This is a genomic window from Micromonospora sp. WMMD987 (genome assembly GCF_029581435.1).
Lineage (GTDB): Bacteria > Actinomycetota > Actinomycetes > Mycobacteriales > Micromonosporaceae > Micromonospora > Micromonospora rifamycinica.
The window spans coordinates 4,087,910-4,145,580 of the sequence record NZ_CP120861.1; the positions used below are offsets into that span (position 1 = coordinate 4,087,910).

General features: G+C 71.5%; 44 protein-coding genes, 1 pseudogene and 1 riboswitch (2 of these 46 running past the window's edge). Of the genes and pseudogenes, 25 read left to right on the forward strand and 20 right to left on the reverse strand.

The window, feature by feature from the left end; genetic code table 11:
- The 6 genes from O7612_RS17245 to O7612_RS17270 form a co-directional block, all read left to right on the forward strand.
- Positions 1-382 carry the 3' portion of a copper resistance CopC family protein gene (locus O7612_RS17245; protein WP_282265532.1) on the forward strand. The gene continues 200 nt to the left of window position 1, outside the view, so the window shows 382 of its 582 coding nt (coding positions 201-582); its start codon lies beyond the left edge, outside the window; the stop codon is at positions 380-382.
- A gap of 279 nt (positions 383-661) precedes the next feature.
- Positions 662-2,131, forward strand: a complete 1,470-nt coding sequence (locus O7612_RS17250) for a PepSY domain-containing protein (RefSeq protein WP_348774234.1) — start codon at positions 662-664, stop codon at positions 2,129-2,131.
- Between the two features lie 212 nt (positions 2,132-2,343).
- Positions 2,344-2,412: riboswitch (cobalamin riboswitch) on the forward strand.
- Between the two features lie 60 nt (positions 2,413-2,472).
- The gene (locus O7612_RS17255; protein ID WP_282265534.1) at positions 2,473-2,676 is read left to right on the forward strand and encodes a CbtB-domain containing protein; all 204 of its coding nucleotides are present in this window, start codon (positions 2,473-2,475) and stop codon (positions 2,674-2,676) included.
- Positions 2,667-3,461 carry a CbtA family protein gene (locus O7612_RS17260; protein WP_282265537.1) on the forward strand — a complete coding sequence of 265 codons (795 nt, stop codon included), beginning with the start codon at positions 2,667-2,669 and terminating at the stop codon, positions 3,459-3,461. Before O7612_RS17255 ends, O7612_RS17260 begins: the two co-directional genes overlap by 10 nt.
- Positions 3,458-4,075, forward strand: coding sequence for a histidine phosphatase family protein (locus tag O7612_RS17265; RefSeq protein ID WP_282265539.1), 618 nt, complete (start codon positions 3,458-3,460; stop codon positions 4,073-4,075). Before O7612_RS17260 ends, O7612_RS17265 begins: the two co-directional genes overlap by 4 nt.
- 70 nt (positions 4,076-4,145) lie before the next feature.
- Positions 4,146-4,919 carry an ankyrin repeat domain-containing protein gene (locus O7612_RS17270; RefSeq protein WP_282265541.1) on the forward strand — a complete coding sequence of 258 codons (774 nt, stop codon included), beginning with the start codon at positions 4,146-4,148 and terminating at the stop codon, positions 4,917-4,919.
- A gap of 148 nt (positions 4,920-5,067) precedes the next feature.
- Here the strand turns inward: O7612_RS17270 and O7612_RS17275 are convergent, their stop codons facing one another.
- Complete coding sequence (locus tag O7612_RS17275) at positions 5,068-5,682, reverse strand: dihydrofolate reductase family protein (protein ID WP_282265543.1); 615 nt, start codon at positions 5,680-5,682, stop codon at positions 5,068-5,070.
- 372 nt (positions 5,683-6,054) lie between these two features.
- Here O7612_RS17275 and O7612_RS17280 point away from each other — a divergent pair, with 372 nt between their 5' ends.
- The 3 genes from O7612_RS17280 to O7612_RS17290 all read left to right on the forward strand — a co-directional run bounded on the left by O7612_RS17280 (position 6,055) and on the right by O7612_RS17290 (position 8,154).
- A complete protein-coding gene (locus O7612_RS17280; RefSeq protein WP_282265545.1) occupies positions 6,055-6,690 on the forward strand; it encodes a hypothetical protein in 636 nt (211 codons plus the stop codon).
- A gap of 119 nt (positions 6,691-6,809) precedes the next feature.
- Positions 6,810-7,322, forward strand: a complete 513-nt coding sequence (locus O7612_RS17285) for a sigma-70 family RNA polymerase sigma factor (RefSeq protein ID WP_282265547.1) — start codon at positions 6,810-6,812, stop codon at positions 7,320-7,322.
- Positions 7,312-8,154 (forward strand): hypothetical protein, encoded by an 843-nt coding sequence (locus O7612_RS17290; protein ID WP_282265548.1) that lies wholly within the window; start codon positions 7,312-7,314, stop codon positions 8,152-8,154. The genes O7612_RS17285 and O7612_RS17290 overlap by 11 nt, the downstream gene beginning before the upstream one ends.
- Before the next feature lie 13 nt (positions 8,155-8,167).
- Here the strand turns inward: O7612_RS17290 and O7612_RS17295 are convergent, their stop codons facing one another.
- Positions 8,168-8,698 (reverse strand): adenylate kinase, encoded by a 531-nt coding sequence (locus O7612_RS17295; protein ID WP_282265550.1) that lies wholly within the window; start codon positions 8,696-8,698, stop codon positions 8,168-8,170.
- A 175-nt stretch (positions 8,699-8,873) separates the two neighbouring features.
- Here O7612_RS17295 and O7612_RS17300 point away from each other — a divergent pair, with 175 nt between their 5' ends.
- From O7612_RS17300 to O7612_RS17320, 5 genes are all read left to right on the forward strand, one after another.
- Positions 8,874-10,553 (forward strand): extracellular solute-binding protein, encoded by a 1,680-nt coding sequence (locus tag O7612_RS17300; RefSeq protein ID WP_282265551.1) that lies wholly within the window; start codon positions 8,874-8,876, stop codon positions 10,551-10,553.
- A complete protein-coding gene (locus O7612_RS17305) occupies positions 10,550-11,575 on the forward strand; it encodes an ABC transporter permease subunit (RefSeq protein WP_282265553.1) in 1,026 nt (341 codons plus the stop codon). The genes O7612_RS17300 and O7612_RS17305 overlap by 4 nt, the downstream gene beginning before the upstream one ends.
- The gene (locus O7612_RS17310; protein ID WP_282265555.1) at positions 11,572-12,495 is read left to right on the forward strand and encodes a carbohydrate ABC transporter permease; all 924 of its coding nucleotides are present in this window, start codon (positions 11,572-11,574) and stop codon (positions 12,493-12,495) included. Before O7612_RS17305 ends, O7612_RS17310 begins: the two co-directional genes overlap by 4 nt.
- An 83-nt stretch (positions 12,496-12,578) precedes the next feature.
- A complete protein-coding gene (locus tag O7612_RS17315; protein ID WP_282265557.1) occupies positions 12,579-13,196 on the forward strand; it encodes an ABC transporter ATP-binding protein in 618 nt (205 codons plus the stop codon).
- Position 13,197: 1 nt separating this feature from the next.
- Complete coding sequence (locus O7612_RS17320) at positions 13,198-14,613, forward strand: DUF6297 family protein (protein ID WP_282265559.1); 1,416 nt, start codon at positions 13,198-13,200, stop codon at positions 14,611-14,613.
- 17 nt (positions 14,614-14,630) lie between these two features.
- On the opposite strand, the gene O7612_RS17325 is transcribed toward O7612_RS17320, so the two are convergent.
- The 5 genes from O7612_RS17325 to O7612_RS17345 form a co-directional block, all read right to left on the reverse strand.
- Positions 14,631-16,334 carry a hypothetical protein gene (locus tag O7612_RS17325; protein WP_282265561.1) on the reverse strand — a complete coding sequence of 568 codons (1,704 nt, stop codon included), beginning with the start codon at positions 16,332-16,334 and terminating at the stop codon, positions 14,631-14,633.
- 121 nt (positions 16,335-16,455) lie between these two features.
- A complete protein-coding gene (locus O7612_RS17330; RefSeq protein ID WP_282265563.1) occupies positions 16,456-18,003 on the reverse strand; it encodes a PQQ-dependent sugar dehydrogenase in 1,548 nt (515 codons plus the stop codon).
- An 89-nt stretch (positions 18,004-18,092) separates the two neighbouring features.
- Positions 18,093-18,632: a flavin reductase family protein gene (locus tag O7612_RS17335; RefSeq protein WP_282265565.1), complete on the reverse strand. Its 540-nt coding sequence runs from the start codon at positions 18,630-18,632 to the stop codon at positions 18,093-18,095.
- A 327-nt stretch (positions 18,633-18,959) separates the two neighbouring features.
- Entirely contained in the window at positions 18,960-22,046 is a 3,087-nt protein-coding gene (locus O7612_RS17340; protein WP_282265567.1) for a VWD domain-containing protein, read from the reverse strand.
- A 170-nt stretch (positions 22,047-22,216) separates the two neighbouring features.
- Positions 22,217-23,047 carry an alpha/beta hydrolase gene (locus tag O7612_RS17345; protein WP_282265569.1) on the reverse strand — a complete coding sequence of 277 codons (831 nt, stop codon included), beginning with the start codon at positions 23,045-23,047 and terminating at the stop codon, positions 22,217-22,219.
- Positions 23,048-23,142: 95 nt separating this feature from the next.
- Between O7612_RS17345 and O7612_RS17350 the strand changes: the two genes are divergently transcribed.
- The gene (locus tag O7612_RS17350) at positions 23,143-24,159 is read left to right on the forward strand and encodes a sigma-70 family RNA polymerase sigma factor (RefSeq protein WP_282265571.1); all 1,017 of its coding nucleotides are present in this window, start codon (positions 23,143-23,145) and stop codon (positions 24,157-24,159) included.
- Positions 24,160-24,206: 47 nt separating this feature from the next.
- Here O7612_RS17350 and O7612_RS17355 read toward each other — a convergent pair whose 3' ends face one another.
- The 3 genes from O7612_RS17355 to O7612_RS17365 form a co-directional block, all read right to left on the reverse strand.
- A complete protein-coding gene (locus O7612_RS17355; protein ID WP_282265573.1) occupies positions 24,207-25,544 on the reverse strand; it encodes a glycoside hydrolase family 43 protein in 1,338 nt (445 codons plus the stop codon).
- Between the two features lie 114 nt (positions 25,545-25,658).
- Positions 25,659-27,110, reverse strand: coding sequence for a hypothetical protein (locus O7612_RS17360; protein WP_282265575.1), 1,452 nt, complete (start codon positions 27,108-27,110; stop codon positions 25,659-25,661).
- A 242-nt stretch (positions 27,111-27,352) separates the two neighbouring features.
- Complete coding sequence (locus O7612_RS17365; RefSeq protein WP_282265577.1) at positions 27,353-27,763, reverse strand: RidA family protein; 411 nt, start codon at positions 27,761-27,763, stop codon at positions 27,353-27,355.
- Between the two features lie 88 nt (positions 27,764-27,851).
- Here O7612_RS17365 and O7612_RS17370 point away from each other — a divergent pair, with 88 nt between their 5' ends.
- A complete protein-coding gene (locus tag O7612_RS17370; RefSeq protein WP_282265579.1) occupies positions 27,852-28,226 on the forward strand; it encodes a helix-turn-helix domain-containing protein in 375 nt (124 codons plus the stop codon).
- Positions 28,227-28,312: 86 nt separating this feature from the next.
- Here the strand turns inward: O7612_RS17370 and O7612_RS17375 are convergent.
- From O7612_RS17375 to O7612_RS17390, 4 genes and pseudogenes are all read right to left on the reverse strand, one after another.
- Positions 28,313-28,830, reverse strand: a pseudogene (locus tag O7612_RS17375) (DUF6194 family protein); the annotation flags it as partial.
- Between the two features lie 205 nt (positions 28,831-29,035).
- A complete protein-coding gene (locus O7612_RS17380) occupies positions 29,036-29,206 on the reverse strand; it encodes a hypothetical protein (RefSeq protein ID WP_282265580.1) in 171 nt (56 codons plus the stop codon).
- A gap of 179 nt (positions 29,207-29,385) precedes the next feature.
- On the reverse strand, positions 29,386-29,688 hold the full coding sequence (locus O7612_RS17385; protein ID WP_282265583.1) for a hypothetical protein: 303 nt from the start codon (positions 29,686-29,688) through the stop codon (positions 29,386-29,388).
- 13 nt (positions 29,689-29,701) lie between these two features.
- A complete protein-coding gene (locus tag O7612_RS17390; RefSeq protein ID WP_282265585.1) occupies positions 29,702-36,244 on the reverse strand; it encodes an RHS repeat-associated core domain-containing protein in 6,543 nt (2,180 codons plus the stop codon).
- A 673-nt stretch (positions 36,245-36,917) separates the two neighbouring features.
- Between O7612_RS17390 and O7612_RS17395 the strand changes: the two genes are divergently transcribed.
- The 3 genes from O7612_RS17395 (at position 36,918) to O7612_RS17405 (ending at position 40,666) form a co-directional block, all read left to right on the forward strand.
- Positions 36,918-39,530 carry a hypothetical protein gene (locus O7612_RS17395; protein ID WP_282265587.1) on the forward strand — a complete coding sequence of 871 codons (2,613 nt, stop codon included), beginning with the start codon at positions 36,918-36,920 and terminating at the stop codon, positions 39,528-39,530.
- Between the two features lie 84 nt (positions 39,531-39,614).
- Positions 39,615-40,082, forward strand: a complete 468-nt coding sequence (locus tag O7612_RS17400; RefSeq protein WP_231932599.1) for a winged helix-turn-helix domain-containing protein — start codon at positions 39,615-39,617, stop codon at positions 40,080-40,082.
- Positions 40,061-40,666, forward strand: a complete 606-nt coding sequence (locus O7612_RS17405) for an IS630 family transposase (RefSeq protein ID WP_282265593.1) — start codon at positions 40,061-40,063, stop codon at positions 40,664-40,666. The genes O7612_RS17400 and O7612_RS17405 overlap by 22 nt, the downstream gene beginning before the upstream one ends.
- 25 nt (positions 40,667-40,691) lie before the next feature.
- On the opposite strand, the gene O7612_RS17410 is transcribed toward O7612_RS17405, so the two are convergent.
- Complete coding sequence (locus O7612_RS17410) at positions 40,692-40,817, reverse strand: hypothetical protein (RefSeq protein WP_282265595.1); 126 nt, start codon at positions 40,815-40,817, stop codon at positions 40,692-40,694.
- Between O7612_RS17410 and O7612_RS17415 the strand changes: the two genes are divergently transcribed.
- The gene (locus O7612_RS17415) at positions 40,816-42,510 is read left to right on the forward strand and encodes a LamG-like jellyroll fold domain-containing protein (RefSeq protein WP_282265597.1); all 1,695 of its coding nucleotides are present in this window, start codon (positions 40,816-40,818) and stop codon (positions 42,508-42,510) included. The genes O7612_RS17410 and O7612_RS17415 overlap by 2 nt on opposite strands.
- A gap of 122 nt (positions 42,511-42,632) precedes the next feature.
- On the opposite strand, the gene O7612_RS17420 is transcribed toward O7612_RS17415, so the two are convergent.
- Together O7612_RS17420 and O7612_RS17425 are read right to left on the reverse strand one after the other, a co-directional pair.
- Complete coding sequence (locus O7612_RS17420) at positions 42,633-43,067, reverse strand: hypothetical protein (RefSeq protein ID WP_282265599.1); 435 nt, start codon at positions 43,065-43,067, stop codon at positions 42,633-42,635.
- 226 nt (positions 43,068-43,293) lie between these two features.
- Positions 43,294-44,505, reverse strand: a complete 1,212-nt coding sequence (locus O7612_RS17425; protein WP_282265601.1) for a pectate lyase — start codon at positions 44,503-44,505, stop codon at positions 43,294-43,296.
- Positions 44,506-44,760: 255 nt separating this feature from the next.
- Between O7612_RS17425 and O7612_RS17430 the strand changes: the two genes are divergently transcribed.
- From O7612_RS17430 to O7612_RS17440, 3 genes are read left to right on the forward strand one after another with little or no spacing between them, the layout of a single operon-like run.
- Complete coding sequence (locus O7612_RS17430; protein ID WP_282265603.1) at positions 44,761-45,438, forward strand: hypothetical protein; 678 nt, start codon at positions 44,761-44,763, stop codon at positions 45,436-45,438.
- Positions 45,435-46,292, forward strand: a complete 858-nt coding sequence (locus O7612_RS17435; RefSeq protein WP_282265605.1) for a protein phosphatase 2C domain-containing protein — start codon at positions 45,435-45,437, stop codon at positions 46,290-46,292. Before O7612_RS17430 ends, O7612_RS17435 begins: the two co-directional genes overlap by 4 nt.
- On the forward strand, positions 46,289-47,899 hold the full coding sequence (locus O7612_RS17440; RefSeq protein WP_282265607.1) for a hypothetical protein: 1,611 nt from the start codon (positions 46,289-46,291) through the stop codon (positions 47,897-47,899). The genes O7612_RS17435 and O7612_RS17440 overlap by 4 nt, the downstream gene beginning before the upstream one ends.
- Positions 47,900-48,731: 832 nt before the next feature.
- On the opposite strand, the gene O7612_RS17445 is transcribed toward O7612_RS17440, so the two are convergent.
- A complete protein-coding gene (locus O7612_RS17445; protein WP_282265609.1) occupies positions 48,732-49,112 on the reverse strand; it encodes a hypothetical protein in 381 nt (126 codons plus the stop codon).
- 83 nt (positions 49,113-49,195) lie between these two features.
- On the opposite strand from O7612_RS17445, the gene O7612_RS17450 reads away from it, so the two are divergent.
- Positions 49,196-52,036 (forward strand): CHAT domain-containing protein, encoded by a 2,841-nt coding sequence (locus O7612_RS17450; protein WP_282265610.1) that lies wholly within the window; start codon positions 49,196-49,198, stop codon positions 52,034-52,036.
- A 143-nt stretch (positions 52,037-52,179) separates the two neighbouring features.
- Here the strand turns inward: O7612_RS17450 and O7612_RS17455 are convergent, their stop codons facing one another.
- Together O7612_RS17455 and O7612_RS17460 are read right to left on the reverse strand one after the other, a co-directional pair.
- Positions 52,180-54,846 carry a DUF6493 family protein gene (locus O7612_RS17455; protein ID WP_282265612.1) on the reverse strand — a complete coding sequence of 889 codons (2,667 nt, stop codon included), beginning with the start codon at positions 54,844-54,846 and terminating at the stop codon, positions 52,180-52,182.
- A complete protein-coding gene (locus O7612_RS17460; RefSeq protein ID WP_282265614.1) occupies positions 54,843-56,177 on the reverse strand; it encodes an SWIM zinc finger family protein in 1,335 nt (444 codons plus the stop codon). The genes O7612_RS17455 and O7612_RS17460 overlap by 4 nt, the downstream gene beginning before the upstream one ends.
- A gap of 567 nt (positions 56,178-56,744) precedes the next feature.
- Here O7612_RS17460 and O7612_RS17465 point away from each other — a divergent pair.
- Positions 56,745-57,671, forward strand: the 5' portion of a protein-coding gene (locus O7612_RS17465) for a Gfo/Idh/MocA family oxidoreductase (protein WP_282265616.1). The gene runs 57 nt beyond the window's last position; only the first 927 of its 984 coding nucleotides appear in the window; the start codon lies at positions 56,745-56,747; the stop codon falls past the right edge of the window.

Sequence of the window (57,671 nt, forward strand, 5' to 3'; positions counted from 1 at the left end):
CACCACCATCGTGCTCACCGACGGGACGAAACGGCGCGTCCCCACCGGCGATCCGGTGGTCACCGGGACGAAGAGCACCGTCCAGCTGACCGGCACCCTGCCCAACGGGACGTACACCGTGGCGTACCGGGTGGTGTCCGCCGACGGGCACCCGGTGCAGGGGTCGTACCCGTTCACCGTGGCCGACCCCGCCGGCGCTGCCGCGCCGACCGCCGCGCCCACCACCGGGCCGGCCTCCCCGGCCGTCGCCGCCGTCCCGGCCGGGGACGGCGGGGACGGCGGTGGCCGGGGCACCGTCCTGGGCGTGGCCGGCGGCACGGCGGTCGTCCTCATCCTGGCCGTCGGTGTGTTCCGCTGGCGACGCCGGTCGCCGCGCCGCTGAGGGCGGACCCCGGGACGACGGGACCGGACCGTCCGGTGTCGACCCCACGGTGACCGCCGGCAGCCACGGCCACCGCCGGTCACCGGTGCCGACGGCGTTCCGGCACCGGTCTGGCGTGGGTACCCGCGCCGACCGGCTTCGGTGCCCGTCGGGATATTCCCGGGAACCGTGGGGGCGGCCGCTCCGACTATCTCATCGGGCGACGCCGGCGCCACGCACACCGATCCACCCCCGCGGGCACGGGGCGACCAGCAGGTCCATCTCGACTATTCCGATCGGATGAGTATGTCTGTCACTGAGTTGTCCGGCCCGCCGAGGCCGGAACCCGCGCCACCCGCCGACCCGCCCACCCGACCGGCCCGTGGCGGTTCCCCGTTCGGCGCGCTGCTGCTGCGGCTGCACTTCTACGCGGGGGTGCTGGTCGCGCCCTTCCTGCTGGTCGCCGCGTTGACCGGGTTGGCCTACACGGTGGCCCCGCAGGTGGACGGGGTGCTCTACGGCGACCGGTTGACGGTCACCGAGGTGGGTGAGCGGCCGCTACCGGTGGCCGACCAGGTCGGGGCGGCGCGCAACGCCCACCCCGAGGGCAGCGTCACCTCGGTGCAGCCCGGTACGGGCGACCGGACCACGCGGGTGGTGTTCTCGGCACCGGAGTACGGGGAGAAGCAGCACACCGTGTACGTCGACCCGTACACGGCACGGGTGCAGGGGCAGTTGACCACCTGGTTCGGCTCCACGCCGGCCACCACCTGGCTGGACGACCTGCACCGCAACCTGCACCTGGGGGTGGTGGGCCGGCACTACTCGGAGCTGGCCGCGAGCTGGTTGTGGGTCGTCGCGCTGGGCGGGGTCGTGCTGTGGTGGCGTCGCCGCCGCGCCTCCCGGGCCACCGTCCGGCATCTGCTCGTGCCGGACCTGTCCGCCGCCCGGGGCGTCCGCCGGACCCGGGGCTGGCACGCCACCCTCGGGGTGTGGCTCACCGTCGGTCTGCTGTTCCTCTCGGCGACCGGGTTGACCTGGTCCCGGTACGCCGGGGCGAACTTCGGTGCCGGCCTCGACTCGCTCGACGCCCGCGCCCCGCAGCTCGCCACCGCCCTCACCGCCACGCCGGGCAACCCGACCGACACCGGCGGCGGCCATCACGGCATGTCCACAGGGGGCGCAGTGGTCGAGTCGGCCGCCTTCGACCGGGTGCTGACCGCCGCCCGGACGGCCGGGCTGGCCGGCCCGGTCGAGATCGCCCCGGCCACCGAGCCGGGCTCGGCCTGGACGGTCACCCAGGTCGACAACACCTGGCCGGTCGCGAAGGACCGGGTCGCCGTCGACCCCGCCACGGGCACGGTCACCGCCCGCAGCGACTTCGCCGACTGGCCGCTGCTGGCCCAGCTCAGCGGCCTCGGCATCCAGGCCCACATGGGTGTCCTCTTCGGCCCGGTCAACCAGGTCCTGCTCGCCGCGCTGGCCCTCGGGCTGCTCTGCGTCATCGTCTGGGGCTACCGCATGTGGTGGCAACGTCGACCCACCCGCAGCGACCGGCGCGCTCTCGCCGGCACCCCACCGGCCCGGGGCGGCGTCCGTGGCCTACCGCGCCGGGTCCTGCTCGTCGGCGTGCCGGTGACGGCAGCGGTCGGCTGGGCGCTGCCCCTGTTCGGGATCACCCTGCTCGCCTTCCTCGTCGTCGACACCGTCCTGGGCGCGGTCTCCCGACGACGCCGTCCGGCCACCGCACCGGCACCCGCCGGCCGGTGACCCATACCCGCGTCCGGCCACCGCACCGGCACCCGCCGGCCGGTCACCCATACCCGCGTCCGGCCGCCCCGCGACGGGCCGCCGGACGCGGGCGGTCGACCCACCGCGTCGCCGGATCCCGACCGGTCGGCTCACCTTCGACGCGGTGACGATTGACCAGTCGGGGGTCGCGCCGTTACGGTCGATCCACTATCTGCGGCGTCGCGAGGTAAGCCGGTGAGATTCCGGCGCGGTCGCGCCACTGTGAGCGGTCCCGTCGTCGACGGGTCCGCGAGCCAGGACGCTCGGTCGTCCGCAGCCTTGCGATGGGGACGCGTCATCCCCGGGAAGGTTCGTGTCCCATGTCGAGTTCCACTCCCGCCCAGCCGTTGGTGCACCCGGTCGGCTCCGCCCGCCTGTGGGGGGCGGCCCTGCTCGTCGTCGGCGTCCTCCTCCTGCTCACCTACCTGGTCGCCTTCGACCAGGGCGCGGTTTCGCGCAGCGGCATGTACCTGCACGAACTCATGCACGACGGCCGGCACCTGCTCGGTGTCCCGTGCCACTGAACACCACCGACCATCCCCCCACGTTCGTCACCGTCCTGCTCCGCGGTCTGCTCGCCGGTCTCGTCGCCGGCCTGCTCGCCGGGGCGTTCGGCTTTCTCGTCGGTGAACCGCGCATCGAGGCGGCCATCGCGATCGAGGAGTCGGCCGCTCACACCGGGCCGGTGGCCGACGACCACCACGCGGACGACCTGGTCGGTCGGGACGGGCAGCGGGCCGGCCTGTTCCTGGCCACCGGGCTGTTCGGAGCCGCGATGGGCGGCCTGTTGGCGACCGGGTACGTGCTGCTGCGCCGTCGCCTGCGGACCACGGACGACGGCCGGTCGGTGCTGCTGCTCGCCGGCGGCGCCCTGCTCGGCGCGGTGCTCGTGCCGTTCCTGAAGTACCCGGCCAACCCCCCGGCGGTCGGCGACCCGGACACCATCGACCAACGCACCGTCGCCTACCTGGCGCTGGTGGTCCTCGGTCTGGTGGCGGTCTGGGCGGGCACCCTCGGCTACCGGTCGGTGCGCGCCGACGCACCGCTGTGGCAACGGCTCGGTGCCGGCACCGGCGGGTTCCTCCTGGTCACCGTCGTCGGCTACGTCGTCCTGCCGTCGTTCCAGGAGGTTCCGGACGACTTCCCGGCGACCCTGCTGTGGAACTTCCGGTTGGCCTCCCTCGGCACCCAGGTGGTGCTCTGGGCCGCGATCGGCCTGCTGTTCAGCGCCCTGATGAGTCGGGGCGGACGGCGCGGTGACCGCCGGGGCGAGCCGGCGATCGGTCAGGGAACACCGGCTCACCCGTGAGCGCGACCAGCCTGCGGCTGGTCGCCCACGCGCACACCGGCGCCCTACGGCGGGCGGTGTTCGGCGCGGGTGACGACGACCTGGACGAGGGCGGCCGGCAGGCCGCCCTCGCCCTCGTCGGCCCCGACCGGCGCACCCCCCTGGGCAGGGTGGACCTCTGTCTGACCAGCCCGGCGACGGCGGCGGTGCAGACCGCGTACGCCATCGGGCTGCTCCCCACCGTCGAGGCCGCGTTGGCGGACGGCGACTACGCCGCCTGGGCCGGGCGGAGCCTGGCGGACGTGGGGGCGCGGGAGCCCGAGGCGTTGCGGCAGTGGTTCGAGGACCCCGAGGCGGCACCGCACGGCGGAGAGTCCCTCGCCGCCCTGCGCGACCGTGTCGGGGGCTGGCTCGACGATCGGCTCGCCCCGGGTGTGCGGACCGTCGCGGTGACCCATCCGATGGTGGTCCGGGTGGCGGTCGTGCACGCGCTGCGGCTTCCGACGGCCGCGCTGATCCGGCTGGACGTCGCCCCGCTGGCGGTGGTGCGGCTCAGTCGGCACGGCTCCCGGTGGCAGCTCCAGTTCACCGCGCCGCAGGTCGGACCGGATTCGCAGCGCCGCCCGCCAGGGTGATCACCGGGGCCGCCGACCGGCCAGGGTGATCACCACCGGACCCGGTGCGACGCCGGGTAGGGTCGCGACCGTGACAGGTGACCCGCTGCGGCTTCCGGTCGATGATCCGCTGGCGGTCGCGGTGACCGGGGCGATCCGCGGCGGTGACCTCACCACGCTGCGGCGGCTGCTCACCACGCACCCGGGACTGGCCACCGCGCGCCTCGTCGACCACGCCGGTGGAGCCTGCGGCCCCGTGTCCCGCACCCTGCTGCACGTCGTCACCGACTGGCCCGGCCGGGTTCCGCACGGTGCCGCCGCCGTGGCCATCCTGAACGCCGCCGGTGCCGACGTCGACGCCCGGTTCGCCGGGCCGCACCGGGAGACCCCACTGCACTGGGCCGCCAGCTGCGACGACGTGGACGTCGTCGACGCGCTGCTGGACGCCGGTGCCGACATCGAGGCACCCGGGGGTGTGATCGCCGGTGGCACCCCGCTCGCCGACGCGCGGGCCTTCGCCCAGTGGCGGGCCGCGTACCGGCTAGTCGTCCGGGGTGCCCGCACCACCCTCACCGACGCGGCCACGCTCGGCCTGCTCGACCGGGTGGAACGGACCTTCGGCGGCGGCACCCCACCGGCGGCGGACGAGATCGACGTGGCGTTCTGGGGCGCCTGCCACGGTGGCCGGCGGTCCTGCGCCGGATATCTGTGGGACCGGGGCGCCCGGCTCAACCGGGTGGCGCCGTGGGAGCACCGCACCGCCCTGGACGCGGCCGTCCGGCGCGGTGCCACCGAGCTGGTCGTCTGGTTGCGGGCGCGGGGCGCCGTCACCGCCGCCGAGCTGGACCGCCGCACGCCCGGCTGACCTTCCCGGCCGGTACGCCGGCCGACTCGACCCGCCGGCCGGCCCACCCCCCTGGCCGGTCGCCGGCCGGGTCGCCGCGCGGGCCGTCGGCCGCACACCCCCGCGACGCCGGTGGCGCGCGACGGGGCGGCCCGCGCGGGCCGGGCGGTCATTCTCCCGCCGGCAGGTTCTCCTTGGCCTCGTCGTAGCCGACCGCGGCGGGCGTCTCGACGGGCGCGTAGACGACCCGGATCACCCCGGTCGGGAACACCTCCGCCGTGGTCACCCGCAGGTGGTACGGCGCGTCACCGTCGTCGAACAGCTTGCGGCCCTTCCGTGCCGCCACCGGGTGCACCAGCAACCGCAGCTCGTCGACCAGCCCGGCGGCGAGCAGCTGCTGCACGACGGAGATCGACCCGGGGATGAGGACACCACCGATGCCGGTGTCGTTCCTGAGCGCGGCGACGACCTCGAGGAGATCGCCGTCGAGCAGCTCGGAGTTGCGCCAGGGCAACTCCCGGGACTGCCGCGAGACGACCACCTTACGCAGGTCACCGAGCTGCTTGGCGAAGGGCGCGTCGTCGCCACCCGCCGCCTCCCGGTCGGGCCACGCTCCGGCGAAGCTGTCGTAGGTCTCCCGGCCGAGGAGGAGCACGTCGGCGTCGTCGTAGTCCTCGCTGACGGCCCGGCCCATGTTGTCGTCGAAGTACGGGAAGTGCCAGTCCGGGTCGATCTCGGCCACGCCGTCGGCCGAGGTGAAAAGCGTGGAGATGACCTTTGCCATCGGAAAGGTCCCTTCGAGTCGGGTGAGGTCGCTTGCTGGACCGTCACAGCATCCCAAAACTGCCGGCCGGGCCGGCCGTCGGGCGGCACCGCGTGTCGCCGCGCAGGGTGTCGCCCCGGTGCGCGCGGCGGTGGCGTCGGGTCGGGGCCGAGCCGTCCGGGCACCCCGCGACCGGGCCACCGACACCGGCGGACGCGCCCGTCGCCCGGTTCCGCCCACGGCGACACCGGCGGTGCCGAAAAGACCGAGGGGCAGCGGTGAAACCGGGCGGCCGTGCCGGACGTCCTGAGGGGTGAGTCGGGCAACGACGTCGGCACCGGACCGGTGCGACGACGGACCTGCCGACCACGTCCCCAGGTGGAGGAGTGGACAATGTCGATGAAACGATGGCTCGCGGGTGCCGGGTTGCTGGCCCTGACCGGAGCACTGGCGGCCTGCGCGGTGGACACCCCGCCCGGGGCCGGAGCCGGCGCACCGCCGGCGGGCCAGGACACGACGGGCGTGACGGACAGCGTCCCGGTGGGGTTGTCCGCCACGCCACCGAAGACGAGCAGCGCCCCGAGAGGGTTGTCGGGCAACCGTCAGTACACGATCGTCCGGGTCGGCGCGTTCGAGAGCGGCCTGTCGCTGACCGACTCCGGGCGGCTGGCCGAGGTCGACGACGACCAGGGCCGGCAGCTCTTCGTGCCGACCCCGGTGGCCGGACGGAAGTACCTCATCAAGGCGTACTCCCGGGCCAGTGTCGGCCCGCTCTGCTGGCGGGTGCATAATCCGGGCGACACCCGGCCGCTGGAGGTCCGGGCCGCCACCTGCCAGGCCGACGATCCCCGCCAGCAGTTCGAGATCTTCGCCGCGACCAGCACCACACCGTCCTACCTGATCAGCAACGCCGGGGCGTTCCTTCGGGACTCCGCACGCTCCGGCCTCATCCTCGAGGAGCTGGGTGACGCCCCGCCGACCAGCAGCTTCCGGTTCAACGACAACGGACCTGCGCCCGCGAACCGCTGACGGCAGGCCGGTCGGACCGGACGGGAGCGCCGTACCGTCCGATCCGACCGGGCCGACGCGGGGTGCGGCGGACCCCGGGCCGGGCGCGGCGGCGACCGGGCGGGTGGAGAGCTTGATCGATGCGTGACGCCGAGGAGTTCGACGCCTTCTACGCCTCGTCGGCCCAGCGGGTGCTGGGGCAGCTGTACGCGATGCTCGGCAGCCGGTCCGAGGCCGAGGACGCGGTGGCCGAGGCGTACGCCCGCGCCTGGGGCCGGTGGTCGACCGTGCGGGAGTGCGACAGCCCGGAGGCGTGGGTCCGCAAGGTCGCCTACCGGGTGGCGGTGAGCGCGTGGCGCAAGGCGGTGAACCGGGTCACGGCGCACCGGCGGGAGGCGACCGGGCAGCAGGTGGAACCGGTCTCCGTCGACCACGTGGTGCTGGTCGACGCGTTACGGCACATCCCCTCCGAGCAGCGCCGGGCCGTCGTGCTGCACCATCTGGTCGGCCTCAGCGTGGCCGAGATCGCCGCGGAGACCCGGGCGAACCCGAACACCGTCAAGACCCGGTTGGCCCGGGGCCGCCAGGCCCTGGCCAGGTACCTGAGCGACGACGGACACCAGACGACGGCCGGGAGGAGCCATGGGGCCTGACGACATGCTCGACGAGGCCCTGCGCGGGCTGGCCCGACAGGCCGGACAGACCGGTCGGCTCGCCACCGTCGCCGAGGTCCGTCGACGCGGCGACAGCCGGCGTCGGCGTCGGCACATCGCGACCGCCGCGCTGGGGATCGCCGTGCTGGGGGCGGTGGGGGCCGGTGCCACCGTGGTCCACCTCGCCGCAGGGCCGCGCACCACCCTGCCCGCCGGTCCGGGCGGTACGACGGCGGATCCGACCACGGGGGCCACCTCGTCCACCGACCCGGCCCCGAGCACCCCGGTCACCGGGGAACCGACGTCCGGGTCGCCCAGTGCCACCCCCAGTGCCACGCCCAGCGCCACCCCCAGCGGGTCGCAGAGTTCGGCGTCCGCCGACCCGCTACGGCTCGGACAGCGCCGGTACGTCCTCCTGCGGCCCGACGCGACGGAGTCCGTGGTGTCCCTGCTCGACGACGGCAGTCTCGGCGAGGTCGACGGCGACGAGGGGCGTAGCCTGTTCGTGTTCGTGCCCCAGGGGGCCGGCACCTATCTGGTCCGCACCGCCGAACCGGACGCCGAGGGTGACCGGGACTGCTGGCAGGTCCGGTCGGCGGGCTCCGATCCGCTCACCGTCGTGGCGGCCGCCTGCTCACCGGACGAACCGCGGCAGTTGTTCTCGATCGTGGTGCAGGGCTCGGACGGCGGCAAGCGGACCTACGCCCTCAGCAACAACTCCGCGTACCTCCGGTACTCCGCCCAGCGCGGTCTGATCCTGGAGGAACTCGGCGACGCCCCGCTGGAGACGGTGTTCCGGTTCGTGGACAACGGGCCCGCGCCCGAGCAGTGACGGTCCCGGCCGCTCACCGTCGGGGCAGCGTGGCCACCCAGCGGTCCAGGTCCGCCGGGGAGCGGAACAGCAGCACCGGTGGCCCGGACGGGTCGGCCTGCCAGGCCCGCATCCGTCGCCGGGCCCGGGCGAACGCGCCGACGTGCCACACCAGGATCGAGTCCCGGGACAGCACGCTGCCCAGTGACTCGCGGTTGCCGTTGCAGATCTCCTCCCCCGTCACCAGCCGGCGCACGGTACGGCGCAGCAGCCGACCGAACGAGCGCCAGCGCGGGTAGTCCAGGCCGACGACCAGGTCGGCCCGGGCCAGCGGCACGTCCCGCCACCCGTGGTAGGCCCCGTCGAGGATCCAGCGTTCCTCCCGGCAGATCTGCGTGATCCGGCCGCGCTGCTGGTCGACCGGCACCTCCACCCAGCCGGGTCGCCACAGCAGGTCGTCGACCGGGTACCAGGGCAGCCGCAGCCGGTCGGCCAGCACCGCCGCCAGCGTGGACTTGCCCGCGCCGTACACCCCGTAGACCAGGATGCGGGACGGTGCGCTCATGCCGGGAGCCTACGCAGCCGGCCCGGGAACCGCCCGCCGTGACGACGCCGCCCGGGTCGGGACATCGATGCCCCTTGTAGGAATCTCCCGCCGTCCATTAGTTTGTTTAACATCCAGACCAACTAACCTGCCCCAACCGGCGAATCCGCCACCGACCCTTCTCGAAGGGGGACCTGTGACACCCCATGAACCCGGCTCGACAGCCTCGCGCCGACACTTCCTCGGCCTGGTCGGCCTCGGCACGGCCGCCATCGCCGGCGGCCCCCTGCTCGCCGGGTGCTCCGAGAAGCCGGCCGGCTCCGGCGCCGCGCAGAACCTGGACTCCTACGCCGACCTGCTGCCGACGCGCAAGGACCTCGCGCAGAGCATCAAGCCCGACATCATCGGCACCCGCCCGGTGCCCGACGGCTACACGAAGTACCCCACCTCGCTGGTCGACGCGATCACCGAACGGCCGGGCACCAGCGGCAAGGAGATCACCGCGATGACCCCGGCGTGGGGTCCGGCCCCGCCCGGGGTCGCCCAGAGCGCCTACCTCCAGGCGGTGAACGCCGAGCTGGGCACCCCGGTCAACTTCACCATCCAGGACGGCAACACCTACGCCGACAAGCTCAACGCGATGCTCGGCGCCCGGGACATCCCGGAGCTGCTCTGCGTGCCGGGTTGGGAGGTGGACAAGATCCCGCGCTTCTCCGAGGCGATCAAGGTGCTCTTCGAGGACCTCACCGACCACCTCAAGGGCGACGCGGCCGACGCGTACCCGATGCTGGCCTCGTTCCCGACCGGCGCCTGGCGCAACTCGCTGTGGAACGAGCGGCTGATGGCCGTGCCCAACCCGACCGACGGGCCGTTCCCCTGGGCGTTGTTCACCCGCAAGGACCTGCTCGACGCGCGTGGGCTGGCGGTGCCGGCGTCGCTCGACGACCTGCTCAGCGTGGCCAAGCAGGTCACCGACCCGACCAAGAAGGTGTGGGCGTTCGACAACGTCTTCGACATGATCCAGATGTACCACAAGGTGCCGGCCTCCAAGCAGGGCTGGCGACTGAAGGCCGACGGGACACCGGAGTTCAAGTACGAGACCCCGGAGTACCGGCAGGCCCTGGAGGTGATGGCCAAGATCTACAAGGACGGTCTGGTCCACCCCGAGATCATCGCCAGCAAGGGCGCGGACAGCGCCCAACTGTTCGCCAAGAACGGCGCGATCGTCTTCACCCGCAACGGCGTGGGCTTCTGGCAGGGCTCCCAGGCCGAGCACCAGAAGGTCAACCCCAAGCTGAACATCCAGCCGGTGCCGGTCTTCTCCGCCACCGGCGGCGACCCCCTGGTCTGGGGTGACGACGAGCCGATCTCGTTCACCTTCGTCAAGAAGGGGGTCGGCAAGGAGCGGGTCGAGGAACTGCTGCGGATCATGAACTGGTGCTCCGCGCCGCTGGGCACGCAGGAGGCGCAGCTGCGTGACTACGGGGTGGCGGGCAAGCACCACACCAGCACCCCGAACGGGCCGGTCAAGACCGACCTGGCCTTCAAGGAGATCGCCAACCAGTACTTCTTCATCAGCGGGCGCAACCCCACCATCGGCCCGTACCCGGAGACCCCGAACTACGTGCCGGACCTGCTGAACTACTCCAACGCCATGGTGAAGTACCTGGAGAAGGACCCCTGGGACGGGGTGAAGCTGGAGATGCCGGCCGCGTACAAGGCCAACCAGGTGCCCACCGAGGACAAGTTCACCGACCTCCTGCGCGGCCGCCGGCCGCTCTCCGACGTCGATGCCATCGTGCGGGAGTGGAAGGCCAGCGGGGGCGAGGAAGCGCGGGAGCTGCTCGCCAAGTCGCTGCCCAAGGCCGGGCGATGACCACTCGCGACACCACCGTCGTGGCCGGGTCCGACCGGACCCGGCCCGACGGGCCCACCCGGGCGCGACACCGCCTCCGCCCGGCACGCGCGCGCCGGGTGCCGCTGCGCACCCGGCTGCGGCGGGACTGGCAGCTGCTGGCCATGGTCACGCCGGGCTTCCTCATCCTGCTGGTCTTCAGCTACCTGCCGATCGTGGGCAACGTCATCGCCTTCCAGGACTACAACCCCTACCTGGGCGACAACCCGTTGCAGGCGTTCGCGCGCAGCAACTGGATCGGCTTCGGGCAGTTCCAGCTGCTGTTCGAGGACTCGGCCTTCTGGGAGGCGTTGCGCAACACCCTGGCGATCACCGCGTTCCAACTGGTGTTCTTCTTCCCGCTGCCGATCTTCCTGGCGATCATGCTGCACAACCTGCTGTCCAGCCGGTGGCGCGGCTTCGTGCAGACCGTCGTCTACCTGCCGCACTTCTTCAGCTGGGTGCTGGTGGTCAGCTTCTTCGTCGCCATGTTCGGCGGTGCCGGCCTGCTCGCGCAGACCATGCGCGACGCCGGGATGCAGCCGTGGAACGTGATGACCAACCCGGACACCTTCATCATCCTGGTCACCGCCGAGGCGGTCTGGAAGGACGTCGGCTGGGGGACCATCGTCTTCCTCGCCGCGTTGTCGACCATCGACACCAGTCTCTACGAGGCGGCGGCGGCCGACGGCGCCGGCCGGTGGCGGCGGCTGTGGCACATCACCCTGCCCGGCCTGCGCCCGGTGATCGTGCTGCTGCTCATCCTGCGGCTGGGCGACGCGCTCTCGGTCGGCTTCGAACAGTTCCTGCTGCAACGGGACGCGGTGGGCCGGCAGGCCGCCGAGGTGCTCGACACCTTCGTCTACCACTTCTCCATCGCCACCGGGAACTACGGCTACGGCGCGGCGGCCGGCCTGTTCAAGGCCGCGATCGGGCTCGGCCTGATCCTGGCCGCCAACCGGGTAGCGCACCTGCTCGGCGAACGGGGGATCTACTCGAAATGACCGAGACCGTCGCACTGCGGGCACGCACCGGACGCGACCGGAGACCGGTGTGGGAGGAACCGCCGACCCGGATCGGGCAGGGGCTCAAGGCCGCCTTCCTGAGCCTGCTCGTGCTCAGCGTGCTCTTCCCGCTCTGGGTGATCCTGGTGACCAGCCTGTCCTCCCGGGAGACCCTCGCCGAGACCGGCGGCCTCGTCGTCATCCCCCGGGGCATCGACACCGCGGCCTACGAGACGATCTTCGCCGGTGGGGCGGTCACCCGGGCGCTGTGGATCAGCACGCTGGTCACCGTCATCGGCAGCGCGCTGGCGCTGACCGTCACCGTCCTCGCCGCGTACGGGCTGTCCCAGCCGCGGTCGGTGGGCTACCGCTGGCTGCTGGTCTACTTCCTGGTCCCGTTCCTGGTCTACCCGCCGCTGGTGCCCAAGTACCTGGTGGTGACCGGGCTGGGCCTCAAGGACACCATCTGGGCGCTGATCCTGCCCCCGGCGATCAGCGTCTTCAACCTGGTGGTGGTGCGGGGCTTCTTCCAGGGCATCCCGCAGGAGCTGCTGGACAGCGCCCGGGTCGACGGGGCCAGCCACTTCCGTACCCTGGTCCGGATCGTGCTGCCGCTGTCCCGGGCGGTCGTCGCCGTGGTCGGGCTGTTCTACGCGGTGAGCTACTGGAACGTCTGGTTCGACGCGCTGCTGTTCATCGACCGCAACGACATGTACCCGATCCAGCGGGTCCTGCAGAGCTACCTGCTGGCCGGCCAGGCCCCGCACACCTCCGGCGGCAACACCGGCGTCACCATGCCACCGACCGAGGCGATCAAGATGGCGGTGGTGGTGCTCACCGTGGCCCCGATCGTCGCGGTCTACCCGTTCATCCAACGACACTTCATCAAGGGCGTCCTGATCGGCGCCGTCAAGGGCTGACCGTCGCGGCGGGCCGGGGCGGCGGCGGGGAAACGGCAGCCGGGGCGGCGCGGACGGCGGCCCGCGTGCGAGAGTGAGCGGTCGTGAGCACCCTTGCCGTACGCGGGCTGACCCGCCGGTTCGGCGCGCTGGTCGTCCTCGACGACGTGCGCTTCCAGATCGACGCGGGTCAGATAGCCGTCGTCGTGGGGCCCAACGGCTCCGGCAAGACCACCCTGCTGCGCTGCGTCGTCGGGGCGGACCGGCCGGACGAGGGCGAGGTGCGGCTGGACGGCTGGCGCTGCGACGAGACCGACCCCCGGATCCGGGCGGCGGTCGCCGCCGCCCTCGACGACATCGACTTCTTTCCCGACCTGTCCGTCGTGGAACACCTCGAACTACTCGCCTACGCCCACGGGGGAACCGCCGAGCCCGTCGCGGAGGTGCTGGCCGAGCTGGGTCTCGAACCGGCCCGCGACCAGCTTCCGGCGACGCTGTCCAGCGGGCAGCGCCGCCGCCTCGCCCTCGCCTCCTGCTTCGTACGCCCCCGCCGGCTGCTCGTCCTCGACGAGCCGGAGCAGCGCCTCGACGTGCGGGGCCGGGCCTGGCTGGCGCAGCGGCTGCTGCGGGAGAAGGCGGCCGGCACGGCGGTGCTGATGGCGTCGCACGACACCGACCTGATCGACACGGTCGCCGACCGGCGGATCGAGATCGGCGGCTGAGGTGACGGCGACCGGGACCTTCCCGCCAGCGGTGGTCGCGCCCACGCCCCGGCAACTGCGTAGCCGGCTGCGACGGGCCCGCCGCCGGCACCATCCCGGCTCGCTCGGCGAGGTGCTCACCGACGCCTACGTGGTGGTCCTGTTCGTCGCCCTGTACGGCTGGTTCGCGGTCGCCGCGATCCGCGACCACCTGGCGGCCCCGCAGGTCACCGGCACCGACCCGGGCGACCGGTACTGGATCGCCGTGGCCGCCGCGACGGCGGGGGCCGGGCTCGTCTGGTGGGGCCTGCGGCTGACCGGGCCGCTGCTGGTCACCCCGGCGGCCCAGGCCTGGCTGGTCAGCTCCCCGGTGGACCGCGGGGCGTGGCTGCTCCCCCGGTTCGGCGGCCTGGTCGGCGGGGGCGCCGTCGGTGTCGGCCTGCTGGCGGTGACCGCCGCGTACGCCGGTGGCCGCGACCGCCCCGCCGACCTGGGCTGGGCGGCGCTGGCCGGCCTCACCTGCGGGGCCACCGCGACCGCATGGGCCGTCATCGCCCAGGGCACGGCCCCCACGCCCCGCTGGGCGGGACGGCTCGGCGTCGGCCTGTCCGCCGCCGGGGCGACGATCGCGGTGCTGGTGGTGCTCGGGCACGCCACCGGGTGGTCCCTTCCGCAGCCGCCGGTGCCGCTCACCCCCGTCGTCGTCCAGGTGCTGCTGCCGGTCGCGCTGGGGTCGACCGTCACCGCGTACCGGCGGCTGCCCCGGGTGGACCGGGCGGCGCTGACCACGGGGGCGCAGTTCGCCAACGCCGCCGCCACCGCCGCCGTGCTGCTGGACCCGTCGCTGCTCGCCGCGCTGGTGGAGAGCCGCCGGTGGCGCGCGGTCGGCCTGGTACGCGGCCGGCCCCTGCGGGCCGGCGGCCGGTTCGTGGTGCTGCTCCAGGCGGAGGTACGCCGGTTGTCGCGCCGTCGGGGTGCCCTCGTCGGCTGGGCCGGGGCACTGCTGGCCATGTACGCCGTCGCGGTGGCGCTGCCGTCGGTCGCGGGTCCGGCGCACCTGGTCCTGGCGTACCTGGCGACCGGTCGGCTCACCGGCGGGCTGCGCGCGGTGAGCCGGTCGGCGGGCCTGCGGCGGTCCCTCGGCGGCACCGACACCCTGCTGCGGCTGACGCACCTCGTCGTGCCGGGTGTCGGCGCCACCGTGTGGTACCTGGCCACCCTGCCGGCGCTGCGGCCGGTGCCCGTCCCGCTCGACGCGGTGCTGCTGCTCGGGGTCGTGACGGCCGCCTTCCGGGCCGGCACCCGCCCACCCATGCGGTACGGCGGGGCGATGGTCAGCACCCCGTTCGCGATGGTGCCGGTCGACCTGGTCCGTCAGGTGCTACGCGGCCCGGACCTGGTCGCCGTGCTGGTCGTCGTCCACCTGCTCACGGGGTGACGGCGGCGGCCGGGCGCTCAGCGGGCCGGCAGGCAGACCTTCCCGGTGAACGCCGGGTCAGGTTGCCGGTTGCCCGCCCAGGCCGGGTTCGCCGCGATCAGCAGCGGCGGCGCCTGCCAGGCGGCGGCGAAGCTCTGCATCAGCGGGTACTCGGCCCGGGTGTGGGCGATCGGCTTGCCGAGCAGGAAGTCGATCAACCGGTCCTGGAGCAGCCTGCGGTCCAGCAGGCCACCGTGCACGCCGGGGATCTGGTACACCGGGATCCTGGTGTACTCCCCCGGTGGCGCCTCGGTGGCGGTCGCGGTGGGCAGGAAGGCGACCATCCGGACCCCCGGCACGGGACACATCAGCCGGTTGCGGTAGAACGGCGCGTCGTCGAGCAGCGACCGGATGAACGGCTCGTCCGGGCCGCCGCCGACGTCGGCGAGCCCGAAGATGGCCCGCAGTTGCCAGCCGGTGACCACCCCCCACCCCTCGTCGTGGTGCGGGGGCGGGTAGTAGGCCCGACCGGCGTAGATCAACGGGCTGAACATGACGAGGATGTCGACCGCCGGGTCACGCCGCCGCTCGAGATAGGTGCGGGCCACCATCGCCCCCTCGCTCTCCCCGATCAGGGCCACCCGCCGCCCGGTGCGCCGGTGCAGCAGCTCCACCTGCCGGGTGAGCAGCGCCACACTGTCCGCCATCGACCGGGTGGTGTCCACCGACCGGTACGCCAGCGGCCTGCCGTCGGCGTCGAGGCCCCGGTAGGAGAAGCGCTGCACCCGGGGGTCGGACGGCTGCTCACCGCCGTAGTCCGAGCCGTAGCCGGTGAGCACGATCACCGCGTGGGTGACCGCGGCGGGCAGGGGGCGTTCCAGCACCGCCGCCCTGATCCACTGCTCGTTGCCCGGGACCAGCTCGGTCACCGGCGGGATGACCAGCGGCACGGCGACGGCCAGCAGCGCCGCCAGCGGGGTCACCGGCACCCGGGCCCAGCGCAGCCGCGAGGGCCGCAGCGCCGCCCGGACGGTCCGGTTCCACAGCAGCCCGTTGAGCGCCCCGGCCACCCCGGCCACCGGCACCGTCCACCAGCCGGGCACCACCCAGCACAGCGCGCCGGCCACCGTCAGCACCACGAAGTTCAGCAGCGACCAGCCGACCAGCGAGACCGACGGCAACCCCCGCCACCAGTGCTCCACCACGGCCACCCGTTGCAGGAACGGCGCGAGCAGGAACATCGGCAGCAGCGACGCCAGCAGCACCCAGGACAGGGCGACCACCGACGCCGCCACCGAGATCGCCGCCCAGGGCGCGACGAACCCGCCGACCAGCACACCGAGCACGACGTTGCGGCGCAGCAGCCAGCCCAGTGACGGGCGGGGCACCCCGACCGGCCAGGCCAGCAGCACCAGGCCGGTGGTGAACAGGCCCCGGGCGACCAGCACGTAGGTCAGCCAGAGCGCGAACTCCCACCACGACCGGTGGTAGACGTAGAGCCACCGCAGGTCGTGGTAGGTGTCGTACGGCCACAGGGCGGTGAGCTGCGGGGGGACGCCCTGGGCGGCCCGGAATCCGAGGGCGACCAGCACGGTGGCCTCGACCATCGGCACCAGGCCGGTCACCAGCAGCAGCCCGACGAACCTTCGATTCAAGACCACCCCGTTCCGCCGCACCGTGCGCGATCGCGTCCCTCGCAGGCTCCACCGGAACGACGGCCGGCGTCGGCGAAACCGGCACATTGCCCCGGTTCGACCGACGGCGGTGCGTTCGGCGAGGACGCGACCGCGCCACCCCGGCCCACCCGGGCGGCGCGGCGGACGGCGGCCGGTCCGGGGTGCCCGGACCGGCCGCCGTCGCGGCTCACTGGACCAGGCAGACACCCCCGTTGAACTGGAACGCGGCCGGGCGCGGGTTGCTCGCGCCGGAGGTGCCCTGGACGCCGAAGCTGACCGTGCCGCTCTGCGGCACGCTGCCGTTCCAGGCGGCGTTACGGGCGGTGACCGCGGAACCGGACTGGGTGACCTGCGCGTTCCACGCGTTGGTGATCCGCTGGTCGGCCGCGAAGGACCAGGTCAGCGTCCAACTGGTGACCGGGAAGCCCAGATTGGTGATCGACACCTCGGCGGTGAACCCGCCGTTCCACTGGTTGGGCTGCCAGACGACCCGGCACGAGACCGGCGGCGGGGTGCCCGGAGGCGTCGTGGTCGGGGGCGGCGTCGTGGGTGGCGGCGTCGTGGGTGGCGGCGTCGTGGGTGGCGGGGTGGTCGGGGGCGGGGTGGTCGGTGGGGGCGTCGTCGGGGGCGGGGTGGCGTCCCGCGGCGGGAAGCGCAGGATCCGGTCGTCGGTCGCCGCCGGGGAACCCCGCCCGTCCCGGTTGCTGGTGGTGACCCAGAGCCAGCCGTCCGGCCCGTACTCGACGGTCCGCAGGCGGCCGTACGCCCCGGTCAGCTCGGCGGTCGGCGTGCCGACCCCGCCGGTGCCGGTGAGCGGCACGTTCCACAGCCGGGTGCCCCGCAGGGCCGCGACGAAGAGCCGGTTGCCGGCGATCGCCGCGCCGCTCGGGGAGGCCTCCGCGGTCGACCACACCACCAGCGGATCCCGGAACCGGGGGTCGTTGCCCCGGCCCTCGACCGTGGGCCAGCCGTAGTTGCCGCCGGCCACGATGAGGTTGACCTCGTCCCAGGTGTTCTGCCCGAACTCGGCGGCGTGCAGCCGCCCCTGGGCGTCCCAGGCCAGACCCTGCACGTTGCGGTGCCCGAGGCTGTAGACCAGGGAGCCGGCCGTCGGGTTGTCCGCCGGCACCGACCCGTCCGGCCGCATCCGGAGGATCTTGCCGTTGCGGCTCTGCGGGTTCTGCGCGTTGGCCGTCTGCCCCGCGTCACCGACGCCGGCGTAGAGCATCCCGTCCGGCCCGAAGGCGATCCGGCCGCCGTTGTGGGTGCTGGCGCGGGCCAGCCCGGTGAGGACCGGCTCCTGGTTCTGTGGCGCGCTGAGCCGGAACCGGACGATCCGGTTGTCCGTGGAGGTGGTGAGGTAGACGTAGACGTACCCGTCCTGGGCGTACCCGGGAGAGACCGCCAGGCCGAGCAGCCCGCCCTCGCCGGTGGCGTTCACGCCGGCGATCTGGGCCACCTGCTCGGGCGTCTGACCGGGACGGACCCGCAGCACCTGGCCCGAGTTGCGCAACGCCGTCAGGGCGCTGCCGTCGGGCAGGAAGTCCATCCCCCAGGGGACCGTCAGACCACTGGCCACCACCTGCGGACGGGTGAAGTCGAAGTCGCCCACGGCCAGGGCGGCGACCCCCGGCGGCGGTGCGGCCGGCGCGGCCCCGGCGAGCGTCGCGGTGCCGACGCCGGCCACGGCGAGACCCGCCACGACCGTCGCCGCCACCATCGGACGGAGTCTCACGTCGGGCACCTCCAGCTCATTGAACGATTTTCGTCAATATAGCTGGTACCGGCCCACCCGCCACCGGGACCGGCCCGCCGGGCCGGTCGTCACGCGGCGGGACGGCGCGACGCCCCCTCCGGTACGCCGGCCAGGCCGGCGTACCGGCCACGGTGGTACAGCAGCGGCGACCCGGCCCCGGGGTGCCGGATCAGCTCCGGCTCGGCCAGCACGATCGCATGGTCCCCGACGGTCACCCGCTCGACCACCCGGCAGAGCAGCCAGGCCAGGGTGTCATCGAGGATCGGCACCCCCTCCGGCCCGACCCGCCACCGGGTCGGTGCGGCGAACCGGTCGATGCCGCTGGTCGCGAAGGTACGGGCCAGCTCCTGCTGGTGGCCGGCGAGCAGGTGCACCGCGACGTGCCGGGTCCGGGCCACCGTGGACCAGCTCGACGCGCCGAGGTCCAGGCAGAACGAGACGATCGGCGGGGCCAGCGACACCGAGGTGAACGAGGTGGCGGTGAAGCCGACCGCCGGGGCGCCGGGCGCGGTGATCACCGTGACGGTGCTGGCCTGGTGCCGCAGCACCGTACGCAACGTGTCCGCGTCGGCCTCGACCGGCGGTGGGAGAGGAGCGGGCGCGGTCATCTCACGGGCCTCCTGCGGGCGGATCGGACGGCACGGCCGTTCAGACGGTGGTGGGGGGTCCGGGACAGCGGTGCGCGGCGACCCGCATCAGGTCGACGACCGGCAGGAGGTGGAACGCCTGACGAGCAGCATGGATGGATTTTCCTATCCCCGGGATAGGACTTCAAGCCCCGTGCCGACGCCGGTGCCGGTACGCCGCCGCGCGACCGCCGGCCCCCGGCCGTCCGCCGCACCGGCCCGGCCGTCGGCGACGACGCGGCGGCACCCCGCACCCGACCCACCCGTACCCCTGCCACCTGCGGCGACGACCCACCGGCCGGCAACGGGTCACCGCCGCAGGGTGAGGGTGACCGTACCGGTGGCCGCCCCGGACGGGTCCACCACGACGGTGTAGACACCGCTGTCCGGCAGGACCGTCGCCGCGATGCCACCGACGCCGTTGACCACACAGCCGGACCCGAGCACCGCACCTCCGGCGTCGCGCAGCTCCACCGGGGAGCACTGGTCGGGCAGGGTGGCGTCGGTGGCCGCCACGGTCACCGACGTGCCGGCCGTACCGGTGAACCGGTAGCTCCGGACGACGCCCGGCCGGTCGACGTCCGCGACGACCGGCGGGCCGTCGACGGTGATCGCGTCGACCCGGTCGCGGGTGACGAACAGCCGTAGCGCGACGGTGCCGACCGTGCGGTCCACCGGATCCACCAGCACCGTGTACGTGCCGTCCACGGGCAGGACCGTGCCGTCGACGTCACCGCTGCCGTTGACGACACAGCCGCCGCCCAGCCGTGTTCCCTGCGGACCGAGCAGTTCCAGCGGGGAGCACTGGTCCGGCAGGGTGCTCTCCGGCACCTCGACGAAGACCCGCTGACCGGCGACGCCGGTGAACCGGTACCGGGCCCGACCGCCCGGATCGACGATCGCCGCGGAGACCGCCGGGGCGTCCGGACGCAGCGTGCCGGTGACGTCGCGGACCCTGTAGACCCGCACGGCCGCCCGCCCGGTGCCACCGGCGGAGGCGTCGACCACCACCGTGTACGTGCCGTCGCCGGTGAGGTCGGTGCGGTCGATGTGACCACGGCCGGCGATCTGGCAGCCGCTGGCCACCTCCGTGCCGGTCGGGTCGAGCAGCCGGTACGGGGAACACCCGTCGGCCAGGCCCGGCGCGGTGACGTCGACGAACACGGCGTCACCGGCCCGCCCGGGGAAGGCCAATGGCCCGCCGCCCGGAGTCAGCGCTCCGGTGGCGACCGGGGTCGCGGCGATCGGCGCGGCGGCCGGTGGGGCGACCCGCTCGGTGCCGACGCCGCTGACCGCGAACTCGGGGCGGCCGGTCACGCCGACGTCGAGGACGCACTCGGCGAGCTGCCAGGGGTCGGTGACGCCGGCCCACCGGCACACCTGCTCGGCCTGTGCCCGCCGCGACGGATCCAGGTCGTCCACGCTCACCGCCTTCGCCGGGAAGTCCCGGTCGGTGAACGACCCGGTGTCCCGGCCGTCGGCGTAGGAGAACAGCGAGGTGTCCCGGGTGACCCGCCAACCGTCCGCGTACGACGGGTAGAGCTTCCCGAACGGCACCGGTTGGGCCAGCGGGGCACCGGCGGGGGTGGCGACGTCGTCGGCCGGGTCGCCGTCGAAGTCGCCGAGCAGCCCGCGCACCTTCCCGGCCCGGCCCGGGGCGAGCTTCGCCAGCACCCGGTAGCCGTACGGGCCGATCTGGTCGACGGCGACGGCGGAACCGTCGGGCCAGCCCAGGTCGTAGCCGTCGGCCGCACCGGTGTCGGAACCCCGGCGGGTGAGCGTGCCACCGCCGGGCAGTCGCGTGCGCCCCGGGGACGGCACCCGGACGGCGTCGTCGACGCGTACCTCGGTAGCGCCGTCGACCAGGGTGAGGGCCACCCGGTGCGCGCCGATCCGCACGGCGACCGCCGTGTTGACCGACACCGTCCGCGAGTCCCCCATCGGGCCCTGCCGGACCTGGACCGCGAGCGGCTCCCCCGCCGTCGCGTCGACCAGCACGAACTCGCCGACGGCCTGGAAGTCGTAGTAGTGCCGGTCGAAGGTCACCAGGTGCGGGTCGCCGTTGCTGCCGCCGCAGTCCGCCCCGTCCTCGCAGAGCTTGACCGGCCCCTTCGGCGGTGGGGTCTTCTTCGCGGGTTTCCTGCACTCGTCGAAGCTCTTCGGCAGGGCCTTGCCGTCGTACTCGATGCGCGGCGGCAGGCCCTTGGCCGCCCGGTACCTGTTCTCCGCCAGGGTCGCCTTGACCTCGGCCGCCTTGATCCCGGTGCCCCCGCAGTCCCCCTTCGGCACCGTGTCGCGGGAGATGTCGTCGGAGTGGTTCAGCTCGTGGTACAGCGCCGCGCAGGGATCCCGGGCCACACCGTCGCCGTACGGCTCGACCGAGGTCGGGTTCCAGGCCACCGTCGACGAGCCCTTGCCGTCCTTGCTGTCCGGGGTCTCGAAGGAGCCCGACGCGCCGGGGGTGGGGACGATCCGCACCCGGGGTGTCCCGGCGTCCCTGAGCCGGGGCAGGATGCCCGCCGGGTCGCCGCCGGCCGCCGCGAACCCCTGGAGGCAGCCGGCGACCGCGGCCGGGAAGTCGACGCCGCTGACCGGTACCCCGGAGGTGGGGTCCACCTGGTAGTCCGCCCGGGCCGGTCGGCCGGTGCCACCCACGACCGTCCCGACGCCGACGAGCACCAGGGCCACCGTCACGGCGGCCGGGCGGCGGCGACCGCGCCGCAGCAGCACCGCCGACGCGCCGACGACCAGCACCAGCACCCCACCGCCGAGCAGCCAGCGCCACCAGCGCTGAGCAGCCGGGGTGCCGTCACCGACGGTGAAGCTGACGGTCCGCAGCGCCGTCGCCCCCGTGCAGGTGTCGTCGAGCCCGGTCACCGGCAGTGCCGTGTAGGCCGCCGTCACCTCGTAGCGTCCGGGTGCCCCGACCGGCCAGCGGGTGTCCAGCCCACCGCCGTCCGGGGTCGCCGCCACCGACCGCAGCACCACGGCACCGGCGTCGGCACCGTCCTGCGTCCGGACGCTGACCAGCGACACGGTCGCCGTGCCCCCGGGCTCCACGGTCGCCGGGCCGGCGGTGGCGGCGGCCGCGATGCCGTCGCCGTAGAAGCTGCGGCCCAGGGCCGGGACCAGGTCCTGCCCGTCCCGGCGGACCGAGGTCACCCGCACCGTGCCGTCGGCCACCGTGGCCAGCGCGCAGGTCGCGCCGGTGGCGTTGGTGACCGCGAGGGTCAGCCGGATCGGCTCGCCCGGCAGGTACCGGGGCGCGACCGTCCGCAGCTCCAGCCCGAGACCCGCACCGGCCGGCCCGGCGTGGGCCGGGGCCGGGGCCGACCCCGACGCCAGCGCCGCCACGAGGACGACGAGCCCGCCGCCGAGTCGCACGATCACCGTCATGGCCGGCACTCTAGGGCCGGGGTTCCCGGTACCGCCCGCGACTGTCGCGGATCGGTCGCCGCCGCGGTGTCCGGACCCCGGTCCGCCGGTCGTCCACCGGCTCGGCAGGCCGTCCACCCGCGCCCGGCGGCCGTCCACCCGCTCGCGACCGCCCCGCCGGCCCGCGACGGTTACCCGGCGACGACCTCGCGCAGCCGGGCGGCGAAGCCGGCCGGGTCGTCGGCGAAGCCCAGGTGCCCGCCGGGGAACATGGTGGGCGACACCCCCAGCGCGGCGGCCAACGCCCGGGAACTGCGGTCGCACAGCTCCCCGGCCGAATCCGCGCCGAGGCCGACCAGCACCCGGGTCGGGCCGTCGCGCAGCGCGGCGACGTCCGGCTCGTAGCGGGTCGTGCCCTGGAGGGTGTGCAGGTACTGGTAGCGCTCGTCGGCGGCGTCCTGCGGGTCCGGCGTGTGACCGAACATCCCCTGGACCACCTCCTCCGGCATGGTGATGTTCGCGTTGGCGAGGAACAGACGCCACGCGCCCAGCCGGTCCCCGCGCCGGTAGGTCGCGACCATCTCGTCCTCCCGGGCGAGGAGTTCGGCCCGGTCGTCGAGCAGGAGCAGCAACGGCGGTTCGTGGGCGATCACGGTGTGCGCCGCCTGCGGGTGGTGCTGGGCCAGCGCCAGCACGGTGACCGCGCCACCGCTGGAGCCGAGCACCGTCGCCGGCCCCGCGTCGAGGTGGGCGAGCAGCCGGGCCAGGTCGTCGGCGCGCAGCGCGGGCGTGGAGTCCTGCTCGGGGTCGTGCAGCCGGCTGTGGCGGATACCCCGCGGGTCGGTGGTGAGCACGGTGTGGTCGGTGGCGAGCAGGTCGGCCAGCGGGCCGAAGGCCCGCGCGTCCATCGGGGCGGCGACCAGCGCCAGCAGCGGGCCACTGCCGCGTACCTCGAAGTACAGCGTGCCGTCCGGGACGTCGAGGGTGGCGGTGGTCACTGGCGTCGTGGTGGGACTGCTCATCTCGGGGTCCTCCGGGTGTCCAGGTGTGGTGCTTGCCCGGTACAGACTCCCCGCGGGCGGCGGAATCGTCGGTCGCGCGGATTATTCTCGCCGGCATGGCGACCGACGACCACCACGTGACGCTGACCCGTGCCCGGGGCGGGGACGACGCCGCGTTCTCCGCGCTGGTCGGGCCGCTGCGGGCGGAGCTGCACGCCCACTGCTACCGGATGCTCGGCTCGCCGTTCGACGCCGACGACGCGGTGCAGGAGGCGCTGCTGCGGGCCTGGCGGGCACTGCCCCGGTTCGAGGGACGCAGTTCGCTGCGGACCTGGCTCTACACCGTGGCCACCCGGACCTGCCTGGACCTGGCCGCCGGCCGGGGCCGGCGGGCGTTGCCGGTCGACCTGGGACCGGCCAGCGCGCACGCCGTGCCGGACAGCGCCGCCGCCGGGCACGTCCGGTGGCTCGGCCCGTACCCGGATGCCGCCGTGGCCGCCGGCCCGGCCGCCCCGGACGCTCGCTACGAGCAGCGGGAGGCCGTCGAGCTGGCGTTCGTCGCCGCGCTGCAACACCTGCCCGGCAACCAGCGCGCCGCCCTGCTGCTGTTCGACGTGCTCGGTTTCACCGCCGCCGAGATCGCCGCCATGATGGGCACCTCCGCCGCCTCGGTCAACTCGGCGCTGGCGCGGGCCCGCCGGGTCGTCGCCGACCGGGTGCCAGCCCACAGCCAGCAGCGGACCCGGCGGGCGCTCGGCGACACCCGGCTACGGGCGGTCGCCGCCGGCTACGCCACCGCGCTGGAGAACGGTGACGCCGACGCCCTGGTCGCCCTGCTCACCGAGGACGTCACCTGGGCGATGCCGCCGCTGCCGCACTGGTACGCCGGCCTCGACGCGGTGCTGGACTTCGCGCGGGCGATGCCGTTGGGCAGCTGCGGCGGGTGGCGGCACGTGCCGGTGGCCGCCAACGGCCAACCGGCGGTGGCCAACTACCTGCGCGCGGGCGACACCGGCCCGTACCTGCCCTGGTCGATCACGGTGTTGACGGTGCGTGACGGGCGGATCGCCCAGCTCACGTCGTTCCTCGACGGCGCGCTGTTCCCGGCGTTCGGCCTGCCGGCCACCCGCTGACGGCCGGTGGGCGTGACTTGCACCCACCGGCCGGCGCGTCGGTCCGCTCAGGCTAGCGGCGTAGTGAGGGTGTACGAGGCGTCCCCGGCGAAGGTGCTGCCGGCGGCGTACGGGTCGACCCGCAGCACGTAGTCGTAGTGCCGCAGGTAGCGGCCCGGATGGTTCCACGACTCGAAGGAGTAGCTGCCGCCCCCGGCCAGTCCGGTGCGGCTGCAGAAGGTGGCGTCCCCGGCGAACACGGCGCTGCCGTCGTTGCCGGCGAGCCGGATCGAGAAGTCCCAGTGCCGCAGATAGGAGCCGTTGCCCGCGCGGAACGAGTAGCAGGAGGCGTTGGCGAGCCCGGGGACGATCTGGAAGGTGGCGTCCTGCCGGTCGCCGAGTGGGCTGCCACCGGTGAGCACGTCGATGCGGGCGACGTTGTCGCGGTGGCGGACGTACCGGTCGGGGAAGTTCGCCGAGCGCAGCGAGCGGTTGCCGGTGGGCGGGGCGGAGCTGTCGCCGACGCTCTCCCGCAGCACGGTGAAGTGCCGCACCGTGCCGGACAGGCCGGCCAGTTCGGTCTTGCCGGTGAAGCCGTACAGGTCGCTGCTGTCGGCGGAGTAGTACCGGCCGGCGCCGTACTGGTCGAAGTAGATGCGCCAGCGGTTGTCGGGCAGCCGGACCAGGGCGGGGCCTTCCAGGCCCGCCCCCCAACCGGCCCAGTTGCCGGTGCCGACCCAACTCCACGGGCCGGTCAACGCGGTGGCGGTGGCGTGCTCGATGTACTTGGTGGTCTCGTTCTTCATGAAGTTGTGGTAGGTGTTGCCGACCTTGACGATGAAGCTGTCGATGTGGTTGGTGCCGATGCCGTTGAGCGCGGCCGGGGCGCTCCACGCCGACAGCGCGGAGTTCGTCGCGGTGATCCGGTACGGCTGGAACTGCCCGGCCGTGCCGGTCTGGGACACCGAGACCACGATGTGCACGCTGCCGTCGCTGTCGACGAACCACTCGGGCGCCCAGGTGCTGCCGTTGGCGGGGGCGACGCCGATGGTGACGTTGCGTTGGAACGTCCAGCTCAGGTAGTCGCTGCTGCGGGCGATGCCGATGGTGTTGCCGGTCCAGCCGGTGGTGTAGACCAGGTAGTAGTAGCCGTCGGTGTGCCGGATGACGCTCGGGTCGCGGACCAGCCCGGACGGCGGGGTGTAGGCGTTGGCCCGCTGGAGGGTGAACCGGGTGGCGTCGGCCGAGTCGTAGACGTACATGTTGGACTCGCTGCTGTTGGTGAACGCGGTCATCAGGTAGTGCGGGACCGGCCCGGCGGCGTTGGCCCGCGCGGGTACGGCCACCAGCAGGCCACCGAGTACGCAGAGCACCGCCGCCAGAGCGGCGTGGCGGAGACGTCCCATCGACACACCCTTCCACATAGATCGACGTACGTCATTCTGCCCTGTTGCCGGGGCTTTTCGTAGGTGTTGCGGGCCGTGCCCTCGGGCACCCACCCGGAGGGCTTCCCCACGGCGCTACGTGCGGGGTGCGAGGACCTGCACGGGGACGGGATGCGTGAGATGGGTACCGTCGCCGAGCTGGAAGAAGTCGTTGTGGCCCCAGGCAGCCACGGTGTAGTCGGGTTGCAGAGCGAGGCTGTACCACACCCCGGCGGAGACGGCTCTGATCAGGACGAGATACCGCGTGCACGGAGCGGTCTGGCCCACCGCGCAGACCCGCACCGGGGTGGAGCGGCTGACGAAGGTGCCGTCGCCGAGCCCGCCCGCACGGTTGTCGCCCCAGGTGAGCACGCCACCGCTACTCAACTGCGCCATGCTGTGCGACTCGCCGGCCGCGATCTGCCGGACACCGAAGAGGAACCGGGTGCAGGGCGCGGTCTCCCCCGGGGCGCACACCCGCACCGGTGTCGTCCGGTCGACGGTGGTGCCGTCGCCGAGCTGCCCGTCGGTGTTCATGCCCCAGACGGCCGGGCTACCGTCGCCGCGCAGCGCCATGCTGTGGAAGCCGGCGGCCACGGTGTTCACCGCGGTGAGGAACCGCTGGCAGGGTGCCGTCTGCCCCAGCGCGCACACCCGCACCGGGACGGCACGGTTGAGGGTGCTGCCGTCGCCGAGCTGCCCCTGGCCGTTCCAGCCCCAGGCGACAGCCGACGCGTTGTCCACCACCGCCAGGCTGTGCGCGGCACCGGCCGCGACGGATCTGACCCCGCTCAGGAACCTCGTGCAGCGGGCGCTCTCGCCCACCGCACAGACCTGGACCGGAACGGGACGGTAGATGCCGGTGCCGTCACCGAGGCGACCCACATAGTTCGAGCCCCAGGCCAGGGCCAGCCCCGTGTCCGTCGCCGCCAGATTGTGGAACGTCCCGGCCGAGATGGACCGGATCCCGTGCAGGAACTGGCTACAGGGAGCCGTCTGCCCCACCGCGCACACCCGGACCGGGACGGTACGGTTGATGGTGGTGCCGTCACCGAGTTGGCTCTCGGTGTTCAATCCCCAGGAGACGACGGTACGGTCCCGGAGCAAGGCCAGGCTGTGGAAGTCGCCGGCCCGGACGGCGACCACGTCGGTGAGGAACCGGGTGCACGGTGCGGTCTGGCCGACGGCGCACACCCGTACCGGAGTGGAACGGCTGACGGTGGTGCCGTCCCCGAGGACGCCCCCGACGTTCGCGCCCCAGGCGACGACGGTGCCGTCCGAGCGCAGGGCGAGACTGTGCCAGTATCCGGCGGCGACAGCCGTCACCGAGCCGAGTTCACCCGCAGCCGCCCGCGACGGGACGGGCCGCGCCGACGCGGAGATGACGGTGCGGTCGGGTGGCGGGCCGTTCGCGTGTCCGACGGAGGCGCCACCGACCGCCGGAGCCATGGCCAGCACCACCACGGCGGCGGCCCGGACCGGTCGGAGGGACCGGCCCGGCACCGCGATCGGCGGACGCGACGACCGTCCACGGAGTTGGCTGACCATCTGACCTCCCAGCGGGGGACGGCGGTGGGCTCGTGGCTGGCCGGCAGCGCCGGAACGGACCGCGTCGATCCGCCCGGAGGTGGCGTGTCCGGCAAGGGCGTCCGCGCCCCTACCGGAAGCCGAAGAATCATCAGAAATAGTGGAATCAGAATGAGCGAAAAATGGGTTTTCCTCGTCTCGAGCCAATCTTCCGCCAGCCGATTCCAGGAATATAGCCGGTGCGACGGTTGCGGGACGGGCGATCAGTCCAGGATCGCCGTCGCCTCGACCTCGACCAGTACGTCGGGCTCGAACAGGTAGTCGACGCCGATGAGCGACGACGGAGGCAGCGGCTGCGGCAGGCCGAGTTCGCCGGCGACGTCCTCGACGCCGGCCAGGAAGTCGCCGATCCGCTCCGGCGACCAGTTGGTCACGTAGAACGTCAGGCGGACGACGTCGGCGAAGCTCGCGCCGGCGCCGCCGAGGCCGCGCCCGGTGTTGCGCAGCGCCTGGGCGACCTGACCCCGCAGGTCACCTCCCGCGACGGGTCGGCCTGCCTCGTCCCGGCTGATCTGGCCGGCGACGTAGACGTGGCGCGACCCCGACGCGACCGCGACGTGGTGATAGGGGACGGGCTGCGTCATGCCCTGCGGGGAGAAGAACTGGACACCCATCGGTTTCCTTCCTCGTGGTGGCTCACACCTTTTTCAGTAGCTCATGGATACCTGGTGCCTGGAGGAAACTTCAACGAGACTAGGTGTCATGGCAGATACCGACCCCCTCGCGGCAGAACGCCTCCAGATCACCCCACCGCACCGGGAACTCCTGGACCAGGTCCTCGACAAGTGGTCCCTGGAGGTGCTGAACCAGCTCTGCGAACGCCCGTCCCGGTTCAACGAGCTGCGCCATGCCATCCCCACCGTGTCGCAGAAGTCGCTGAGCGCCACCCTGCGCCGACTCGAACGCAACGGCATCGTCGCCCGGCACGTCCTCTCCTCACGACCGGTCGCCGTCGAGTACCGCATCACCACGCTGGGCAAGACCCTCCGGCACCCGGTCGACGTGCTCCTCGACTGGGCAGGTCGGCACCTGCCCGCCATCGAGGCCGCCCGCCGGTCGTACGACGAGGCCGGGTGAGGTCACCGAGGTCCCGCCGCCCCTCCCCTACCCCACCCTCGCCCGCACCTCGCGGTGCCGGGCGCCAGCGCGAACCCCGCCCGACGTCACACCGACGCGGCCCGCCGGCTGTCGCGGTGCTCGCGGTCGGCGCTGCGGGCACGGGCCACCAACCGCCTCACCTCGTCGGCGGTCGCCGGGCCGGGGTTGGCCACGCTCACCCAGCCCTGCACGGCGTAGACCGGGTGTGGCATCAGTCGGTCCGTCCCGGCGAAGTCGAGCGTGTCGCGGTGCGCGGCGAACTCCTCCGGGCCGTAGCCGAACAGGTTCCGGAACTCGGCCCGCCCCACCTCGACGTTGAGCCGGTACCGGCCGTGCCCGGACAGACGGGACAGCTCGTCGAAGTCCGGGACGTCGTGCAGGACAATCGTGGCGAACGGTCGCCTCCGGTCCTCTCCGGTGAAGAAGAACCGGTCCCCCAGGTGTGGGGCGGCAGGTCGGAGCCCGACGGAATCCGGGTCTCGGTCACCCCGGGGAGGCCGGCGATCCGGGCCGCGTCTGCCGTGCCGGGCGCGGAGCCGACGTGCAGGATCGCGTCGCAGGTCTCGATCGTGGTGGTGTCGAGCGGGGAGTGCGGTTGGTGTCCGTCCTGATCAGCAGCCGGGCTGCGGGTGCAGCCGACCCCGCGCGGGGGCACGAGGCACGGGATCGGGCGGCTTCGGCAAGCGCGAGGTGCGCGGTCGGGGCTTCGTCGGAGTGAATCGGCAGTAGCGGCGGTGGGGCCGACCGGCGTCCTCGTGCCCGGCTGGGTCCTTCCAGTAGCTCTCCACCTACCCGGCCCGCTCCAGGCGGGCCAGGATCGGATGCAGACTGCCGGACTTCAGCACCGTCTCGCCGGCGAGGGATATGGATCGAGTGCGGTGGCACCCGTCTGACGCGACCGATGCCGTATGGGCGTTCGTCGATTCGATGCCGCCGTCGCCGCAGTGCATGGGCGTCACGCGACCCACCTCGGAGGCCACGATCCGATGGGCCACCATCGCCGGCACGCTCGCCCGCCTCACCCGAGGCGGACCCGCCACCCGCCAACAACGCCGCATCCTTAACGCGCCCGACTGACATACATGCAAAACGCCTCTCAGATGCTCCCTACCGGTGCAGCAGACCCGCCCCATGCACTTTAGGCTCCTTTCGCCAGATAGACGCGACGTCCCGAGCCTCCCGGCCATTCAGCACCCGGTGAGCCCACAAAGATGTACGGTTCGATGGTAACCGGACCATCCTGGAGAGCCTCCAACTCAAACACTAAATCTTCGACATCCTCATCCACACGTTGACTACGTTCGCGCACGGCAATGTATAGGTTTATACGTTCGGACTTGACATCAAATGAGATAGCTTGCATTTCTGGCGAGATAAGGCCGAGCGCCGCTTGGACGACGTCAATGACCAACCTATTCTCACGCTCGAGAGATATTTCCAACTTCCCATCCTTTCTAGGGCGTCCAGTTCGGATTAATCGGAACAACACTGGGACTCTTCGTCCCCTTGATCATAAATACATTCGTAGGTTGATCAAGAAAGCCAGCTCCTGGATTGTTGTTATAGCCTGTCACACTATCGTAGCGAACAACAATATTTCCGTTGCTCATATGCCTCAGCACCGTCGCGTCGCCACTGTGGTAAGCATCCAGCACACGTTGGGCGTCCGCGTGGCTACTAAAGTAGCTCTTACCAGTGTTGGCATGTAAGGGATCTCCCTGAACATGCCGCCCCTGCTTTTGGCGACTGATGGTTGCGGAGACACACGGGATTGGTCCCGAATTGTGCACGAGCAACGGCACTTTTCCGACGAAAACAAAGTACGTATGGATGGAGTTTACGGTGAGGTTGTAGGCAAGGGTTGTTTGGGTTGAGGAGGGCAGGATGCCACCGACGGGGTGGAGTCCGTTGGGGCTGAGGACGAGATTACCGGGGCCGAGTTGGTCGGCCCGCTGCCACTGGCGGTCGGTGTGGTTCCAGAAGGGGTGGTCCTCGGTGGTGGTGAGGCGCGCTCCCCCGACCTCTAGGTCGATCAGTTCGTCTGGATGAATCCATACGTGCTCTACACGCCGCGGGCCTTGAATGCCGGACTCTGGGTCCGCAGCGAGCACTTCGTCACCTGGCTGCACCTCGTCCAAGCGTTTGGCGCTGCCATCAGCCATCAGTACTTTGGTATCTCCGCTGAAGCTCATACAGCCGCCAGATCCACCGCTCGGTCCAGCGCCAGTTTGACCGCGTCCCAGTTTCCCGGCAAGGCCGAGCATCGGCATCAAATCGTCCATCGGAAGGGTGGCTGCCATAAAGTCGAAATGACTGCCCCAGAGTTCCTTTACCCACTTCCCACAACCGCCAGGGTTACCCATGTCGTAACAGATGCTCATCGCGAGTTCACGCTCATCTGAGAGCACGAGTTCGAAGCTTGATACGCCTTGGCTGAACTTCTCGCCGCGCTGCTCGTTCCAGCGGCGGGTGAATTCTTCCAATGGCACCGTGACAGGGACTCGGATCACGTGGCCGAGAATGCGAGGGTCATTTCGTCGGGTAGGGGCGGTGCCCTTGCGGCCGTTGCGCTTTCCCCAACGCTCGTTCTCCGGGGTGCCGCAGCCGCCTGGGCATCCCTTGGTGGGGCTGTAGCCGTAGCAGTCGAATTCGCGGCAGTCCGCCGGGATCAGTCCACTCGGGTCGCTGGTGGTGACGGGTGAGTTGTTGGCGTACGCGTAGCCGTTCCACTGCTGCGGGTCGGCGAGGTCCTGCAGTGGGTCGAGGGAGATGAAGCGGCCGAGGGTGGGGTCGTAGTTGCGGGCGCCGACCTGCGTCAACCCGGTGTTGGTGTTGCGGGGCTGGTTGAGGAAGCCCCGGTTGTCCGGGGTGGTGATGGTGGCGCCGCGGGGGTCGCCGTACGGGGTGTACTGGCGCCAGGTAGGGACCTGGGCGGTGTTGTTGAGGTAGAGGCTCGGAGTGCCCTGGTGGTCGGGGATGGTGTAGCCGTAGCTGGTGCCGGTTCCGGTGCGGATCGCGGTCGCACCGCTGGGGAGTGGGTGGTACCGCACGCCGCTCAGGGTCTGGGTGCCGGTGTTGAGGGTGATCTGCTGCCCGGGGAGATAGAGGGTGCTGGTTCCGGGGTCCTTCTGGATGAGCAGGTTGCCGTCGGCGTCGTACAGGAAGGAACTGTCGCCGTCCGTGCCGCCGGTGACGGCCGTGAGCTCGCCGGTGTCGTCCCAGCTCAGGGTCTGGTTGCCCTGACCCGCGCTGCGGGTGGCCATGTTGCCGGACTTGTCGTACGTGTACGAGGTGGCACCGGTCAGGCCGCCGCTGGTTGCCGTACTGGTCAGGGTGTGCGGCTGCCCCTTGCTGTTGCCGTCATAGGCATAGGTGGTGGTGATGTCCGTGCCACCAGTGAGCGAGTACTGCTTCTGGTTCTGACGGTTACCGAGGGTGTCTACCGTCCACTCGGTCCAGTAGGCGCTGGCGGGGCTGATGCCGCTGCCGACCATGCCGCGGTTGCTGCCGCTCGGCGCGAGGGCGCAATTGTCGGTGGCGGTCCAGGCGGAGGTGAGCTGGCGAAGCGCGTCGTACCGGTAGCACTGGGTCTCTGCTGTGGTAGCCGGCTCGTAGCGGGTGTCGACCTGCTTGGTGATGTTGCCGAACAGGTCGTACTCGTATTCCTTCTGTGCGACGTCCTTGGTAGTGGTGGTGGTTTTGGTGATCTTCTGGGTCTTCAGCCGGCTGTTGTGGTCGTCATAGGTGTTGATGACGGTGGCCTGGCTGCTGCTCGCGTTGATCCGGCCGCCGGTCACCCGACCCCAGGCGTCGTAATAGGTGGCGTTCGCGTAGGTGGCGAGCAGACTACCGGCCGTGGTCGGCAGTTCCAGGGCACCGGTGTAGGCGTAGGTGACGGTCTCGGAGGGGAGTCCGCCCTTGGCCGGGAAGCCGTTGCTGTACGGCTGCCCGGTCACCCCGAGATAGCCATGACCGAAGGTGTACGTGTTGCCGAGCAGCCCTTCGACCGCGGGAATGGTGATGGTCTCGCCGGTGGACGCGCCGAAGGCGTTGAAGCCGTTGTACTGGGTGATGTAGGCGGCGTTGTTGCGGTGGGCCGTGACCGTGGTCAGCTTGCCTATCGGGTTGGTCATGTTGGCGACTGCGCCGTTGTCGTTGTCGTACTCCCAGGAGGCGAGTCTGTTCGACGACGACTGACCGGACAGGGGTGCGGCGAAGGTGCCGGTCTTGCGGTTGACCGAGTCGTAGGTGAACGAGACGGTCTTGGTGCGAGCATCCGTGGTCTGGGTGAGGTTGCCGGCGCCGTCGTACTTCATGGTGCTGGTGCCGGCGTCCGGGTCGGTCTTCTCGATCACCTGGGCGAGCAGGTCGTACCGGCTGCTCCAGGTGGTCCCGGCGGCGTTGGTGAGGCTGGCCTGGTTGCCGCGTGCGTCATAGCCGTAGCTGGTGGCGGTGGTGGTGCCGCCGGTGAGGTAGTACGTCCCGGTGAAGGAGTTCGACGGGGTGACCAGGATCGGGGTCGTCGTGTACTGGAGAACCTTGTCGGTGCGGCCCGTCGGGTCGGTCACGGTCGAGGTGGTGGTGCCTCCCGCAGGGGGGATGACTGTGGTGCGGTCGCCGTTGTAGATGGTTCGGGTTGCAGAGACGACCTGGTTGTCCCGGGCGTTCTGGACCAGGATCGCCCGACCTGCTCCGTCATAGGTGTTGAAGGTCTGGTGGTAGACCGTCTTGCCGAGATTGGTCGCCGACACGGGCGTGGTTGCGGGGTTGTTGGCCTCGTCCCACCAGCCGTCGTACGTGGCGCGTACCCAGCCCCGGGTGTCGTAGAAGGTGTCAGCGATCATGCGACCGCCGGCCGGGCTGGTGCTCTGGGTCTGGCGCACCCTCATCTGTGCGTCGTAGATGGTCGTCGAGGTGGCGTAACCGCCGGCGTTGTTGAGTGTCTCGGTGGTGGTGGCGGTGGGTCCGGTCTTCTGGACGGTGTAGGTGTAGCGGTGATGGGGTGGGTTACTGGTCGCACGTCCGGCCACCCACACGGCTTTGACCCGGCCGAGGGCGTCGTACTGTCGACGGGTCGACACGAGGTTGGCGTCGGTCGAGACCGTGGTCAGGTTGCGCATCGGGGTGACCGTCGTCGACGAGACGTGGTCCTTGGCGTTCTTGGTGGTCACGCCGGTGGTGAGGCCGACGGCGTTGTCCGTGTACATGGTGGTGGACTTGTTGCCGTTCCCGTCGTACATCGCGGTGGTTCTGCCGTATGCGTCGAACTCCGCGCGGTCGGTGGTCTGGTAGACGTAGGCACCGCCGACGTAGTCGGAGGCCTTACGGACCATGGTCACGTTGCCCTTGGTCGGAGCGGCGGCCTGGGGAAACGTCGTGGCGAAGGTCGGATCGTCGTAGTAGGTACGCACGTGGGAGACGACCTGGGCGGGCCGGTTGACGGTGGCCGGTGCGGTCAGGGTGTTGATGCTGCCGGGCACCGACGCCGGCGAGCCTGGGGTGAAGCCGCCGCAGGCCACGGCGACCGTCTCGACCTGGCTGATCAGCCCGACGATGTTCAGGCTGGTGTTGGCCGGTGCGTACGTGGTGGTGGTGCACTGGTCGTAGGCGGCGTTGACCGGCACCGTGTGGTCGTAGGAGTACTTCAGCATGCCGAAGGTGGGCGAGCTGGCCGACGTGTCGTAGGTGTTGTCGGTCTGGCTGTAGCGCCAGGTGGTCGTGCCGGTGCTGGTCATGGCCTGCCGGGTCCAGGTCTGGACCGGTCCCATCTTGTTCGCCGTCAGGTCGGGCAGCCCGGTCCTGCTCCGCGTGGCGCTGGCCCCGGAGACCCAGTACGAGGTGACCGTCGAGGTTTCGACGGGTCCTCCGTCACCCCGGTATGTCGTGGCTTCCAGCTCCCGGCCGGCCAGCTGGTCGATGTCCTCGTGGGGGCCACCTGCGGAGTCGGTGACGTTGACGACGGTGGTGTTGTTGTTCCGGGACATGCCGCGGTAGTAGCTGGTGGTCGTGAGGGTGCGCGGGTCGTTGGTGGCGTCGCCGTTGCGGGTCTCGACCTTGCCGTAGCCGCGGAACTGGCCGTAGGTGCGGTACTTCGACTTAACGACCTCGTTGTCGTCGTAGTGCCAGGCGGCACCTCCGACGTACGTGTAGCTGGTTGCGGTCGCCGGTGCTCCGCCCGTCGGGTCGGTGGCGGTGACCCTGGTGACAGCGTACTTGTGGAACCAGTCGGGAGTGGGATCGGAGTAGCCGTCAGGGGTCCAGTAGACCGGGTAACAGGACTTGGTGTTCGTCGAAGGGCTGACACTGACCGGGGCCGTGCAGGGCTCTGGCAGTTCGTAGCTGACGGTGATGACGGAGCCGGTCTCGGTGGTCACCGTCTCGAGGCGTTGCCGGAAGAAGGAGGGAAGGCCGCCCGCGGTGTCGACCCGGTTCGGCAGTTTCACTCCGGTGAACGACACGGAAGGCAGCGTGATCGGTGCGGTCGAGCCACCCGAGGTGGTGTCGTGACCGGTGCGGGTGATGGAACTCAGCCACAGCGTGGGGGCCGTACCGTCGAGGGTCAGCGGCATGGCGTGGGTCAGGGCGTACGAGTCCACCGGCTGGTAGGTCGCGGCTGCCGTGTCGTACTGCTGCGTCTCGACGGAGGTGAGTCGGACGGTGGAGAAGAACGAGGGGCTCCAGGACTTGCAGTCGGTGCCCTCGTTGCAGATCAGGTCGAACGGGACGTCCTGCCAGTTGGCCTTGGTGCTCTCGTTCAACGGATTGCAGGTGCCCGAGAGGCACCTGCCGCCGGTGTTGAAGACGACCCGGTTCGGGACGGTGCCGTAGGCGTTGCCGTCGGTGAAGCCGTAGTCGATGCGTGCCAGCCAACTGTCCCGGATGTAGGAGACGTCCGTGACGCCCTCGTTGCGGCCGTAGTAGTTGGCCGCCTGGTTGTAGTAGTAGGCCATGGCGTTGCCGCGGACGTCCTTGACGTAGTCGAGGTTCCACCGATAGGCCATGGTGCACACCGACGACGAGAAGCCAGTCGACTTGTAGCAGGGACCGTCAGCGTGCGGCGAGTACACCGGAGTGTGGTCCACCGACTTGGTTTCCGGCTTGTTGGTGGACCATCCCGGCAGCCGGTTGCGGCCGAACTCGTAGACGGTGCCGTCCGGTTCCGTCACCCGCCAGTAGTCGTGGTTGTAGGTGCCGCTGCCGGATTCGAAGTCGGTCACCTGCTTGATGACCGACCCGTTGTCGTTCTGGAGTTTCCAGGTCTGCTTCCCGGAGTCCCAGATCATCGACGTAGACGAGCCGTTGAGTGACAGGGTAAGGATCGGTCCGGTGTAGCAGCGGTCATACGTCTTCTTCGGCGACGGAGTGCCGCCCGGGTCATCCTGGCAGGAGACGAAGGTCTGCTCCACATAGCTGCGCGGCGTCGACCAACCGTCACCCACCCAGGAGGCCTGCGCACTGGTGGCGACCGTCTGTCCGTCCACCGCGCTGGAGTCGTAGGACAGCGCCAGCTGCGGTGCCAGCTTCGACCGTGTCGGTGGCACCGTCAACGGGTACGAGTAGCTGAACGAGCCGGTGCTGCCACCTGCGTTCCAGGAACCGGACGGCTTCAGATCCGTCGCCGCGTAGGTGCCACCCTCCCCACCTTCCTCACCCGCGCCGGCAAGCGCAGCGAGCACGGTCGTGGCGGGGGCGGCAACGCTCGTCTGACGGTCGACACCGCCCACCGTGATCTCTGCCGAGACCGTTCTGGTCTTTGCGTCGTTGCGTGACAGCAGCGGCTGGACGGAACGGCAGTCCGCCTGTTGCGGGGAGGTAAGCACGCAGGCGGGAAGCTTGACCAGCTTGAGCCTGGAGCCGTAGTTACCGCCGTACGCCTCGGCGAAGTCGGCGTAGTCGACACCGACGCGTATGACTCCGGAGCTGGTCGCATTCGGCGTGGAGACGGTCAGTAGCACCCCGTTGACACCCGCAGCCTCGGTGGCGGCCCGGTCGAGCACGCGTAGGCCGAGGCGAGGAGGCCCAGCGTACGGATGCTCACGCTGCGGGGCGGGTTGCACCCAGATCGGGGTTCCGGTAGCCCTCGCCTTACCGGACGCACCACCGCGTGCACCGGCTGGCGCCACCTCGACCTCGACAGCGGCGGCCTTCGGCCAGGTGGTCCGCGTCGGTCGGGAGTTGGCTTTCGCGGCGTCCCGGGGGACTACGAATTTCGAGGTCAGAGGTTTGACTCCCGTGACGGACCGGCCAGGCGACGGGACGGGAGGACGAGCTGCGGCAGCGGCGGCCGTCGCGTCGTCAGGCGTTCCCACCAGCGTTCCGGCACCGAGCACCGCCCCCACAAAAAACGCGACGATCCTGCTGCGGCGCGTGAGCAACCGCGATCCCCCGTGTCTCACCATTGCCAACCCACCCTGCGCGACGACCGACAAAAAGACACGCAGGGTGTCGGATCGACCACCATGCGGCGGGATCAATGTTTCACGCCGCGCGGCCCCGAGAGGTAACGGAGACATAACGAAAGATCCCCACCACTCATCCAGACCTGTCGAAGAAAGGTCGAAAGGGACAGCACGGCGAGGGAAGACGTTTCCCCGAAGCAGTCGGGCTGGTTCACTGTGCCCGCCACCGGACATGCAGCAGCGTGTCCCCTGACACACGGGGAGTAATGTCTTGACGCCCGGAAACAGCCCCGCACGAAGGCCGCGCCTGCTCGCGTCCACAGTGGCAACCTGCCTGCTCACTGCGTCGTTCGCGGCCTGGTGCAGCCCGGCGGTCGGCTCGCCATCCAGGAAAGCAACCCCTGACCAGGCTGTTCCCGCAGCTATCGGTGTCGCTCAGGCGATCGTTGAGGCACAACGCACCGGCTCACCCGTCGAGGCAACCGCCGCCGGAACCTCGACGACCGTGGTGACGGCCCGCCCCGACGGGCAGATCCAACTCACCGAGCATGTGAAGCCGACCCGTACCCGGATCGACGGGCAGTGGAAGTCGTTGAACCCGGACCTCGTCCGACACGACGATGGCAGTATCACCGCAGCGGTCACCACGAACGAGGTGCGCCTCTCGCCTGGAGGAAACCAGACCTTGGCCGCGATGGTCTCCGGCGACCGCGCCCTCACGCTCGGCGCGCCTGCAACCCTGCCACCGCCGACGCTGTCCGGCGCTACGGCCACCTATCGACAGGTGCTCCCCGACGTAGACCTGACCGTCACGGTCAACGCGGAGGGGTCCTTCTCACACGTCTTCGTGGTCCACACCCCGGAAGCGGCCACCAACTCACGGCTCGCCGACCTGACCCTCAGCACCGAGAGCACCGGATTCACTCTCAGCGCCGACGCCGCCGGCAACATCGCCGGTCGAGACCGGTCCGGCAGTGCGGTCATCACCGCCGCCGCACCGGTGATGTGGGACTCCACCGTGGCGGATGCAGCCGGTCCGTCCGCCGATCGCCGCACCACGACCTCGTCCCCGGCAACTCCGGGCCGGAGTGCCCGCATCGCTCCCATCCGGGTGAAGGTTAAGCCGGGGAAACTCGTTCTCACTCCAGACCGTGCGCTGCTGGCCAGTCCGAAGACGGTCTACCCGGTCTACATCGACCCCACTTTCACCTGGACGCCGACCGGATCGAGCAAGGGGGGCTGGGCCACCATCTCGGCTCAGCACCAGTCGACCAACTACTGGAAGGACACGCCCGACCCGTACAAGCGGATGCAGGTGGGCAATTCCGGAGTGCAGCGTTCCAACACGCTCATCAACTTCTCCGTGCCCTACAGCACTCTGACCGGCGCCACCATCAACTCCGCACTCTTCAAGATCACCAACACCCTGTCGTGGAGTTGTACCGCGAAACGCGTGGACGTCCACGCTCCCTCCACGGTCCTCAGCTCCGGCAACGCGAAATGGGACTTCTGGGAGTCCCAGAGCGCCGGCCCGCTGGCCGCCAACAAGAGCTTCGCCTACGGATACAGCGGATGCGCCGCAAGCGGGGTCTCGTTCGACATCACCGGTCAGATCGCGAGTGACGTCACGGCGAAGAGGAGCACCCGCACGCTGTGGCTCAAGGCGTACAACGAGGCGAGCGACACCCAGAGTTGGAAGGAGTTCCTGGACACCAGCCCCACGTTGGAGATCCTCTACAACCACAAACCCAACACGCCCACGGGGCTCAGCACCTCACCGACCACCTCATGCGCCGCAGCCACCCCCACCGTCGTCGGCGACTCTGCGGTATCTCTGTACGCACCCGTGTCCGATCGCAACGGCGGCGTTCTTGGCGTCACCTTCAAGGTCACCCGGACCAGTGACGCTGCCAACGTCGCCAGCTCCAATCCGAGCACGCTCACCTACCCGTCGGGTAGCACCGCTGTGCTGGTGATTCCGCAGAGCACCTTGCGCACCTACTCGGGCTACACCGGACCGGGGACAGGGACCGCGACCAGTTTCTCCTGGCGGGTGCAGGCCACCGATTTCGGCGTCGCCGGGGACTGGTCAGTGACCTGCAAGTTCGTCTTTGACCCCACCCGCGCCGGCAAGCCCGAGGTGCAACTGACCTCCGCCGCGCCGACCATCGTCGGCCAAGCCGCCACCTTCGGCATCACCCCACCAAGCGGCGGTACCGCACCGAGCAGCTACAGCTATCAACTCAACAGCGCACCGCCCGTGGTGATCCCCGCGTCGACCGGAACCACTTCGATCACGCTCAAGCCCACCCGGTTCACCAACACGCTCGTCGTGACGAGCATCTCGGCCGGAGGCAACATCGGCGACACGGCGGTGAGAATCTTCAACTCCGATCCCGCAGCAACCGCCAATGACGCCGACATGACCGGCGACGGCAAGGCCGATCTGATCACCGTGGGCTCGGCCAACAACCTGCCAGCAGGCCTCTGGCTCGCAGAGAACAACGGCTCCATCAGCGTCAACCCCAACATCACCAACATCGGCACCCAAGGAACCGGCGTCGCCACCAACAGCACGTCTTCCGACTTCGATGGCAGCCAGGTGCTCACCGGCCACTTCTTCGACACCGGGCTACAGGACGTGCTGGTCTATCGTCCCACGAGCGGCGACGCCATCCTCCTGCACGCCAACGGCGACGGCTCGATCATCGAGTCACGGGGCGGCGATCAGCAGATCACCATTCCCCGCGAGGCATTCGCCGATGAGGCCGACACCTCCCCGATCCAGGTTGCCAACGCCGGAGACGGCCGGCAGACCGGATCACTCGTGCCCGACCTCATCGGCACCAGCGGCAACACCACCGGCGGCTACTACAGATCTTGAATGGTCAGGTTCGTCCGATGTGGCCTGTGTGGCGACGTTGGGTTGGGGTAGTTCGATGGGATGAGGTATCCCGATGGAGGTGGGTTGTCTGCGCGGGGGCGGGCGAAGCGTGAGGCGGTACGGCGGCAGGCTGCCGGGTGGTTCGCCGAGGATGTGTCGGTGCCGGAGATCGCGCGGAGGCTGCGGGTGTCGCGGACCGCGGTGTACGGGTGGCGTAAGCGGTGGCGGGCCGGTGGTGAACAGGCTCTGGCGTCGAAAGGGCCTGGCGGGTCGCGGTGTCGGCTGGACGAGGGGCGGCTGCGGCGGCTGGCTGACGCCCTGGACGAGGGGCCGGCGGCGCACGGGTTCGGCGTCGATCAGCGGTGGACCCTGGCCCGGGTGTCGGACCTGATCGCCCGGAAGTTCCACACCCGGTACACGTTGCGCGGGACGGCGAACATCATGTACCGGCTGGGCTGGTCGGTGCAGGTCCCCGCGCATCGTGCGGTCGAGCGTGACGAGGCCGCGATCATCACGTGGCGGCGGGAGACGTGGCCGGCGGGAAAACGGTAGCGGCGCAGCGGCAGGCGTGGCTGGTCTTCGAGGACGAGGCCGGTCAGACGTTGCGCCCACCGAAGGCCCGCACCTGGGGACCACGCGGGCACACACCCGTGGTCCCGGTGTCGGGCAAGGGCTCCGGCCGGGTCTCGATCGCCGGCCTGACCTGCTACCGGCCCGGCCAGCGGTCGCGGTTCATCTACCGCACGATCGTGCACCGCCGCCGCAAGAACGAGCGGCGCAGCTTCAGCGAACGCGACTACATCGCCCTCCTCGACGCCGCCCACCAACAACTCGACGGCCCGATCGTGCTGATCTGGGACAACCTCAACACCCACGTCAGCGCCGCCATGCGGCAGATGATCGACGCCCGGGACTGGCTGACCGTCATCCGACTACCCGCTTACGCCCCGGACCTGAATCCCACCGAGGCCGTGTGGTCCCACCTCAAACGCAGCATCGGCAACCTCGCCGTCACTGGCGTCGATCACCTCCAGGCGATCATCAAGAACCGTCTCAAGAGCATCCAGTACCGCACCGACCTACTCGACGGCTTCCTCGCTCACACCGGCCTGACACTCGAACCCGACACAACCTGACCATTCAAGATCTGTATCTCACCTACTACCCCACGGCAGCACCGGGCGGGTACCAGCAGGCCACCCGCACCACCGCCCTGACCCCCACCGGGGGTACCGACTGGAACAACTGGACGATCACCACCGCCCAGACCGCGACCGGCACCGCCATGTTCCTGTGGAACCGCTCCACCGGCGCCCTGCACCTCTGGAGCGATCTCACCTTCGATCTCGACACCGCCCAGCTGACGTATGTCAGCCGCACGTTGGCCACCGCCGATTGGAACAAAGGCACCGCCCTGGTCCTGCGAGCCGCCGACATCAACGGCGATGGCAACCCCGACCTGTGGACGACGGGAGCAAGCTCCGCAGTCACCGCCTGGCTGGTACGTACGAGCCCCAACCCCACGCCGATCGAAGCGCAGCCGACCCAGACACTGATCACTTCCCAACACACCTGGCTGTTCGACGAAGGCACCGACGGCGCGATCCCCGGTGCCACCGACTCCTCGGGTGGGAAGTCTCTGACCGCCACCGCCACGGGTGCCGTGTCCCGTAGCGGAGACATGTTCAGTCCCAGCCTGATGCTCAACATGGACTCGGCGACCGCCGCACCGAACACCGCCCTCCAGGGGGAGCTGTTCCGCAATGAACCACTGATCGACACCACCAAGTCGTTCAGTCTCTCCGTCTGGGTGAAACCCACCACCGCCGGCGGAGTCATCGTTTCCGAGGACGGAGCGAACACCTCACGCTTCATCCTCTGGAACAACACGAGCGACAACACCTGGCGCTTCGGTCTGGGCAACGCCGACAGCGGCTGGTCCTACACCCAGGTGGTGACTCCGGCCGGGACCGCACTCGGCGTCTGGACACACCTGGTCGCCACCTACAACGCGGAAACCCGAGCCATCTCGCTCTACGTCAACGGCGTACTCAAGGGCAGTACCGCCTTCACGGCGACCCCAAGCTGGCCGGGCACCGGCAAGTTCGTGGTCGGCAGATACAAGTACCAAGCCGCTCCGACCGCCTACTATGCCGGCAAGATCAGCAACCTGCAGGTATGGAAGCGTGCGCTCACCCCGACTCAGGCCGGCGCGAGCAATACCACCAAGACCGGCTCGCTCACACCGTTCGGGTCGACGACCTGGACACCGCCGGGAACCGGCACGACCGAAACGGAAACCTATGCCGTCGACACCGCCGCCAACCTCTGGAAGTACCGCAAGCAGGGCACGCAGCTGACCGATCCCCGCCTCATCTCCACCGGCTGGGACCAGTTCACTCCGTTCGGGATCGCCGACTTCAACCACGACGGCTTCCAGGACCTCATAGTCCGCGACGACACCACCTGCAACCTCCAGGTGTTCCTCGGAACCCCGGACGACATCAGCCCCCAGCCCACGTTCCTCGGCAACGGCTGGTGCAGCTACCGCCCCTTCGGAGTCGTCGACTGGAACAGAGACGGCTACCAGGACATCATCGCCGCAGGCGCGACCGGCGAGATGTGGAACTACCCCGGTGACCTGAAGGGGGGTCAGGCAACCCGGGTGCAACTCGGCACAGGCTGGTCCACCAACTACAGCACGTTCGGCATCGCCAACGTCGTCGGAGACAGCACACCCGACGTGTACGCCAGACTGACCAGCACCGGCATCCTCAACCTGTACGACTTCCCACCCAACAACGTCAGCCAGGTCGGCACCGGCTGGGGCAGCTTCACCTCATTCGGCCTCACCGATTTCAACCGTGACGGCAAACCCGACGTCATCGCCCGGGACAACTCCACCGGCACCGTATACCTCTACCCGGGCACCACCAACGGACTGCTCAGCGCGAGAACCCAGATCGCCACCGGCTGGTGAGATCATGGGTGTGGGCCGGGCCGACGATAGGGGGCCCGGCCCACACCGCTCCAGGTCGGCTCCACCCACAGGCGAGTCTCTCGCCGCAACAAGCGTCCGACCGCAGCGATCAGCCCCGGCCCCTACGACTTGACGGTGACCTGGTGATTCTCGCAGGCCGCAATGAGCCCGGGAACAACACGGGTCAAGGTGACCCGATCGAAGTGCTGTACCTCCTCACTACCGCGACGACTCTGCACCCGTTGCACCATGCCCACCGCAGTCACCCCCGCGGACTTCAGATCCTCATGAGCGGAACGCTGAAACAGCTCCGCCACCCGCTGCACCTCATCGGCAGGCGCAACCTGACCCTGCTCGACCCTCATCACGAACCCCGCCGATCGACACGCGGTCACCCCTGGGTCCTCGTCCTTCCGGTCAGCGAACTGCCAGTACGCCGCCGCGCCACCGCCTCCCAGAGCGAGCAGCACAAGAGACACCACCACCAGGCTGACCCAGCGGCGTCGCCGCCTCGGCACATCGGCGGCGTACTCAGCCCCGGAGTGGTCGTCTGTCACCCGAACGTCCTTTCTCGACACCTGCAACAACGAGGGTGGAAAATTACCACCTCACCCGGGCCACATCTCGTCGACCAGGTAGGCCGCGTGCACCGCCAGCGCCAGCGCCGAAACACCTGTATCGGACGGGGTCGCACCCCAGGACCCGTCTGCCCGGCTACTACAGCCCGCAGGGGCACCCACCTGACGGCGGGTGCCCCTGCGGGAAGGAACTCTTGCGGGGTGACTACCGGAAGGTGACGTCACTCCTGTTGACCTTGCAGTTGGCGTCGTTCCAGCCCTCACCGAGGTAGCTGGGTTCGCTGCCCTTGGGCACGCCCTTGTACTTGCCGCAGATGGTGGCCGAGCCGATCACGACCACACGGGTGATCGTCGCGGTGTCGTTCCAGTTGCTGTTGATGCCGGCGAGCATGTCGATGTCGTCGACCAGGACGTTGTCGATACGCACGTGGCGGGTGTACGAGGTGGTGCAGTTGCCGCAGCCGCGGTACAGCTTGCCGGACCCCTTCAGGTAGAAGCCGGAGATGTTGACCGTGCCGTTGCCGTTGTGCTGGAAGGTCTTGTCGCTGCCGCTGCGTGCTCCGCCGCCGATGACGTACGAGGTGCCGCCGTTGGTCTGCTTGAAGGTGGCGGCGTCCTCACCGATGTCGTTCCACCACACGTTACGCAGGGTGCAGGTGCCCTCGCAGTGCACGCCGTCGCCGGCCGGCGAACCGAGGATCACGTTCTGCAGCGTGCCACCGTTGGCGATCTTGAACATCGGGTCCTGCGACTCACCCTGTCCACCGTCACCGATGCAGCAGTAGGTCTTCATCCCGCCGTCGAAGGTGCCGGAGACGTTGACCGTGCCGGAGATGCCGACCGAGCCGGCCGACGACGGCCACGCCCCGGTCGGCGTGCCCGGGTTGCCGGTCGGGCCGGACGTCGGACTGCTGGTTGGGCCGGACGTCGGCCCGGTGGTCGGGTTCGATCCGCCGCTGGAGTACGTCTCGAACTCGGCGATCCGCGGGGTGCCGGACGCGCTGGTGATGACGAAGGAGATCTTCTTCAGCGACGTCGCGGAGAAGGTGATGGTGCCCGGGGCGCTGCTGCCGCTGGCCAGGACAGCGCTCGTGTCGTTGTTCTTGAGCTGCCAGCCGCTGATCGAGCCGCCGCCCGAGGCCTGCACGATGACGGCCGAGGACACCGTGGTGGCGCTGCCCCACTTGACCGAGACGGTGCCGGTCGAGCCGGCCGGCGACCAGTAGGTGCCGGTGTTGCCGTCGATGACGTTGCCGTAGCTGGTACCGCTGGCCTTGCTGGAGCCGTCGGCGCCGGCGCCGAGGCTCAGGTTCGTGGCGGCCGAGGCGCTGGGGATCTGCAGCGCCAGCGCGACGACGGCACCTGCGACCACGGTGGCACCGCCGGCCAGCCACCGCGAGGCGACTCTGCGTTTCATCTGGTTTCACCTTTCGGACGGGAGCGCCCTGGGACGGGAAAGCGCTTTCCGAAAACGATAGAGACGGATCGATGGTGAGGCAAGGGTCACACCCGCTTTTCGGGACCGACACGGCGTACGGGTTGCCCCGGGTCGCCGCCGCTCCCGGCCCGGCCGGCCGACGACCCTGCAAGCGGGGACACCGCGGAGCGCGGTCCTGACATAGACACGCAGTGTTACGTTGGGGCCGTCCACTGGCGACGGTTGGGGGTGTGCATGGCGGAGACTGCTGGGCGGGTGCTGCCGGTCTATCTGGTGGCGGACGAGTCCGTCTCCATGACTCCGGTGGTGGACGAGTTGAACGCGGGGCTCCAGTCGCTCCACGACGCGCTGCTGCGCGAGCCTCTCGCGGCAGCCAAGGTCCGCTTTTCGATCATCGGCTTCTCCGAGGACGTGATCGTCCATTCCGCGCTGTCCGACCTGCGCAACGAGACGGCCCTGCCGCAGTTGTCGGTGCGGTCCGGGACCGCCTACGGCGCCGCGTTCGGGCTGCTGATCGACCGGATCCCGGCCGACGTGCGGGCTCTCAAGCGGGAGGGCTTCGCGGTGCACCGGCCGGCGGTGTTCTTCCTCAGCGACGGGCAGCCGACCGACCCGGGTGAGTGGGAGCCGGTCTATGCCGAGCTGACCGACCGGGAGCGCACCCCCACCGCGCCGAACATCATCGCGTGTGGCATCGGCGAGGCGCGGGCCGAGACGATCCTGCACGTGGCGACCCGGCCGGAGTTCGCGTTCGTGGCCACGCCGGGGGTGGAGGTGGGGTTCGCGATCGCCGAGTTCTGCACCGCCCTGACCCGCAGCGTCATCAGGTCGGGGCAGGCTGTCGGCGGGGACGCGGCCGAGCTGGTGGTGGAGCGGCCGGACAGCTTCCGGATGGCCGTGGACGTGGTGTGAGCTTCGACTGGGCACCCCCGCTGATCGGGGTGACGGGTCCGCCGGAGGTGCCGGCCCGCGCCCCGCAGACGCAGCCGTACCGGCCGGACACCGTGATCGACGGCTGGGCGGCGGACGGTTTCGCGGTGCGGGCGGCCTCGGTGCGCGGGCCGGGTCACCGGGCGTCCGGCGTACCCCGGCAGGATGACTTCGCGGTGGCCACGGTGGCCGGTTCGGTGATCGCGGTGGTGGCCGACGGGGTTTCCAACGCCCCGCTGTCCCACCTGGGCGCCACCATGGTGTGCCGGACGGTCGTCGACTATCTGCTGCGCGCCGACGCCCCGGTCGACTGGCACGACCTGCTGCGCTGTGCGGGCTGGGCGCTGGTGGAGTACGCCGGGCGGCAGTGGGGTGAGACCGATCCGCAGCGGGCCGAGACGCTGTTGGCAAGTACCGTGGTCGTGGCCCTGGTCCGCCCGGACGGCCCTGGGCGGGCCGTCGCCCAGCTGGTCCGGGTCGGCGACTCGGCCGCCTGGCGGTTGCGCGACGGCGGGTGGGAGCCGCTGTTCACCACCCTGTCCGACCCCCGCGACGAGCTGCTCCCGGATGGTGTCGCCGCCCTGCCCCGGGTGCCCACCGACGTCGACCCGGTGGAGGTGGTGATCGCCGCGGGCGACGTGTTGGTGCTCGCCACCGATGGTTTCGCCGAGCCGCTCGGTCACGGCACCGGTGACCTCGGGCGGCTGTTCGGCGACGGGCTGGCCACGCCTCCGACGATGACCCGGCTCGCCTGGATGCTCGACTTCACCGGCGGGTCGTGGGACGACGACCGGACCGTGCTGGCCGTCTGGCCGGAGCCGCCGGGGCTGCCATGACCAGTCCGCTGCCGCCCGAGGTGAGCCTGTCCGCCCTCGGTCCGCGGACCCGGATCGGGGCCGGCGGTCAGGGCACGGTCTACGCCCTCGCGGAGGATCCGCGGTGGGTCTACAAGGAGTACGCGACCCGGCTCGTCGACGACGTCGACGTCACCACGTTGAACCGTTTCGTCCGGCTCGCCGCCGGGTCCGGACCGGACGCCGACGCGCTGCTCGGTCTCGCCGCCTGGCCCACCGCGGTCGTCCGCAAGGAGGGTGTGGTCCGGGGGTTCCTGATGCCCCGCGTGCCCGAGCGGTTCCACGTCCGCATCCAGCTGCCCCGGGGGCCGGACACCGTCCTGGCGCAGGTGCAGTACCTGCTCAACAACGACGACTACCTGCGGGACCGTGGGCTGCACATCGACGACCGGATGCGCCTGGAACTGCTGCGGGACACCGGTGAGGCGCTGACCCTGCTGCACCGGCTCGGTGTCTGCGTCGGTGACCTGTCACCGAACAACCTGCTGTTCAGCCTCGACGCCCGGCCACGGTGCTACTTCATCGACTGCGACGCGATGCGGCTGGACGGCGACTCGGTGCTGGCGCAGGCGGAGACCCCCGAGTGGCACGTGCCGGACGCCGACGCCGAGGAGCTGGCCACCCCGGCCACCGACGCGTTCAAGTTCGGGCTGCTCGCGGTCCGCCTGTTCGCCGGTGACCAGCAGACCCGCGATCCGGACGCGGCCCGGCGGCGGCTCGACCGGCAGCTGGTCCTCCTCGCCGGCCGGAGCCTCGATCCCGCCCCGGACCGCAGGCCGGCTCCGCAGCAGTGGTTGGACATCCTGGACCGCAGCATCCGACGCACGCCCCCGACGCCGCCCGGCACTCCCCCGGCGGGCCGGGAGCCGCCCCGTCAGGAGCCGTCCCGTCCGAGCCCCGTACGCCGGATCGTCCCCCGGCCCGGGGCGGTGGCCCGGCCCCGACCGGCCGGTCGGGGCTGGGGGCTGCTCGTCGCCGCGGCGGTGGCGGCGATCGTGCCGCTGGTCGGCCTGATCAACGCCAACGGCGACCCGTCGGGCACGTACCCCCGGACGGGGCAGAACCTGCCGACGGGATACCCGTGGAACAGCGACCGTCCGCTCGACTACCCCGGGTTACCGACGAGGATTCCGGGTCTGGTCCTGCCCACCGACGCGCTCGGAAGGACACCGGGATACCCCACCTATCCCGACCTCGCGAGCCGCCTTCCCCTGATCAGGGCCTGCCTGCTCAACGACGTCACGGTGGGACGGGGCCTGAACGCGGCGTCCGCCCGGACGAAGGCCGCCGTCTCCGCCGTCGACAGCTTCCTCTGCGCGCTCTGGAACAAGGCGGTGTCCCTGGACGACCGCAGCAGGACCCAGACCGCCCGCGTCGCAACCTTGGCGGGGAAAGGCCCGTTCCACGCCGCGACGATCATCGGAATCCGCACCGCGGCCAGCGGCAGCCCTCAGGTCAACGTGGTGTTCGAGCCGGTCGGTGACGGCCCGTCGTCGGGCTGCTGGCGGTCCCGACTGTCGTTGGTCAAGGACGACGACGGGTACCACGTCGGCTCGCTGTCCGCACCGGCCAGGGCGTCCTGCCCGTGACCGCTGGCCCCCTTGTGCAGCAGGTCGTTGACGGCGGCGGCGGTGGACGGCGGCACCGGACGACCGTCCTCGACCGGGAAACCCAACGCGACGACCAGGCCGCGGTGCCGTAGGTCGACGGTCGCCTCCACGACGTCGGCGAACAGGCCCGCCGCCGACCGGGCCCGCCACCAGGAGACGGCACCGAGGATCACGCCGAGCGGCACCGCCGGCCACCACCACGGCGTCAGCGCGAGGGAGAGCACCGCCCAGCCGGCCGAGGTGACGGCCCGGTCGAACCGGTCGCGCGCCTGCATGACGTCGGTCCGCCCGTCCGCGTCGAGCAGCTGCCACAGTCGCGGCCAGATCAGGGCGAGGCGGAGGCCGTACTGGGCGGCCACCCGGTCGTCGGTGAGCCGGATCCGGTCGCCGATCCACGTCGGCCGGGCGGGCAGGTACACCGCCGGCACCACCCGGCGTCGCCCGGTGAGTCGACGCTCGGCGGCGGCCCGACGGCGAACGGTCAGCGCGGTCGCGATCCGGCCCGCCGGGCCGGCCCAGGAGCCCAGCCAGACGTGGCGGACCACCCTGCCGGCCGCCTGGGCGCAGACGGCGGCCACCGCGGCGGCCGCGACGACGAGCGACCCGACGACCACGGCCAGGCTGGCCCGGCCCCGCAGGTGATCGAGGGTGTCGGCCAGGGCGAGCGCCGCACCGGGTACGTCGAAGACGGACCCGCGTCCCGGCAGCACGGCGAACGCGGCCACCACACACCACAGCAGGGCAGGGCCAAGCGCCCGGGTCAACCAGCGGTCGTTGAGGCGTCGTCCGACCTCGCCGAGCAGTACTTCGATCACGGCTCGGGCCGGTACGTCATCGGCGTACCGGCCAACGCACAGTACGGCACCCGACCCCGGTCGTCGCGCTGGGCGCGGCGTGAACAGCGGTGACCCGGGCAGCGGTAGTCGCCGTCGAGCACCACCGGCGCGAGGCCCTCCAGCTGGGCACCGTCGGCGTGGTCGGGAAACGACGACCCGGGGCCGATGTTGCGTTCGGTCTCGGGCTCGGTCTCGCCCCGCCAACCGAGCTGCCGGCAGACCTCCACCACCGGCCTACCGGCAGCCAGGTCGTCGAGCAGCTCATCGAGCAGATCGGTCCACAGCCCCGCCTCGGCACGTTCGCGCAGGGTGGGCACGGCGGCGCACAACGATGCCAGCAGACGACGTTGCTCCATACACGACACTCCCGTCGGTTGACGCCCGCGCTGCCGTCGAATCTACTGAAGCGGTGCCATCCGCCGGCAGGTCCATCGATGCGGTGGATCCGCTCATCATCGCGTACAACGACAGCGGCGACGAATCCCTGCTGGTACGGGCCGAGGACGTGGCGCGGAAGATCCTCGCTGCCGATCCGTCCCGGGTGGACGTGCTCGCCGCGCTCTCCACCGTCCTGATGCTGCGTGGCCGCACCTCGGACCCGCAGCACCTCGACACCGCCGTAGCCACCGCCGAGAGGGCAGCGGCGCTGACCCCGCCCGACGACCCGTGGTGGCCCTACGTCAACGCCCAACTCGCCCTGGTCGTCGGCTTCCGCTTCGAACAGCGACGCGCGCTGTCGGACCTGTCCCTGGCCAAGCGCCACGCGGATGTCGCGGTGGCCGCCGTCGGCGAGGACGACCCCGTCCGGATCGACGTGCTGATCCGCTGCGTGAACGTGTACCGACTCAGTTTCGAGAGGTTCGGACAGCTGGCGGACATCGACACGGCCGTCCGCCTCAGCCGGGAGGTCCACCGCTCGACCGACCCCGACCACGTGCTCACCGCGCGTCAGCTGCTGGCCATCTGCCTGGTCATGCGCTTCGCCCGCACCGGTAGCCCCGGTGACATCGACGAGGCGATCACCCACTGCCGCAGCGGCCTGGCCGCCATGCCCGCACGGCACGTCGACCGGGCCGCACTCAACGGTGTGCTGGTGATCGCGCTGGTGCAACGCTGGGTGGTTCTCGACGGTGACGACGACACCGACCTGCACGAGGCGGTCCGGGTCAGCCGGCAGGTCGTCGCGGACCTGCCGAACATCGGCACGGTCCGCGCGCAACTGCTGGCCACCCACGGCGCCCTGCTGGTCATGCACAGTCTCAGCAGCAACTCCCCGGCGCACCTGGACGCGGCGATCCGCAGCGCCCGGCAGGCCGTCGAGGCGCCGACGGCCGGCACCCAACGGGCCGGCCACCTGGTCAACCTGGCTCACTCGCTGCTCATCCGGGCCCGGATGAGCAGCGACCCGGCCGGGGTCAGCGACGCCGTCGACACCGGCATGGCCGCCCTGGCCGGCTTCTCCCCCGGCCACCCGGACCGGGCCCGTGCCCTCAACGTGCTCGGCACGGCCCTGCGGATCCGCTACCTCATCGATCACGACCCGCGCGACCTCGACACCGCGGTGGGCATGTGGCGGTCGTCGTCGGCCTCCCGGGCGGGAGCGATCGAGATCCGGATGACCGCAGCCCGCACCTGGGCACAGACCGCCGCCGAAGCCGGCGACGCGGAGCTGGCCCTGGAGGCCTACGGCACCGCCGTGGGTCTGCTGCCGCTGCTGGCGTGGCGCGGCCTGGACCGCACCGTGCAGGAGAAGCGGCTGACCGCGGTGACCGGCCTGGCCGGGGACGCGGCTGCCTGGGCCATCGCTGCCGGGCAGCCCGAACGCGCGGTGGAGCTGCTGGAGCAGGGCCGTCAGGTGCTGTGGTCACAGGCCCTGCAGACCCGCAGCGACCTGTCCGCGCTCGCCGCGGTCGCGCCCGCGCTCGCCGACGAACTCGACCGGACCCGCCGCGAACTGGACGGCACCGAGGCTTCCCCGATCGTCGAGCTACCGGCCCGGCCCGGCTGGAAGATGGGCCGCGACCTGCTGACCAGCGCGCTGGGCGGACCGTACCGCGCCGACACCGAGGACGCCGGTCACCGTCGCCGGTTGGCCGAACGCTGGGAGAGCCTCGTCGCCGAGGCCCGCCGCCAGCCGGGCTTCGAGAACTTCCTCCGCCCGCCGTCGTTCGCCGCCCTGCAACCCGCGACGGCCGGCGGCGCGGCGGCGCTGGTCAACACCTCACGCTGGCGCAGCGACGCGATCATCGTCACCGCCGACGCGGTACGGGCAGTACCGCTGCCCTGGCTGTCCCACGACACCGCACAGCGTCGTGCCGTGGCCTTCCTCGACGTGCAGCGGGCGGTGGAAGGGGGCGGTGGGCCGGCCGAGCGGGTCGCGCTGCGCCAGACACTCGTGGCGCTGCAACGATGGCTGTGGGACACCGTCGGGGAGGCCGTCTGCGCGACCCTCGACGACATCCTCGGTAGCGCGCCGGACCGGCGGCACCGCGTGTGGTGGTGCCCGACCGGGCCGCTGACGATGCTGCCGCTGCACGCCGCCGGCCGGTTCGGCGCGAACGCCTCGCTCGCCGCGAAACGCCGGATCTCGGTCGCCGCCCGCTGCGTGTCGTCCTACACCCCCAGCCTGTCCGCGCTGCTGCGCGCCCGCGCCACCCCGGTGCCGTCCGGGCCGCCGCAGGCCTTCGCGGTGGGGCTCGGCACCCTGCCCGGCCAGGCGCCGCTGCCGGCGGTCAGCGACGAGCTGCGCGCGGTCAGCTCACACGTTCCCGGCCTACGGGTGCTGTCCGGCCGCCGCGCCACCGTCGAGGGCGTGTTGACCGCCCTCGAACAGCACGGCTGGGCGCACTTCGCCTGCCACGGCGACCAGGACTTCCAGCGGCCCAGTGCCGCCGCCCTCCGCCTGGTCGACGGCAGGCTCAGCGTCCTGGACCTGGCCGGCCGTCTCGCCGCCCGCAGCCGGTCGGCCGGCGGCGCCGATCTCGCCTACCTCTCCGCGTGCCGCACCGCGGCGGGTGGCCGTGACCTGCCCGACGAGGCCATCCACCTGACCGCGGCGTTGCAGATGGCCGGTTTCCGGCACGTCATCGGCAGCCAGTGGGCGGTCGCCGACCGGGTGGCGGCCCAGGTCGCCGACGACGTCTACGCCGGCCTGCGGGTCGGGGAGCAGCTGGACGCCGACGCTGCGGCCGTCGCCCTGGACGCCGCCATCGACCGGGTACGACGGACGCACCCGGACCGCCCGGAACTGTGGGCCGCCCTCATTCACACCGGTCCCTGACCACCCGGCCGCGCCCGACGACCTCGAGTGCAGCCAGTTCGCCGTCGTACACGACGCCGGCCGGGCAGCCGCGGGTGTCGCCGACAGCGACTGCACGACACGCCGTTACCGGCCCACCGTGGGCACCCTCCCCACCCCGGTCGTCAGGTCACGATGAGCACCCGGTGCAGGCGTCGCGCCTCGGTTACCAGGCGGGTCGTCCCACCCCGGCCCGCGACGTCGGCGAGTCCCGGCACCTCGATCCGCACCCCGGTGCGGGTGGCCGTCTCCGCCGCCAGGGTCAGCAGGTCAGGCAGCCCACGGGGCGGCTTGTCGGCGGTGAGCAGGGTCGGCAGCGCTGCGGCCAGCAGCCGCCACACGGTCAGTGGGGCACCGGCCGTGGCGGTGTCCCGCAGCGGCTCGACGGCCCGGGAGAGCTTCACCTGCCCGGTGGCGACCAACCGACCAAGCTGCTCCCCCACCCCGGCGGCATCGAGCCGACCGCCGGCGGCGAGCCCGAGCAGGGCGTCCACCGTGGCGATCCGGTCGGCACCGTGCCGGGCACCGAGGCCGTAGGCCAGCGCCAAGTCGACGGCGACACCACCGGCCCCTGCGCAGTCGACGAGCAGGGGCAGCACCGCGGTGCCGTCGCGCAGGTCCAGGTCGGCGGCGGCGGCCACCTCCGGCAGGGCGTACGCGGCGACCGCGCCCCGGTGACCGGGCAGGATCGACGGCCAGAGTCGCGCCCAGCCCCGGTACTCGACATGGGTGAGCGGGGCCGGGTCGGCGGTCAGTAGGCCGTACCGGTCGTCGTACCCCTCCGGTGGCCGCAGCTCGACCAGCACACGCCGGAGCGGAAGCTGGTCGTACGCCCAGTCGTTCCTGCCTGTGCGCGGGCGGCGCTCCATGGTGACGGCCCGCATGACCGGTTGTGGCAGCCCGCCGGTGCGCAACCAGGCGGCGAGCCGGTCACCGGCGGGCGTGCCGAGCGCCGCCGCCTTGCCGGCCACCGCCTCGTCGTCGGGGCCGGTGGGCAGCCGGAGCAGTGCCTGGGTGAAATCCCAGCGCCACGGTTCCCGGTCGCCGCGTGCCGCCAGACGATCGAGCAGCACGAACGGGTCGAGCATGCCGTTGACCGAGGTGGGCGTGGCGAGCAGGCCGTGCTGACAAGAGTCGCCGAGCCGGTGACCGATCTCGATGAGCCGGCCCTTCAGCAGGCGGTGCGGTGGCGGCACCCGGGGATCGGTGACGACCAGCTCCGGCCCATCGGCCGAGCGGTCCGGACGGTGCAGGGCGGCGAACAGCCGACCCCAGCGGCTCTTCGCGGCGACCGGCCGGTCGGCTCCACCGGCGCTGCGGAACATGTCGACGACCACCTCCTGGAGGCCGAACGGATCCCGGTCGTACAGGTTGGCCCAGCTCCAGTGCCGGCGATCGACGACCGGGTCGAGCGCGACGCGTACCCGTGAACCGTCGGTGGCGGTGAGCCGGACCAGACCATCGATGATCCGGTCCAGCAGCCCGTCAGGGCGGTCGGTGCCGAGCAGCGCAGCGACCTCCTCGGCCAGCTCGTCGACGTCGGTGATCGGTGCCGGGGCGGCCGCCGGTGGTGTGGGAGCGGGCAGATCGTCGCCACGTGGCGTGGCGACCGCGCCACCGGCGACGACGGCCGGGGTGGCGCCGTGCCGGGTGGCCAGGGTGGTCGCCCGGTCACGGATCTCGACCGCGTCGTGCTCGACGGCGACGGCGATGACCTCGGCGATCGTGGCGGCCCGGTCGCGGTGCTGCCGGGCCAGCCGGTCGAGCCAGGCGAGCTGGGCCCGCACCAGGACCTTGTCGGGTCGCAGCAGCACCTCGTGGGAGGTGTCGAGCAGCTCGTCGAGGGGCTGATCGGGGAGTTCGCGCAGGACCTTCTGCGCCATGGAGGCGACCGGGGCCGGCGCGTCGGCGAGCAGCCGGAGATAGTCGGCACGCCGCTCGGCGACCTCGGCCGGGGTCGGCTGGAGCTGGTCGAGCAGGGTGGTGAAGGCGCGCAGCGCGGCGGGTCGGTCGCCGCGCAGCAGCCGGCCAATCGAGCCGTCGATCAGCACCGCGCGGTCGACGACCCCCTCCCCGGCCAGCTGTGCCAGGGCGGCCGGCAACGGGTGCCGGCGCCGGTCCGCCCCGGTGGTGAGGACCTCGTCGTACATCATCGTCGTACCGAGGCCGTCGACCTCGAAGAGCCGGGGCAGCAACGCCGGCAGGAACGGATCGGTTCGCAGCCGGTCGAGGACCAGCTGGCGCGGCCCGGAACGCCGGTGCTCATCGGCCGGGAGCGACACCACCCAGAGCTCCACGAACCGGTCGCCGGCCGGCGGCGGCAGGCCCTCGGCACGCAACAGCGTGGCGATCATCCGCCAGTGTTCGACTGCGACCCAACTGCTCTGGGAGAGCTTGCCGGCCATCCGGTAGGCGAGGTCGCCGAGCCAACCGATCCCCCGATCGGCGGCGACCTGGCGTACCAGTCGGGCGGCCCGCGCGCCGTCGAGGGTGACCGACCGGCGGTTGACGACCGGCGCCGCCTGCGCCGCGCTGGGCAGGCAGCCGACCGCGGCAACCGTCAACGCCGTACCCGGGCCGACACTCCACCACCCCACCTTCTCGGCTTTGACCCAGGCGACCAGCTCGCTGCCGATCTCGCGGCGACGGCCCTCGGGCAGACCGGCCAGGGCCTCGACGATCAGATCGGCGGAACCGCCCTTGATCAGCTCGAACAGGTCGCTGGTGCCCTCGACCGCCAGCTCCCGCCGGCGCCGGACCATGCTCTTGGTCACCTCGTGCCGACGGCTCACCGCGACACCTCGGCTGCGGTGCCCGCCATCCGGACGGCGAGCGCGTGCTTGCACGGCCCGCGCTGGCCACGGTGCTTGGCCCACCACTGGCAGGTGCAGGTGAACGTGTCATCGGGCAGCCGGCGGACCCGGTAGACCTCGCCGCCGCTGCGCACGGTGGCCGCCGCGCCGTCGGATTCGACGGCACCGCCCTCGAGCAGTGCCCGGGCACCGACCAGGCGGGGATTGTCCCGCTCGGCCCGTTCGGCGTCGTACGGCATCACCCGGTGGAAGTACGCCGCCTCGGAGACGTCGTAGCCGACCCGGCCGGCGGTGCCGAGCTGCGCCAGCGCGCCGCGGACCCGGTCCTGGTCGATCCCGGCCGAGGTGGCCAGCGCGTCCATGTCGATGGTCGGATCCCAGGAGAGCAGGGCCGAGATCAGGTCGGCGTCGTCGGCCACCTCGTCGCCGGCGAGCGCGGTAAGGGCCGCGCCCTCTCCGGAGAAGCCCCGGTAGGGCTCGGGTGAGAGGGTGAGCGAGAGCCGCAGGGCACCGGTGTCCAGCTCCCAGGTGCTCGGCACCGGGGCCGAGCCGGCCGCCACGGTCGGGCCGTAGACCTGGAGGCTCCGGGCGAAGCGCAGCATCGGTCGCAGGGCGGTCAGCCGGGTCGCACCGGTCAGGCACACCGCGCCGGGCACGGGCCGGGAGGTCAGCCGCAACGACCCGCCGGCTGGAACCGCCCAGAGCACCGAGCGGTCGCTCGACGTCGGCAGCCGGCGCAGGAACGCGGCCGCTTCGGTCGCCGGGATCTCGGCCCTCGGCTCGAACGCCGACGCCAGCACCTGTACCTCGGCGAACCCCCGCAACCAGCGCACCGGCAGCGGCACCTTCTTCTCCACGACCGCGCCGCCGAGCGTGGTGACCGTCAGGTCGTCGGGTCCGACCGACAGCCGCAGCGGGTCACCGCCGCCGACCCGGGCGAGCGCCTCCCGCAGCGGGTTGTTGACATCGACGTTGGTGGTGCCGTGCTCGACGATGTCACCGTCGAGCCCGGCGGGCAGCGCGTCGAGGCGGGCGTAGACACCGCAGCAGCCGGAGAACGACTCGAACCGGAGCCGGTCGCGACTGCCGGTGACGACCGGGTCGAGGCTCGCCGGGCTGATCGGCCGGTGGTAGCGGGTGCGGGCCACCTCGGCCACGGCGAGCAGCCCGACGGCGGCCGGCTGCGGCGTGGTGAGGAAGCCGGTGAAGAACTGGGGGTTCGGCACCGGCCCGCCGCTGGTCTGGAAGGCGAGACCATCCGGTCGCAGCACGGATGGGCCCAGGTATCGGTACGTCTGAACAGCGCTCACAGCCTGGCAAGCTACGAGATCACTGCGACATTCTCGGCTGCACCCCCGGGTGCGGGGATACGCCCCACGGACAAGCAGCGCAAGGACGAGGTGCTCCCTTCAGCGCCGCGGCCCCAAGCGGTCGCGCAGCTGTCCCCCTACGGCACGGACGCGACCGCAAGCCAGCGGGGTTGACCGGTGTGGCGGACGGGGTCGATACGTTGATCTCACGCTCTCCTGGTGGTTGGCCTGCGGGAACAGGTGGTGGCTTCGTACTCGGCCGGGCTTATGTAGTCCACTGTGGAATGGCGACGGCGGGTGTCGCACCAGCCCTCGATCTGACGACCTGTATCCGGGGCCGGCCCGGTGGCTGTCGGCCGGCGTCGGCGCGGGGGTGGCGCTGCTGCCGGCGGTCCCGGCGGTGCTACGCCGCCGGCGCGGGTGGCTACCACCGAGCGTCGATCCCGCAGGTCGGGGGCCGGATGCGGAGGCGGATTCGTGCCTTGCGCGACCTGGACCACAGGTGTACAACTATCGGGGCTAGGTACACATCTAGCTTTCGGTGGTACGCAACAGTGGAGGCCGGGTGTGGACCGCTTACGGATCGGTGTCGTCGGAGTCGGGGTCCAGGGACAGCTGCACGCCCGTGCGCTGCGCGACGTGCGGCAGGCCGAACTGGTCGCCGTCGCCGACATCTCGCCGGGTAACCGGGAATGGGCCGAGACCCGTCTCGGCGTCCGGGCCGTCGCGGACGTCGGCGACCTCCTCGACGAGGTTGACGCGGTGAGCGTCTGCACGCCGGACCACCTGCACGAGGAGGCGACCCTCGCCGCGCTCGCCGCGGGCAAGCGGGTGCTGCTGGAGAAGCCGATGGCGCTGTCGCGGGCCAGCTGCGACCGGATCATCGCCGGCCGGACCGATCCCGACGCGCTGATGATCGGCCACGTGCTGCGGTTCGACCCCCGGGTGCTGCGACTGCGTGAGGTGGTGCGCTCCGGCGAACTCGGGGACATCTGGCACGTCAAGGTGTGGCGGTGCACCTCGCAGGCGGTCGGCGAGGGAATCTGGGACCGGACGTCGGTCGCCTGGTTTCTCGGCATCCACGACGCCGACCTGCTCCGGTTCGTGACCGGCCGTGAGGTCGAGGTGACCGGCGCGGTCGGCCGTAAGGTGCTCTCGCCCAGCCACGACGTCGTGCACGCCACGGTCCGCTTCGGCGACGGCGCCATCGGCACGATGGAGAACACCTGGACGCTGCCGCACTCCCGCCCGTCGCGGGCCGACGCCGGTCTGCGGATCGTCGGTGAACACGGCATCCTCGAGATGAACCTCTCGCACAACGACCTGCTGTACGCCCGCCGGGACGGGGTGGCCAGCTTCATGGACACCTACTTCTGGCCCGGTCGCGACGGCGGCGGCGCCTACAACCTGCGTTCCGAGTTGGAGGCGTTCGTCGACGCCGCGCTGACCGGCGGGCCGACACCGGTCAGCGGCGAGGAGGGCCGCGCGGCCGTC

Bases quoted from the DNA above. Each gene is read 5' to 3' on its own strand.
- O7612_RS17410 (WP_282265595.1), bottom strand. From the start codon at position 40,817: ATGGCGGTGCCGGTCGCGGTCTGGGCGGTGGTGATCGTCCAGTTGTTC.
- O7612_RS17340 (WP_282265567.1), bottom strand. From the start codon at position 22,046: ATGACGGTGATCGTGCGACTCGGCGGCGGGCTCGTCGTCCTCGTGGCG.
- O7612_RS17425 (WP_282265601.1), bottom strand. From the start codon at position 44,505: ATGAAACGCAGAGTCGCCTCGCGGTGGCTGGCCGGCGGTGCCACCGTG.
- O7612_RS17250 (WP_348774234.1), top strand. From the start codon at position 662: ATGAGTATGTCTGTCACTGAGTTGTCCGGCCCGCCGAGGCCGGAACCC.
- O7612_RS17415 (WP_282265597.1), top strand. From the start codon at position 40,816: ATGTTCCTGTGGAACCGCTCCACCGGCGCCCTGCACCTCTGGAGCGAT.
- O7612_RS17255 (WP_282265534.1), top strand. From the start codon at position 2,473: ATGTCGAGTTCCACTCCCGCCCAGCCGTTGGTGCACCCGGTCGGCTCC.
- O7612_RS17280 (WP_282265545.1), top strand. From the start codon at position 6,055: ATGTCGATGAAACGATGGCTCGCGGGTGCCGGGTTGCTGGCCCTGACC.
- O7612_RS17285 (WP_282265547.1), top strand. From the start codon at position 6,810: ATGCGTGACGCCGAGGAGTTCGACGCCTTCTACGCCTCGTCGGCCCAG.
- O7612_RS17275 (WP_282265543.1), bottom strand. From the start codon at position 5,682: ATGGCAAAGGTCATCTCCACGCTTTTCACCTCGGCCGACGGCGTGGCC.
- O7612_RS17355 (WP_282265573.1), bottom strand. From the start codon at position 25,544: ATGGGACGTCTCCGCCACGCCGCTCTGGCGGCGGTGCTCTGCGTACTC.
- O7612_RS17430 (WP_282265603.1), top strand. From the start codon at position 44,761: ATGGCGGAGACTGCTGGGCGGGTGCTGCCGGTCTATCTGGTGGCGGAC.
- O7612_RS17440 (WP_282265607.1), top strand. From the start codon at position 46,289: ATGACCAGTCCGCTGCCGCCCGAGGTGAGCCTGTCCGCCCTCGGTCCG.
- O7612_RS17370 (WP_282265579.1), top strand. From the start codon at position 27,852: ATGGCAGATACCGACCCCCTCGCGGCAGAACGCCTCCAGATCACCCCA.
- O7612_RS17295 (WP_282265550.1), bottom strand. From the start codon at position 8,698: ATGAGCGCACCGTCCCGCATCCTGGTCTACGGGGTGTACGGCGCGGGC.
- O7612_RS17360 (WP_282265575.1), bottom strand. From the start codon at position 27,110: ATGGTCAGCCAACTCCGTGGACGGTCGTCGCGTCCGCCGATCGCGGTG.
- O7612_RS17335 (WP_282265565.1), bottom strand. From the start codon at position 18,632: ATGACCGCGCCCGCTCCTCTCCCACCGCCGGTCGAGGCCGACGCGGAC.
- O7612_RS17345 (WP_282265569.1), bottom strand. From the start codon at position 23,047: ATGAGCAGTCCCACCACGACGCCAGTGACCACCGCCACCCTCGACGTC.
- O7612_RS17350 (WP_282265571.1), top strand. From the start codon at position 23,143: ATGGCGACCGACGACCACCACGTGACGCTGACCCGTGCCCGGGGCGGG.
- O7612_RS17445 (WP_282265609.1), bottom strand. From the start codon at position 49,112: ATGGAGCAACGTCGTCTGCTGGCATCGTTGTGCGCCGCCGTGCCCACC.
- O7612_RS17290 (WP_282265548.1), top strand. From the start codon at position 7,312: ATGGGGCCTGACGACATGCTCGACGAGGCCCTGCGCGGGCTGGCCCGA.
- O7612_RS17305 (WP_282265553.1), top strand. From the start codon at position 10,550: ATGACCACTCGCGACACCACCGTCGTGGCCGGGTCCGACCGGACCCGG.
- O7612_RS17310 (WP_282265555.1), top strand. From the start codon at position 11,572: ATGACCGAGACCGTCGCACTGCGGGCACGCACCGGACGCGACCGGAGA.
- O7612_RS17325 (WP_282265561.1), bottom strand. From the start codon at position 16,334: ATGTGCCGGTTTCGCCGACGCCGGCCGTCGTTCCGGTGGAGCCTGCGA.
- O7612_RS17365 (WP_282265577.1), bottom strand. From the start codon at position 27,763: ATGGGTGTCCAGTTCTTCTCCCCGCAGGGCATGACGCAGCCCGTCCCC.